Raw genomic sequence first — 45,970 nt, 5'->3', positions numbered from 1 at the left:
CCGAAGCGCGCGACCGCTGCCGCGACGCGGAAGCCCGCCGCCCGCAAAACCGCGGCGAAGCCGGCCGCGAAGCGGGCAGCGCCTGCGACCTCCGCCCGCTCCGAGGCGGCGAAGAAGGGCGCTGCGACACGCGCCGCCCGCAAGGCCGCCGCGATGAATTCCTCGACCCCGGCCCCGGCGCCTGCCGCTGCACCGGCCGAGGCCGAGACCCCGGCGACCTGAACAGGGCTCGTCGAAAGGGGAGGGCGCCGCTCCGCAAGGGGCGGCGCCCTCGTCGCGACGGAAACGCCTTACTGCCGCCAGCTGCCGAAGAAGGCCCAGTCGCCAATCGGCCGACGCTGCCGCGGCGCCACCTCGCGTGCCGCAAGCGCCCCATCCATGCCGCCCGGCAGCGCCTCCGCCGGCGCGACATGGCCGAGCGCGATAGCGGCGGCAGGCTCATATCCCTCCGGGATGCCGAAGGCCTCGCGCGCCTTCGCCGCGTCGAAGCCACCCATCTGATGGAGCTGCAGGCCGAGCGCTGCCGCCTGCAACGCCATCTGCGCCATCGCTGCGCCGGTGTCGTAGAAGGCATCGCGGTTCGGGTTGCCGTTCGCCGGGTTGGTCATGCGCGCCACGGCCAGCATCAGCACGCCTGCCTTGTCGGCCCAGGCCTGGTTGCCCGGCGCCAGCGTGCCGAGCAGCCTGGCGAAGGCCTCCGGCTCCGTATCGCGTCGCGCCAGGATGAGGTGCCAGGGCTGCTGGTTGCTGGAGCTGGCGGCCCAACGCGCGGCCTCCAGCAGGCTGTCGATCGCCGCCTGCGCCACGGGTGCGCCGGTGAAGCTGCGCGGGCTCCAGCGCCGCCGCAGCAGCGCCTCGATGGGGTGCTCGGCCGGCGCTTCGCGGTCGGGTGGCATGGTCATGCGGCGACTCCCTGAAGGATGGGAGGAGCCTACTTCGCCACCTGCGCCACCGGGAAGGAACGCAGGTCGCGCTGCGCGGTGCGGAACACCGCATCCTGCCGGTGCTGCCGCTCCCGCGCGAGCTGCGGCACGCGCCGCGTCACCCATTCGCCGAGGCCGAGCGCGCTGACCCGCCCCTCGGCATCCATCGCCGCCTTGCCCTGCAGCCCCTCCCGCAGCGCATAGGCGAAGACCCCGTTGCGGTCGTCATAACTGTCGAGCGCCTCCTGCACGCTGCCGCTGGCAGCGAGCAGGAAGCGCCCGGTCTCGTTCCCCAGCGCCGAGAGCTGCTCCATCGTCAGCTGCCCCGCATGGCAGGTGTCGAGCAGCAGCAGCGCATCCCGCGCGCGGATGCGCGCCAGCGCCGCGACCAGCGTGCCGTCGTCGATTCCCTGTGCCCGCAGCGCCGCCCAGCCGGAGGTGTCGCGCGTATCGGCGGGCAGGAAGAGGAAGCGGTTGTCCGGCTCCGTGCGGATGCCATGGCCGGCGATGTAGAGGATGAAGGTGTCGCCCGGCTCAGCCTCCTCGGCAGCGCGGGCGAGGGCGTCGAGCACGCCGCGCCGCGTCGCCTCCGCGTCGCGCAGCACCGTCACCCGTGTCTCGCGGAAGAGCGAGCCGGCGCCCGCGCGCAGCAGCCCCGCCACCATCTCAGCATCCGGCACCGCGAAACGGAGATCAAGCTCGGCATTGGCATAGTGGTTCACGCCGATCGCCAGCACGATCAGCCGCCCCGCATCCGGCGGCGGCTCGGCATCGCCCGGCCGGCGCAGGGCGAGCGCCGGCCCATCGGCGAAGAGGGTGCGGTCCTCGGCATAGAGGCGCGTGGCGATGCGGTTCGGCCCGGGGTCGAGCGGCACCTCCACCACGGTCTCGCCCGGCCTCGCCTCCGCGCGCGCGGCGATGCGGTCATTCACCAGCACATCCAGCGGGCCGAGGCCGAGGCCGCGATCCGTCGCCTGCAGCGCGAGGCGCAGCGCGCGTGCCCCCTCGGGCAGGGTCCGCGCATCCCAGGCCAGCGGCAGGCAATCCGCCTCGACCACGACACAGGCCGCGCCCGCCGCCAGCACCGGCAGCCGCCCGATGCGCGACCGCACCTCGCCAAGCTGTGCCAGCCGTTGCTGCGCCGGCGCCTGGTCCCCGGCGATGCGCCCATGCACCGCCTGCGGCGCATAGAGTGCGCGATAGGCCTGCTGGAAGGTCGCCCATTCGGTGCTCTGCGCCCGGCCGCGGTTGAGCAGCACGCCGACCAGCTCCTGCCCGCCATTGGCGGCATGGTCGAACAGCCCCTCCGGCGTCCAGAGCGCCCAGCGCCGCGTCTCCGCCTGGATGAAGAGCGCCGCCTGCTCCACCAGCGCGCCGCCCGCGAGCCGGTACCAGCGCAGCGTCCCGTCGCCCAGCGCGGCCACCGCCATGTCGCCGGCGACGGTAAGGCCCCAGACGGCACCCGGCACCGCCAGCGCATCCACCGGCCGCCCCGCGGCATCGAAGAGGCGCAGGTGGTTGTCGGTGCCGATCAGGAAGCCATCCTCGCGCGGCAGGATGGCGAGGCTCCGTGCATACTCGCCCTCGCCGAGCCGCAGCGGGACCTGCCCGAGCCGCGGCCGGTTGGAATTGCGCCAGTCGGCGATGGGCAGCCGCGCGCTCGCCGTTCGCGCCGGGAGGAAGCCGGATGCGTCGCCGCCCGCCTCCAGCCGCCCGTCCAGCGCGTCGAAGACGATTGGCGCCTCGCCCGGCCGCAGCGCCACGCGCAGCCGCGTGCCATCCTCGGTCGCCGCGAGGCTCGCCGCCGTCGCGCGGAAATCGGCACCCGGCGGCCGTGGCGGAAAGGCGAGCAGCCCCTCCGGCGTGATCCGCCCCCAGCCCGGATCCGCCGCCGCATAGGCGATGCCGCCACCCGGCAGCGCCAGCAGATGCGAGATGGCGTCCCGCGCGGCGGGAATGTCGGTCGAAGGGCCGAGGCCGAAATCCGTCCAGCGCCGCACCACGAATTCGCGCCGCGGCGCCGGCATGGGGGCCGCCGCCTCGCGCTGCACGGCAATGCCCCGCCCGGCCGCGCCACCGCCTGCCAGCCGCGCATAGCCGGCCGCATGGAGCTGCACGCCGCCCCGGCCGTCGGCGGCCCAGGTGACCGCCGGCATCCCCTCTCCGGCGAGCCCCGCGACATCGGGCAGCATAACGCTGCGCAGGTCGCCGGCCGCCAGCACCTCCACCCGCAGCCGGTCCTCGTAGCCGATGGCGAGCAGCCCGCCATCCGGCGACCAGGCAAGGCCGAAGGGCCGTGCCCCCGCCAGCGGCACCCGGTCGGCCAGCTTGCGTCCGCTTGCGTCGTAGAGGCGCACATGCCCATCCGCCGCGCTGCTGGCGAGCCGCCCTTCGCGGTCGAAACCCAGCATGCGCGCCGGCCCGCCATAGCCCGCATCCTCGAACAGCAGCTGCCCGTTCCGGGCGTCGAAGACGCGGATGCCCGCCCTCCCGCCGAGCGCCGCCGCCAGCCGCAGCCCATCCGCCGAGAAGGCCAGGTGCTGCACCGGCGCCGGCAGGCCGGAAAGCCGCGCCAGCAGGCGCCCGCTCGCCGCGTCATAGAGATAGAGGCAGAAGACGCCGTCCCAGGACTGGCCGGTGAAGCCCGCCGCCGCCACCCGCGCGCCATCCGGGCTCAGCGCGACGGCATAGAGCTCGCCATCCTCATTGGTGCCGACCGGCGGGCGGATGACACGGCGCTGGCTGCCCTCCGGCAGGGCCCAGAGCCGCAATGTCTTGTCGTCCGAGACGCTGGCCAGCATCTGCCCCGCCGCATCCACGGCCAGGCGCGCGACCGGCGCGGTATGCGCGCCGGCCTCGATGCGGAGGAAGGGCTGCTGCGGCGGCTCCGGCGGCGGCGCCTGGGCGGCCGCCGCGGCACCGAGGAGCAGGCCCGCGATCAGCAGCGCGCGGCGCAGCATCAGCCGGCGAGCTCGAAGCCCTCGCCCTGGGCGGCACGCTCGGCATTGGTCACGCTTTCCGAGAAATTGTCCCGCTTGGCGATGTTGGAGGCGGCGAGTTCCCGCACGCTGCCATCCCCGGCGGCGACTGCCGGTGCCGGGGCCGGTGCCGGTGCCGCTTGGCGCCGCATCGGGAAGCTGCCGGCCGGCGCATAGCCACGCAGCCCGCCATCGGTCTCGACCAGGGCGAAATTGCCCGGAGCCGGCTTCACCCGCACCGGCTCGTTCGCGGCGACCCGGCCGACCTCCGGCGCATTCGGCTCCGGCCGGATCCGCAGCGGCACCGGTGCGCGCGGCCGGGCCGGCGTCGGCGCAGCCACCGTGCGGGAGGCGACCTCGGTGCGGGTGCCGGGGGCGACGGCATCGATCGCCGTGTCGAATTCGGCGCCGCGCGTGCCGATCTGCTGGTTGATCCGCCGCGCGATGGCGATGTCTCCCTGCACCCGCGTCCGCAGGTCGGCCATCTGCAGCCGTCCGGCCTCGGCCGGCGTGCGTCCGCTGCGGACATCCTGCCTGATCGCCTCGGCCGCCATCAGGCGGCAGTCGATGAGCTGGTTGAAGGCGAGCTGCGTCCTGTCGAGTTGCGCATTCTCGCTGGCGAGGTCGCCGCCAATGGCGGCCGAGAGGCTCGCCTGGTCCTGCGCCTGCCGCTGCCGTGCGGCGAGGTAGCCGCCCGCCGCGCCGAGTGCGCCACCGGCGAGCACGCCCGCCCCGGCGCCGATGGCGATGTCGCGCGTGCGCCCGGTTGCCGCAGCGCCGATCAGCCCACCGAGGACACCACCCGAGACGGCGCCGATGGCCGCACCGCGGATGATGTCCTGGCCGTAGTAGTTGCCGGTCGAGTCGAGCGCCACGCGCTGCGACCGGCAGGCATCGGTACCGTCATCGGCGCCGATGCGCTCGGTCTGGCTGGTCGCGCAGCCGGCAAGCAGGGCGAGGGCGGTGAAGCCGGCGGTGAGGCGCCGAGATGGGCGCGGGCGCAAAGCGAGGTCCATGACCCGATCGTAACAGCATAGGAGCCTAGCAGCCAGCACAGCCGCCGGTTGCGGCGATCCTCACGCGCGCTTGTGTCGCCAGCGCGACTGATGAGCGGATCGCGATCGCTGTCCACGCCAAAAAGAAAGCCGCCGTCCCAGTGGGGCGGCGGCCAAGTCAAACAGGGAGGCTTCACGTCTGGGAGACGAAGGAGTTCAGGGAAAGTCCCCGAAACCCTCTCCGGCACAACCGCCGGATGCAGACAGCCTACGCCCGGCACTGCTGTGCAGCATTGGTGAAATCGGCCGGCACCCATGCGGCCTTTGCATGGGTCAGTGGGCAGCCAACTCCGCAACGAGGAAGTCGCGGAAGACGGAGACCCGCTTCGAGTGACGCATCTCCTCCGGATAGACGAAATAGGCGTCGAGCCGCGGCGCCTTCAGCTCTGGCAGCACCTGCAGCAGCCCGTCCAGCTCGGCGCCCATGTAGTCGGGCATGGCAGCGAGGCCGAGGCCGCTCTGCACCGCCCGCAGCATGCCGGTGAGGCTGTTCACCTCGACCGCGGCGCGGCGGGCGGAGCCGGGGCGGCGCCCCGCCTCGGCCAGCCAATTCACCTCGTCGATCGGCGGCCGATGCTCGCCCCAGCAGATGATGCGGTGGGCATCCAGCTCCTCGGCCCGCTCCGGAACGCCGGCGCCCTTGAGGTAGGAGGGCGCGCCGCAGACCCGCCAGCCGAAGCTCGCCAGGTGGCGCTGGATCAGGTCCGGCTGCCGCGGCGGATGCATGCGGATCGCCACATCCGCCTCGCGCATGGCAAGGTCGAGGTCGCTGTCATCCAGCAGCAGCGTCACGCTGACATCGGGGTAGAGCGCCAGGAAGCGCGAGAGGCGCGGGGCGAGCCAGGTGCTGCCGAATCCGGTGGTGCAGGTCACCTTCAGCCGGCCGGCCGGGCGCTCCCGGCTCTCGGTCAGCAGCGCCTCGGTCATCGCCAGCTTGGCGAAGACCTCGCGCACCGTCCGGTTCAGCGTCTCGCCCGGCTCGGTCAGGATCAGGCCTCGGGCATGGCGGTGGAAGAGGGGCACCGCGAGGGCCTCCTCCAGCGCCTGGATCTGCCGGGAGACGGCGGATTGGCTGAGATTCAGCGTCTCCCCCGCATGGGTGAAGGAGCCGGCCTCGGCCACTGCGTGGAAGACGCGCAGCTTGTCCCAGTCCAGCGGCATGTCAGGTCCAGGCTTCGATGGCGGGGGCGTCCTCGGGCAGGTGCGCCAGCCATTTCTCCGCCTCCAGCGCAGCCATGCAGCCGGTGCCGGCGGCGGTCACCGCCTGGCGGTAGATGCGGTCCTGCACATCCCCGGCGGCGAAGACGCCCGGGATGCTGGTGCGGGTACTGCCCGGCTCGGTCACGACATAGCCCTCCCCATCCATCCCGATCTGGCCGCGGAACAGCGCGGTCGCCGGGTCATGCCCGATGGCGACGAAGACGCCGTCCACCGCCAGCTCGCCCCGCTCGCCGGTCCGGGCATTCCGGGTGGCGATGGCACGGACGGCGCGGAAGCGGCCTCCCTCGGTACCGAGCACCTCTTCCACCACCGTATCCCACAAAAGGGTAACGTTGGATTTAGCAAATAGCCGTTCCTGCAGGATCCGCTCGGCCCGGAAGCTGTCCCTCCGGTGCACCACCGTCACATGGCTGGCGAGGTTCGAGAGGTAGAGCGCCTCCTCCACCGCCGTATTGCCGCCGCCGATCACGGCCACCGACTTGCCGCGGAAGAAGAAGCCGTCGCAGGTCGCGCAGGCCGAGACACCGAAGCCCGACAGCGTCTGCTCCCCGGGGATGCCGAGCCAGCGGGCCTGTGCCCCGGTCGCGATGACCAGCGAGTCGGCCAGATAGACATCGCCCGAATCCCCCTCGGCGCGAATCGGCCGGGCCTTGAGGTCGATGCGCGTCACGACATCCTGCAGGATGGCGGTGCCCATGGCCTCGGCCTGGGCCTTGAACTGGTCCATCAGCCAGGGGCCCTGGATCGGCTCGGCGAAGCCGGGATAATTCTCGACATCGGTGGTGATGGTCAGCTGCCCGCCTGGCTGCATCCCGGCGACGAGCAGGGGTTTCAGCCCCGCCCGCGCGGCATAGATGGCCGCGGTATAGCCGGCCGGGCCGGCCCCGAGGATCAGCAGGCGGGTGCGATGGGTATTGGACACAAGTCGGCTCCCGGCAATCGGTGCGAGGCTGTGCATATTTGGCGCCGCACCCGCTGTAACAAGCGAAAGCCGGACCGGCACTGGCGGATGCCTTGCGGCGCCGGCCCGCTGCAATGATATTGCGTCCAGCGCCCGCCACCGGCAATGAACATGAGGCCATGACCGTAGAGACCGACTCTTCCCTGGACGAGGTGGACCGCCAGATCCTGGCCGAGCTGCAGGCGGATGGCCGCATGACCAATGTGGAGCTGGCGCGCCGCGTCGGCCTCTCCGCCCCGCCCTGCCTCCGCCGGGTGCGCCGGCTGGAGGAGGACCGCATCATCCGCGGCTACCATGCCGATCTCGACCCAGTGGCCCTTGGCTACGAGATCACCTTCTTCGCCCTCGTCGGTCTCGAGAGCCAGAAGGAGGCGGTGCTGCAGTCCTTCGAGCGCATGGTGAAGGACTGGCCCGAGGTCCGCGAGTGCCACATGATCCGCGGCGGCGGCGACTTCCTGCTGCGCCTCGTCGCCCGCGACACCGCGCATGAGAATACGCTCACCGCCCGCATCACCGCCGCCGAGATGGTGGCACGGGTACAGACACTGCAGACCATCCGCACCTCGAAGGACGAGGCCGGGGTGCCGGTGGAGGCCTGACGCCCCGCCATCGTCCTGCGCTGCCGATCCCGGCCAGCGCCGTCAGGGCGGCCGCTGGCGGATGCCTCGATCGATGCCCGCCTCGCCAAGCCCCGTGCGGCGTGGGGCTCAGCCCCGCCGCACCACATAGGCCGCAGCCTCCAGCGCCGCGACGATCGCATCGCCCTGCACCGTGTCCCGGACCTCGATCATCAGCTCCAGCTCCGCGCTCTGCACCGAGGGCGCCGCGAAGAGCCGCTGGTGGCTCACCTCGATCACGTTCCCGCCGGCGGCGGCCACCCGCATGGCGATATCCGCCAGCACGCCCGGCCGGTCCGGGATGTCGAGATGCAACCGCAGGATCCGCCCGTCCCGCAGCAGGTTGCGGAGCAGCACATTAGCCAGGATCCGCGCATCGATATTCCCGCCGCAGAGGACGGTACCAACCCGGCGCCCGGTGAAGCGCGCCGGATGGGCCAGCATGGCCGCCACCCCCGCCGCACCGGCGCCCTCCGCCACCTGCTTGGCGCCCTCGGCCAGCAGCGCGATGGCCTGCTCCACCGCCCGCTCCGGCACCACCAGCACCTCGATGCCGAGGCGGCGGAGCTGCGCCAGCGGCAGCTCGCCCACATCCCGCACGGCGATGCCCTCGGCGATGGTCGGCCCGCCAACCGCGACCGGCCGCCCCGCCAGGCGCTGAGCCATGGCCGGATAACCCTCGACCTCGACGCCGAAGACCTCGATCTCCGGCCGCAGCTCGCGCACTGCGCCGGCGCAGCCCGCCAGCATCCCGCCGCCGCCGACCGGGAAGACCGCCGCCTCCAGCTCCGGCGCATCCTCGAGCATCTCGAGCGCCAGCGTGCCCTGGCCCGCAATCACGCCCGGATCGTCATAGGGATGGATGAAGGTGAGGCCCTCGTTCAGCGCGATCGCATGGGCATGCGCCGCCGCCTCGGCCAGCGTCTCGCCATGCAGCACGACGCGGGCGCCCCAGCTCTCGGTCCGCACCACCTTGGTGGCCGGGGTGAAGCGCGGCATCACGATCGTGGCCAGGATGCCGGCGAGGGAGGCGTGCCGCGCCACCGCCTGAGCGTGGTTGCCGGCCGACATGGCAATGACGCCTGCCGCCCGCTCGCGCGCCGTAAGCAGGGCGATGCGGTTGGCGGCACCGCGTTCCTTGAAGGCGCCGGTCGCCTGGAGATTGTCGAGCTTGAGGAAGACCCGTGCCCCGGTCGCGTGCGAGACGGCATCCGCCTCGATGGTCGGCGTGCGCCGGACCGCACCACGGATGCGCTCCGCCGCTGCCCGGACATCCGCCAGGCCGACCTGCTGCTGTGGCATGAGAAACCGCCTTGCCGCTACCAGCCGATCCTGCCGCACCCGCCGGATGGCGGGGCGCGCAGTATGCGGCGATCAGGCCCCAGGCCGCCATGCGCCCGGGGGAGGGAGGTCAGCGGAAGGCGACCGCCGTGATCTCATAAGCGCGGGCGCCGCCCGGGGCGGGCACCTCCACGCTGTCACCCACCTTCTTGCCGATCAGCGCCTTGGCCAGCGGCGAGGAGATGGAGATGGAATTCACCTTCATGTCGGCCTCATAGGCCCCGACGATCCGGTAGGTCTTCTTCTCCTCCGTCTCCTCGTCGACCACGGTGACGCGGGCGCCGAATTTCACCTGATCGCCCGAGAGCTTCGAGACATCGATCACCTCGGCCGCCGGGATGATCGTCTCGAGCTCGGCGATCCGGCCCTCGATGAAGGACTGCCGCTCGCGTGCCGCATGGTACTCGGCGTTCTCGGAAAGGTCGCCATGGGCCCGGGCTTCCGCGATAGCCCGGATCACCGCCGGCCGCTCCTCGGCCCGCAGGACTTTCAGCTCTTCTTCCAGCTTCGCCAGACCTTCCGCGGTCATGGGGAACTTCTGCACGGCTAGCCCTTCCCTTGAGCGTATCGAAGCGGAGTGTGCGCGGTCCGCCACCGCAAATGCGACCAAAAAAACCGATCCGCCCCGCTACCCTTGCGGTTGCGGCACGGGATGGCGAGAGCCAACACGGAGACCCGGCCTGCGGTTCCGGCCCTCCGGACGTATTGCCCGGAAGGCCCGCTGGAACCCGCGGCCGGGGTCAGAACGAACGATTAAAATAGGACTGCAGGGGGGCTACATCAAGGGTTCCCGCCCGCAGCGCCGCAATGGCATGCACGGCCGCCCGCGCGCCCGCCGCCGTCGTGTAATGCGGCACACCTTGCGTCAGGGCCGAGCGGCGGATGTCGAAGCTATCCGCCACGCTCTGCCCGCCGCCCGTGGTGTTGATGACGAGCTGGATGTCACCGGACTTGATCGCATCCACGCAATGCGGCCGGCCCTCCAGCACCTTGTTCACCACCTGGCAGGGCAGCCCGGCCTCGCGGATCCTCGCCGCGGTGCCCCGCGTCGCCATCACCGTGAAGCCCATATCGGTCAGCCGCCGCGCCAGCACCACGGCGGCCGCCTTGTCGCTCTCCTTTACCGACAGGAAGGCGGTGCCCACCCCCGGCAGCTTCACCCCGGCGCCGAGTTGCGCCTTGGCGAAGGCGCGCTCGAAGCTTGCATCCAGCCCCATCACCTCGCCGGTCGACTTCATCTCCGGCCCGAGGATCACATCGACATTCGGGAAGCGGTTGAAGGGGAAGACCGCCTCCTTCACCGCCACATGCCGGTTGATGGCGCTGTCATCCAGGTCGAACTCGCCGAGCCGCTTGCCGGCCATGACCAGCGCGCCGATCTTGGCCACCGGCACGCCCGTCGCCTTGGCGACGAAGGGCACGGTGCGCGAGGCGCGCGGATTGACCTCGAGCACGAAGATCTCCCCGTCCTTCACCGCATACTGGACATTCATCAGCCCCTTGACCTTGAGGGCCTTGGCCATCGCCTCCGTCTCCGCCTTCAGCTCGGTGACGATGGCGGGCGGCAGCGAGTAAGGCGGCAGCGAGCAGGCGCTGTCGCCGGAATGGATGCCTGCCTCCTCGATATGCTCCATCACGCCCGCGACATAGACGCGGCCGTCCTCATCGGCGATGCAGTCCACATCGACCTCGATGGCATCGGCGAGGTACTGGTCGATCAGGATCGGGTTCTCGCCCGAGACCTTCACCGCCTCCTGGCCGAAGCGCATGAGCTGCTCGCGGTTCCAGGCGATCTCCATCGCCCGCCCGCCGAGCACATAGCTCGGCCGCACCACCACGGGGTAGCCGATCCGCTCCGCCTCGATCGCCGCCTCGTCGAGCGTCCGCGCCGTGCCGTTCTGCGGCTGCCTCAGGCCGAGCCCCTTGAGCAGATGCTGGAAGCGCTCCCGGTCCTCGGCGATGTCGATCGCCTCCGCGCTGGTCCCGAGGATGGGGATGCCCGCCTTGTGCAGCGCCTGGCTGAGCTTCAGCGGCGTCTGCCCGCCATACTGCACGATGCAGCCGAGCAGCGTGCCCCGCTCCTGCTCCTTCCTCAGCAGGGAGAGCACGTCCTCCCCGGTCAGCGGCTCGAAATACAGGCGGTCGGAGGTGTCGTAGTCGGTCGAGACCGTCTCCGGGTTGCAGTTGACCATGATGGTCTCGAAGCCCGCTTCCTTCAGCGCGTAGCAGGCATGGACGCAGCAATAGTCGAACTCAATGCCCTGGCCGATGCGGTTCGGCCCGCCGCCGAGGATGACGATCTTCTGCCGCTCCGTCGGCCGGCTCTCGCATTCCGGCACGCCGAAACCGCCCTCATAGGTCGAGTACATATAAGGTGTGTCGGAGGCGAACTCCGCCGCACAGGTGTCGATCCGCTTGAACACGGGCGTCACGCCGAGCTTCAGCCGCAGCGCCTCGACCGCCGCCTCGCCCTGGCCGGTCAGCTTGCCGAGCTGCTTGTCGGAGAAGCCGAGCGCCTTCAGCTGCCGCAGCCCGGTGGCCGTCCGCGGCAGCCCCTCTGCCTTAACCCGGCGCTCGGCAGCGATGATCGTCTCGACCTCGCGCAGGAACCAGGGATCGAACTTGCTGGCCTCGGCGATCTCGGCCAGCGAGACGCCGGCCCGCATCGCCTGCGCGGCCATGACGATCCGGTCCGGCCGGGGCGTGGCGAGTGCGGCATGGAAGGCCTGGGCGCTGCCATCGCCGGGCGCGGCGATCTCGTCGAGCCCTGAAAGCCCTGTCTCCAGGCTCCGCAACCCCTTCTGCAGGGCCTCGGCGAAGCTGCGCCCGATCGCCATCGCCTCGCCGACCGACTTCATGCTGGTGGTCAGCGTCGCCGGCGTGCCGGGGAATTTCTCGAAGGTGAAGCGCGGAATCTTCACCACCACATAGTCGATCGTCGGCTCGAAGCTGGCCGGCGTCACCATGGTGATGTCGTTCTTGAGCTCGTCCAGCGTGTAGCCGACCGCGAGCTTGGCCGCGACCTTGGCGATCGGGAAGCCCGTCGCCTTCGAGGCCAGCGCGGAGGAGCGGCTGACGCGCGGGTTCATCTCGATCACCACCATGCGGCCATCGGCCGGGTTGATGCCGAACTGCACGTTGGAGCCGCCGGTATCGACGCCGATCTCGCGGAGGCAGGCGATGCTCGCATCGCGCATCCGCTGGTATTCCTTGTCGGTGAGCGTCAGCGCCGGGGCGATGGTCACGCTGTCGCCCGTATGCACGCCCATCGCGTCCAGGTTCTCGATGGAGCAGATGATGATGCAGTTGTCCGCGGTGTCGCGGACCACCTCCATCTCGTACTCCTTCCAGCCCAGCACGCTCTCCTCGACCAGCACCTCGTTGGTCATGGATGCGTCGAGGCCGGCGGCCACGATCTGCTCGAATTCCTCGCGGTTGTAGGCGATGCCGCCGCCGGTGCCGCCGAGGGTGAAGGAGGGCCGGATGACGCAGGGCAGCTTGACGAGGTCGAGCGCCGCCCGCGCCTCCTCCATCGTATGCGCGATGGCGCTGCGCGGGCTCTCGATGCCGATCTTGGTCATGGCGTCGCGGAATTTCAGCCGGTCCTCGGCCTTGTCGATGACCTCGGCCTTGGCGCCGATCAGTTCGCAGCCATACTTCGCCAGCACGCCGGCCTCGGCCAGCTTCAGGCTGGTGTTGAGCGCGGTCTGCCCGCCCATGGTCGGCAGCAGCGCATCCGGCCGCTCCTTGGCGATGATCTTCTCGACCATCTCCACCGTGATCGGCTCGATATAGGTGGCATCCGCCAGCCCGGGATCGGTCATGATCGTTGCCGGGTTGGAGTTCACCAGGATGACGCGATAGCCCTCCGCCCGCAGCGCCTTGCAGGCCTGGGCGCCCGAATAGTCGAACTCCGCCGCCTGGCCGATGACGATCGGCCCGGCGCCGAGGATGAGGATGGACTTGATGTCGGTGCGCTTCGGCATGGGAGGAATCCGGCGGAAAGGAGGAGGGGGATCAGAGGCCCGGGCCGCCGCGCTGCTCTTCCCGCCACGCGGCGAGCAGCAGCGCCGGCAGCAGCAGCAGGTGGCAGAGGATGATCAGGATGACGGCGGCGACCGGCTCCCCGGGCGCGGCGTACCAGGCGGAGAGGCTGTTGACGACGAGGCCGATGCCGACGGCCCGCCACGCCGCCTGACGCGCCGTGCCGACGCGCCGCAGCACCATGGCGAGCACGGCGAGGCTCAGCCCGGTCCAGGACAGGGCGGCCAGGGCGATGAGGAACAGCGTCATGCCCGATGGCCCTCCGTCGCCAGCTTCACCGCGATGAGCCCGAGCGCCGCGCCGAGCACCCAGCGCTGCACCGCCATCCAGCCCGGCCGCGTGCCGAGGAAGCGTGCCGTCCCCGCCGCGCCCCAGACCAGCACCGCGTCGAAGGCGGTGCAGATGGCGACCTGCACCGCGCCGAGTATCGCGGCCTGCAGGAAGGCATCGCCCCGTGCGGGGTCGATGAAGGGCGGCAGCACTGCCATGTAGAAGAGCGCCACCTTCGGATTGAGCGCCGCCGTGGCGAACCCCACCGCGAAGAGCCGTGCGGCGGGCTCCCGCGGCATCGGCCTCGGCGCGAAGACCGGCTGCCCGCCCGGCCGTACGCTCTGCCAGGCGAGAAAGAGCAGATAGGCCGCCCCGCCCAGCCGCAGCACGTCCCAGGCATAGGGGATGGCGAGCAGCGCCGCCGTGATCCCCGCTGCCGCGCAGAGCATGATGGCGAGCGACCCGACCTGGCAGCCGACCAGCGAGACCATGCCCGCCCCCGTCCCCTGCGCCAACGAGCGCGAGACGAGGTAGAGCATGTTCGGCCCCGGCGTCACCGCCAGGCCGAGCGAGAGCACCGCGAAAACCAGCAGGGTATCGGCGCCCGGCATGGCTTAGCCCTGCACCGAGAACCCGCCATCCACCGGAATCGCTACCCCGGTGATGAAGGAGCTCGCATCGCTGCCGAGGAAGGCCGCCAGCCCCTCGAAATCCTCGAGGCTGCCCCAGCGCCCCTTCGGCGTCCGCGCCAGGACGTTGTCGTTCAGCTGCGGCATGTCCTTGCGGGCCTTGCGGGTCAGGTCGGTATCAATCCAGCCCGGCAGCACGGCATTAACCGTGATCCCATCCGCCGCCCAGGCGACGGCGAGCGACTTGGTGAACTGCACCACGCCGCCCTTCGACGCCGCATAGGCGATATGGAAGGGCAGCCCGAAGATCGACAGCATGGAGCCATTGTTGATCACCCGCCCATGGCCGCCGGCCTTGAGGTGCGGATAGGCTGCCTTGGAGGCGAGGTAGGCGCTGGTCAGGTTGGTGTCGATCACCGCATGCCAGTCGGCCTCGGCATAGACCTCCGGCCGGTTGCGGATATTGGTCCCGGCATTGTTGACCAGGATGTCGATGCCGCCGAAGCGCTCCGCCGTGGCCTTCACCATGGCCTCGATGCTGGCGGCATCCGTCACATCGACGATGACCGCATCCGCCTCGGCGCCGAGCGCCTTCAGCTCGGCGACGGCGGCGGCGTTCTTCTCGGCATTCCGCCCGGCCACCATGACGCTGGCACCGGCCTTGGCGAGCCCCCGCGCGAAGCCCAGCCCGATGCCCCCATTCCCGCCGGTGACCAGCCCGACACGTCCCTTGAGGTCAAACATCATGCCCCTCCCGCCTTGTTCTTCTCGATCAGCTCGACGAAGCGATGGAACAGGTGGTGGCTGTCCGTCGGCCCCGGCGAGGCTTCGGGATGGTACTGCACCGAGAAGGCCGGCCTGTCCGTCGCCATCAGACCCTCGTTCGAATTGTCGAAGAGCGAGACATGCGTGACCTTCACCCCCTCGGGCAGGCTCTTGTCGTCCACCGCGAAGCCATGGTTCTGGCTGGTGATCTCGACCCGGCCCGTGGCCAGGTCCTTCACGGGCTGATTGGCGCCGCGATGGCCGCGATCCAGCTTGTAGGTCTTGCCGCCGAGCGCGAGGCCCAGCAGCTGATGCCCGAGGCAGATGCCGAAGACCGGCACCCGCCGCTCCAGCACCCCCTGGATCGCCAGCACGGCATACTCGCCCGTCGCCGCCGGGTCGCCCGGGCCGTTGGACAGGAAGACGCCGTCCGGCCCGTGCCGCAGGATCTCCTCCGCCGTCGCCGTCGCCGGCACCACCGTCACGTCGAGCCCGGCGGAGGCGAGGCAGCGGAGGATGTTCCGCTTCGCCCCGTAATCAACAGCCACCACCTTGTGCCGCGGCGCCGTCTGCTTGCCGAAGCCCCCCGGCCAGGCCCAGGTCGTCTCGTCCCAGTGATAGGACTGCCGGCAGGAGACCTCGCGCGCCAGGTCCATCCCCTCGAGCCCCGGCCAGGCCGAGGCCTGCGCCTGGAGCGCGGCGAGGTCGAACCGCCCATCGGCCGGGAAGCAGAGCACCCCGTTCGGCGCGCCGCCATCGCGGATGCGGATGGTCAGCGCCCGCGTATCGATGCCCGCGATCCCCGGAATGCCGAAGGATTTCAGCCAGTCGTCGAGATGCCGCGTCGCCCGGTAGTTGGCTGGCTCGGTCAGGTCCTGCTTGACGACCAGGCCCCGCGCCGCCGGCGTCACCGCCTCGATATCCTCGGGGTTGGCGCCGACATTGCCGATATGCGGGAAGGTGAAGGTGATGATCTGCCCGGCATAGGAGGGGTCGGTCAGCGTCTCCTGGTACCCCGTCATGCCGGTGTTGAAGCAGATCTCGGCCACGGGCGCGGCGCCCGGCGCCGTCGTCGCCCCGAAGCCGCGCCCCCAGAAGACGCTGCCATCGGCCAGCACCAGGCAGGCGGTCGCGCCCTCGGGAGGTGTCTCGGTCTCGGGCATGGCTGTCTCCGCGCGGGATTCGGGGGGGGCGGGCATGTCGGCGAGGGCGAGGCCGGTGGCGGCGAGGATCGCCGGCCAATGGCGCGGCGGAATGGCCCGGGCCTGGCGCCATTTGCGCAAGGCCTCGGTCCCGATGCCGCAGCGCGCCGCGGCGGCCTCCGGACCGCCAAGCTGGATGATGATCTCTTCGACGGTCCGCATGGGGGCAGAATGTGGGAAAATATTTCCCATTTCAAGCCATGGAAACGATCTGGGAAAAAACTTCCCATTCCCGCTTTTCCCGTGCCGCATGCTACAGCGCCCAGTCTTTCCCGTCCCCCCCCATTCCAGGAGACCAGCCATGGCCGAGGACCTGCGTAGCCGCTTCACCGAGGCCTTGAAGGCCTCCATGCTAGCCAAGGACACCGCCCGCACCTCCACCCTGCGCATGATCATGGCCAAGCTGAAGGATGTGGACATCGCCGCCCGTCCCACCGGCGTGGACCGTGTCCCTGACGAGCAGATCACCGCCATGCTCCGCGGCATGGCCAAGAGCCGGCGCGAGAGCGTCGAGCTCTACCGCCAGGGCAACCGCCCCGAACTCGCCGAGAAGGAGGAGGCAGAGATCGCGGTGATCGAGGGCTTCCTGCCCCAGCAGATGGACGAGGCCGCCATGCAGGCCGCCGTCGCCGCCGCCGTGGCCGAGACCGGTGCCACCGGCATCAAGGAGATGGGCAAGGTCATGGCGGTGCTGCGCGCGAAGCACGCCGCCAGCCTCGACATGGCCAAGGCCGGCCCGCTGGTGAAGGCCGCGCTGGGCGGCTGAGGCCCAGGCCGGGGGAGGGGGCTTCGCCCCTCTCTCAGCGGCGGAAGCGCAGGCTGGAGCCCCGCCGCCGCCAGCCCGCCTCGATCGCGTCGAGATCGATCCAGCCGGAAGGATTCGCCCGGCGCGGCTGGTCGCGCAGCCCCGGCTCCCGCTCCCGGCGCCAGATGCCGAGCAACCGCCCCAGCTCCTGGACCGGGTCCGGATGGTCATCGACGCGGAGGTTGATGTCGGGGAAGTCCTCCGTCGTCGTCAGCAGCAGGGCGGCGGATTGCCGCCCCCGCCGGTCGCCGCCAGCCGCATCCCCTGCCTCGAGCGCCGCCACCAGGCGCTCCGCCAGCGGCAGGTCGTCCTTGGTGACGAAGGCCGCGACGGTATCGGCCAGCACCGCCTCCCCGGCCAGCATGTTGCCGGCCACCGAGAAGCCCTGGCCCGGGCGGTCACCGCACCACTCCACGCAATTCTGCCCGGTCCAGGCCGCGCTCCGCCCATGCCGGTCCACCGCATGCAGCTGCCGGATGCCGCGCCCCTCATCCCCTGCCAGCGCGCTCTCGATCGCTGCGGCCGGCGACAGGCCACGCTGCATCCCGTCCAGCACGGCCGGGCCGAGATAGCGGTTGGTCATCGACTGGGTGGATACCGCCCCGACACCGGAGCGCACGAAGGGGCAGCTTGCGCCGACCGCGAAGGCGCAGGTCGTGACCGCGACGGCGAAGGCGCCGGTGGCCGGATCATGTGCGACGATTGACCAGGTCATGCGGCCTCCTCTGTCCAGGTGTGATGGTGCAACATATGCATCGGCACCGACTACGCCAGTGGTTGCGTTCTCCGCTGGTTACGTTCCCGGTGGGACGTGGCCCTTTCGCCTCAGCCGGGCACCAGGCCGGCGGTTGCCTTGGTGAAGCCCCGGCGGCACCCTGGCCGCAACACCATACCGGGAGGTTGCCATCATGCCGCAAGCGTTACATGCGATCGCGCGTCGAACACTGCTGATGGCCCTTGCCACCCCGGCCCTTGCCCGGGCCCAGGCGCCGGCCTGGCCGGACCGCCCCGTGCGCCTCGTCGTCCCCTTCGGCGCCGGCGGCGCGATCGACACGCTCTCCCGTACTGTCGCCAATGCCTTCCCGCCGCTCGCCAATGGCCAGACGCTGGTGGTCGAGAACCGGGGCGGGGCGGGCGGCACCATCGCCGGCGCCGTCGTCGCCCAGGCGCGGCCCGATGGCGCCACGCTGATGATGGCCGATCTCGGCGCCAATGCCATCGCGCGGGACCTGCAGCCGAGCCTCAGCTACGACCCGATGCGGGCCTTCACCCCGATCTGCCACCTCGTCAACCTGCCCCTGGTGCTGGTGGTCCCCGCCGCCTCGCCGGCACGGGACCTGGCCGGCCTGCTCGACCTCGCCCGCCAGCGGCGGGATCTGGTCTATGCCCATCCCGGCATCGGCTATGTCGGCCATCTGGCGCAGGAGCTGCTGCTGCGCCGCACCGGCGTGACGATGACGCCCGTGCCCTATCGCAGCGGCGCCGAGGTGGTGCGCAGCATCATCGCCGACGAGACGGGCAGCGCCATCATCACCGTCTCCACCACGCTGCCCTTCATCCGCGAGGGCAAGGTGCGGGCGCTGGCCGTCGCCGCCCGCGAGCGCGTCCCGCTGCTGCCGGATGTCCCGACCATTGCCGAGGCCGGCGGTCCGGCGCTCGCCGGCTTCGAGGCCACGGTCTGGCACGGCGTCCTGGGCCCGGCCGGCCTGCCGGAGCCCCTGGTCGAGGCCGCCAACCGGGTCTTCAATGCGGCGATGCGGCAGCCGGATGTGGCGCGGGTGGTCGAGCAGACCCAGGCTGGCCAGATCGTCGGCGGCACCCCCGCGCAATTCGCCAACTTCATCCAGGCCGAGCATGCCCGCTGGGCGCCGCTCATCCAGTCCGCCGGCATCCGAACGGAGTAGCCCCCTTGTCCGAGGCCCAGACCACCGCCCCCTCGCCGGTCCCCCCGCGCCCCGCCGCCACCGTCCTGCTGCTGCGCGACGGTGCGGCGGGCCCCGAGATCTTCATGGTCGTCCGCCACCGCGAGATCGAATTCGCCGCCGGTGCCCTGGTCTTCCCCGGTGGCAGGGTGGAGCAGGCCGATGCCGAGCTTGCCACCATCCTCGGCAGCACCGACCCGCTCGCCGCCTTCCGCGTCGCCGCCATCCGCGAGGCCTTCGAGGAAAGCGGCCTCCTCCTCGCCCGCACCGAGGGCGGCACCGCGCTCGACCCCGCCCAGGGCGCCGCCTTCGTGGCAGCGCATCGGGATGCGCTCAATGCCGGCAGCCGCGGCTTCGCCGCCATGCTGCAGGCCGAAGGGCTGCGCCCGGACATCGACAGCCTTGTCCCCTTCGCCCATTGGGTGACGCCGGCCGATCTTTCCAAGCGGTTCGACACCCATTTCTTCCTAGCCCCCGCCCCGAGCGGGCATGACGCCGTGCATGACGGGCATGAGGCGGTGGACAGCATCTGGATCACCCCCGCCCAGGCCCTGGCGGAGGCGGAGGCCGGCGAGCGCACGCTGCTCTTCCCCACCCGCCTCAACCTCCTCCGCCTCGCCGGGGCGGAGAGTCTGGGCGACGCCATGTCCCGCGCCGCCGCCCGCCCCGTGGTCACGGTGCAGCCGGTGATGGAGATCGATGCCGAGGGCCGGAAGATGCTCCGCATCCCCGTCGAGGCCGGCTATGGCGGCCCGCTCTTCCCCGCCGGCATCCGCGCCATGGTGCCGCAGGTTCGGAAGGCGGGGACGCCATAGCCCCGGCCTTGCGTTCCGGCTCCGGAAAGATACAGGATGTTCGTCCTATAGCGCCGGAGCCAACCCATCCGCGAACCTGCCCGAACCGCCACCTCGAGCCTGCCCCAGGCCCTCGCCGGCGCATTTGTCCGAAAGCTGCAGCGCCGGTGGGGAGCCGCCGCCTGGGCAGCGGCCCCTTGCCAGGACGCCTAGACGCCCAGCCGGTGAGCCAGGTCCTGGAAGTCGCGCGCCACCACGTCCCAGGCCTCGGAGGGCTCGAGGTCACTGCTCTGCCCCGGCCCATGCTCCGTCCGCCGCGGCACGAAGGCGGTGGCGAGACCTGCCGCGCGCGCCGCCTTCAGGTCGCCGTTATGCGCGGCGACCAGGCACAGCTCGGCCGGGCGGATGCCGAGCACCTCGGCCGTCCGCAGATAGGCCTGCGGGTCCGGCTTGTAGGCCTGCGCCACCTCGGCGCCGAGGATCGCGTCCCAGGGGATGCCGGCACGCTTCGCCATGTTGGTCATCAGCGCGATATTGCCGTTGGAGAGCGGCGCGATGATGAAGCGGCGCTTCAGCCGGGTGAGCCCCGCCACCGCCTCCGGCCAGGGGTCCAGCCGGTGCCAGGCGCGGTTGAGCTCGTCGAGCGCCGCCTCGCCGACCCCGGCCGGATCGATGTCATGCGCCCGCAGCACCTGCTCCAGGTTCTCGCGGTGCAGCAGGTCGAGCCGGGTGAAGCCCCGCCTGCCGCTGCGGATCTCCTCCATCGCCGGCTGGTAGCGCGCCCGCCAGGCATCGGCGAAGCCATGCGCGTCGATATCGTTGCGCCCGATGCGGGCCAGGAAGGGCCCCGCCTCCCGTGCGACGCCCTCGCGCCAGTCGACGACCGTGCCGAAGACATCGAAGACCAGCGCCTTGACCTGCTCGAACATCACTTCCCCTCCGGTTGGGCCCATTTGCGGTCGAACTCCCACACCTCTGGGAAGCCCATCAGCTCGCAGATGCGGCCGAAGCCATAGCTGTCCGAGGCGGGAAGGGCATTGCTGTCGCCCTGCTCCTTGAGGTGGCCATAGACCCGCTCCAGTGCCGCCGCGACGGCCAGGAAGCCGACGGCGGGGTAGATCGCCATCGCATAGCCGATCTCGGCGAGGCGCCGGGCGGGGAGGATCGGCGTCCGCCCGCCCTCGACCATGTTGGCCAGCAGCGGCTTGCGGATGGCCTTGCCGATCGCCTGCATCTCCGCCTCGGTCTCCGGGCTCTCGATGAAGATCACATCGGCCCCGGCATCGGCATAGAGCTGCCCGCGCCGGATCGCCTCCTCGAGGCCGAGCGTCGTTCGCGCATCCGTCCGCGCGACGATCAGCATGTTCGGGTCCCGCCGCGCCTCGGCCGCGACCTTGATCTTGAGCACCATCTCCTCGGCGGGGATGACGCGGCGGCCTGGCGTGTGGCCGCACTTCTTCGGCATCTCCTGGTCCTCCAGCTGGATGCCGGTGACGCCCGCCGCCTCGTAGCCCATCACCGTATGGCGGACGTTGAGCAGGCCGCCATAGCCGGTATCGGCGTCCGCCACGACCGGCGTGCGGCAGCCGCGGGCGAAGGCGCCGACGCGCCCGACCATGTCGGTATAGGTGGCGATGCCCGCATCGGCGACGCCGAGATGGCTGGCGACGGTGCCGAAGCCGGTGGCGTAGAGGCTGGTGAAGCCCATGCCATCCGCAACCCTGGCCGAGATCATGTCGAAGATGCCGGGGGCGACGACGAAGCGCCCCGCCTCGAAGGCGGCTTTCAGGCTGGGATGGGCCATGCTGGCGATGCTCCTCCTGGAGGTTGTGGGCGCCGCGCTTCCATCGCCGTGTCGCTTGGTGCAGGCTGGCGCCAGAACAGGGAGGAGCATCCCATGCCGGACGCAGGTGGAAAACCCATGGCGGCGAGCGCCGTCGCCGAAATCGAGGCGGTGATCCAGACCTATTTCGACGGGCTCTACGAAGGCGACGTGACGAAGCTCGCTGCCGCCTTTCACCCGGTCTCGCATCTCTATTGGGCGAAGGATGGCGGCGTCGAGGACTTGCCGCGCGAGGCCTGGCTCGAGATGGTGCGCAACCGGCCCTCCGCCGCCAGCCGCGGCCTGGCACGGGACGACCGGATCCTGATGATGGACATCAGCGGGCCGGAGACCGCCCTCGTGAAGGTCGCCTGCCAGCTGCCGCCGCGCTACTTCACGGACTACCTGGTGCTGAACCGCACGGGCGAGGGCTGGCGCATCGTCAGCAAGGTCTACCGCTTCGAGACACGGGAAGGCTGAGGCCACCCTCAGGGCTCAGCCCGCATCCCGACTGACGGCGCCGCGATCCGGTTCCAGGTCGCGGCGCAATCGGCCCCGCAGCGCGCGACCCAGCGCGGCAGCAGAACCTCGCGCAGCAGGCGCCGACGTTCCGGCTCGTCCCACTGCTCATCCACGACGACCATGCGGCCGCGGATGCCGCCGACGCAGCGCGGCAGCCCGGCATTGCAGGCGAAGCCGTCCTCAATGGCCGCCTCGGCGCCATCCATCACCTGCGCTTCGAGCTCGGCGATGCCCGCCTGCAGCGCGCGGCGCGTCGCCTCCGGCAGGCCGCGCCAGGTAGCCCCGTTCACCGCGACCGCCGAGACGAACCAGCTGAGCGGCAGGCGCGAGACATGGCTGGTGACCTGGGCCAGCCCGATGCGGTTGCCCGGCATCGGCCCGGTGACGGCACAGTCGAGCTTCCCGTCCCGCAATGCCGCGGGCGTCAGGTTGAGCGGCATGACCGTGGCGGTGCCGCCCAGCGCCTCGAGCAGCTCGCCCTGCGCCACCGAGCCGACCCGGATGCGCCGCCCCGCCATGTCGTCGAGCCGGCTGAAAGGCTCGCGGCAGAAGAGCACCTGCGTGGTCGGCACCAGCAGGGCAAGCATCTGGATGTCGTATCGCTCCTCCAGCACTGTCGCCAGGTGCCGCCGCCATTCCAGGAGGTTGCGGCGCAGGCTGGGGAGGTCGGGGTTCAGTCCGGGCAGGTCGACGATGCTCAGCTCCGGGTCGTCGCCGGCGGCGAGGGCCAGCGGCACCGTCGCCACCTGCAGCACGCCGAGCCGAAGGAAGGACAGCAGTTCCGCCTCGCGGATGCCGGCGCGGTCCAGCGGGGTGATGCTCGGCTGCAGCCGGCCCTCGGTGAGCCGCGGCACCCGCTGCGTCCAGAAGGGTTCCTCGAACTCGGCATAGAGGCCGGCATGAGTATAGAAGCCAAGAACCTTGACCGTGACCGAGGGCGCCTCGGCCCGGGCCAAGGCAAGGGGCAGCAGCAGCGCCAGGACCATGACCATCCGCTGGCCAAGGCCATGCCGGCGGCCCAGCCTGGCCCTCTTCCCTTGAACCATGCCTCCCATACCCCAAGCACTGGCGGACGAGCCGCCCAAGGCGCCGCCCCGGTGAAATCGTATCGGGTTGTTCGCTCCATGGCTGTAGCGGATCGGGGCGACGGTTGAAACAGGTCTTGCAGCCTGGGCGCTTGCGCGGTGGCAGCACGTGGCGGAGGCTCCGGCCATGAGAATCGTCGTGATCGGGGCCGGGATCGTCGGCCTTTGCACCGCCTGGCACCTGGCGCGCGGCGGCGCCGCGGTGACGGTGCTGGACGGCGCTGCGCCGGGCAGCGGGGCCTCCTCCGGGAATGCCGGGGCGATCAGCGCCGGCTCCGTCGCACCGCTCGCCATGCCGGGCATCCTGCGGCAGGTGCCGGGGATGCTGCTCGACCCGGAGGGCGCGCTGCACATCCCGGCCCGCTACGCGCTACGCGCCGCGCCCTGGCTGGCCCGCTTCGTCGCCAGCGCCCGGCCGGCCCGCGTCACAGCCATCGCCGAGGCACTCTCCGGCCTGCTTTTCGGGGCGATGGAGCAGCATCGCCGCATCCTCGCCGAGGAGGGGGCGCTCGACCTGATCCAGGAGACGGGCCAGCTCTACCTCTACCGGGACGCGGCGCATTACGCGAAGGACGCCGCCGGCTGGGCGCTGCGCGAGCAGCATGGCATGCGGGTCGAGCGGCTGGAGGGCGCCGGGGCGATCCGTGCGCTGGAGCCCGACATGCAGGGCGACTACCAGCTCGGGCTCTTCATCCCGGAGCAGGGCAGCAGCATCAACCCACAGCGCCAGGCGGAGGTGGTGGCGCGCGGCGTCGAGCGCCTCGGCGGCACCATCCGGCAGGAGGCCGTGCAGGCCATCACCACGGCGGAGGGGCACGTCACCGGTGTTGCGACCGCCGCCGGGCCACTCGCCGCCGATGCGGTGGTGCTGGCGGCCGGCGCCTGGTCGGCCCGGCTGCTGGCGCCGCTCGGCATCCGCATCCCGCTCGAGAGCCAGCGCGGCTACCATGTCATGCTGCAGGATGCCGGCATCACCCTGCGGCGCCCGGTCATCCCGGCCGACCGCAAGGCTTTCATCTCGCCGATGGAGCACGGGCTGCGCATCGCCGGCACGGTGGAATTCGGCGGCCTCGACCACCCGCCGACGCCGCGCCGGGCGGAGCTGCTGCTGCGCGACCTCCGCACGGCCTTCCCCCAGGCGCGGGTCGAGCGGGCCGAAGGGTTCTGGATGGGGCATCGGCCCTGCCTGCCGGACAGCCTGCCGGTGATCGGCCCGGTGCGGCGCTGGCCGGGCCTCTGGTGCGCCTTCGGCCATGGGCATCTCGGCCTGACCGGCTCGGCGCCGACCGGCGCGGTGCTGGCCCAGGCGATGCTGGGGCCCGCGCCCAATCTCGACCTCGCGCCCTTCGCGCTGGAGCGCTTCGGCTAGGCGGCCTCAGTAGCGAAGGCGGTCAGCCGGCGTGGTCATGTAGCCCTGGCGGCGGACATAGACGCTGCCCTCGCTGGTGACGGCGCCGGTCGCCATGTTGCGCTCGGTATTGCCGATCACCGTATCGGGCTGGCCGGAATACTCGCCGCCCGCCTGCAAGCCGCCAGGGCCGCAGGCGGCGAGCATGAGGGTGAGGAGCAGGGCGGTAGCGAGATGCGCGTTCATGCGCAGCAGATGGCCCGCCGCCCTCACTACCGCAAGCGCTACTGCGCCGCCGCCAGCGCCGGAGCCGGGGCCGGGGCCGGCGGCGTCAGGTGCGCGACCTTGGGCAGCACCTCCTCCTGCAGCAGGCGCAGCGAGTTGCGCCAGGCGGCCGGGTTCTCCTGGTAGTCGAAGCCGAAGACAAGGAGCTGGCCGAAGCCGCCGACCTCCTCGTAGATCTGCTCCAGCCGCTCGGCGACCGTCTTCGGCGAGCCGACCAGCCAGTTGCGCCGCGCGCAGTACTCCACCGTCACGTCGCTGTCCGGCACCTCGGGGCTGTGCTTCAGATAGTCCTTGAAGCCGAACTGGCTGAGCAGCGGCAGGAAGTACTCGCCCATCATCCGCCCCATCATCGAGCCAACCGAGAGCCGCCAAGCCTCCTCGTCGGTATCCGCGACGAAGACCTCGCGCACCAGGCGCCAGTCCCGCCGGCTCGGCGTGCGGCCGGACTTGCGGGCGCCGGCCTCGACGCTGTCCCAGTGGCTGGTGACGTAGCCGGGGTTGAGGTTGAGGCTCATGGGCAGGAAGCCATGCTCGCCCGCCATCTTCAGCGTATCGGAATTCTTCGACAGGCCGGCCACGCCGATCGGCGGATGCGGCGCCTGCAACGGCTTGATGTGCGGCTTGAGGAAGCCGAACATCGTGTCGGGCTTGTCGACCTTCCAGTACTTGCCGTCGTAGTGGAAGGGCTCCTCCGCGCTCCAGAGCTTCAGGATGATGTCGAGCGCCTCGCGCGTCATCTCGCGGTTGGTGCCGGACATGCCATCGACATTGAACATCGCCCAGTCGCTCGGCAGGCCGCTCGCCGCGATGCCGAAATTCAGCCGCCCCTCCGAGAGGTGGTCGAGCATGGCGACGCGGTTCGCCAGTTCCGCCGGGTGGTGATAGGGCAGCAGGAAGCCGCCCGGCCCCATGCGCAGCCGCGTCGTCTCCCGCAGCGCCTGGGCGATCAGCAAATCCGGCGAAGGATGCGGCTCCCACGGCGCGGTGTGGTGCTCGCCGACCCAGGCTTCGGAGAAGCCGAGCTCGTCGAGCCAGCGCAGCACCTGGAGATCGAAGTCATGCCCTTCCTTCAACCCGCGCTCCGGCGGGTGAGACGGCATCATGAAATAGCCGAATTCCATGGCGTCCTCCTCTCCGGCTTGGCGCCGGTTGTGGAGGATGCTGGCGCCACCCATGGGTATGGCGCAAGCCGGAAACACACAACGAAACGTGAGCGGCTACACCATGAGGCGGAGAATGGCCTCCACATCGGCGGCGCCATTCACCTCGCGCGGGTTGGTGGCGATGGGTGGGCCGCCATCCCACTTCGCCGCCAGCGCGGGGATGTCCTCGAGCCCGATTCCCACCTCGGCCAGCGTCGTCGGCAGGCCGAGACCGCGGATGAAGCGGCGCAGCGCCTCCGCCGCCGTGCCGCCGCCGAGGATATCGGCGACGACCTTCTGCTGCTCGGCATTCACCGGGGCATTCCACTGCATCACCGCCGGCAGGCCGAGGCAGGAGGTGATGCCGTGCGGCACGCCGCGGGCGCCGCCCAGGATATAGCCGATGCCATGGCTCGCCCCGACCGGCACGCCGGCCCAGCCGCCCATGACGGAGAGCCACATCGCCTGCTGCGCCGCCCCGCGCGCCGCGAGGTCGCCGCCATCGCGCCGGATGGCCGGCAGCGCGACGGCCAGCATCTCGAGCGCCTGACGCGAGACCGCATCGGAGAAGGGGGCCCGCCGCAAGGCGCAGAGCCGCTCCGCCGCATGATCGGTGGCGCGGATGCCGGAGGAGAGCAGCAGCTCGGCCGGCGTCTCGAGCGTCGCCGCCGGGTCCAGCACCACGGCGATCGGCACCTGCATCGCATGCTGGGCGCGGTATTTCCGCCCGGCGGCGATGTCGGTGAAGCCGGCATTCGGCGCGAATTCCGCCGCCGAGAGGGTGGTCGGCACGGCGACGATGCGGGGCAGCAGCGTCGGCTCCTCCCAATGCGCCGCATCCGTGCCGCGCGAGACGGCGCTGCCGACCAGCGCCGCGGCATCGGCCAGCCCGCGCCAGACCGCATGGCAGGCGGTCTTCGAGCCGTCGATGACGCTGCCGCCGCCGAGCGCCACCACGCGGTCCGCCTTGCTCTCCCGCAGCAGGGCGGCCAGTGCCAGCACGTCCTCCACCGGCGAGTGCGCCCGCATCGTCGAGAACTCGCCAACCAGCCTGGTGCCGATCGCGGCGCGCGTCGCCTCGGCGATGCGGCTGCGGGTGAGCGACCGTGTCGTCGCCAGCACCACCCGCTTGCAATCCGCCAGCTCCGGCGGCAGCGCCTCGGCTACCGGCAGGCCGTGGCGGACGCGCTGCTGCGCCGGCCAGGCGTGAAGATTCATGCTCATGCGCCTATGCTCCCCGTTGCGCCCGGTCAGCGGCGTTGCGCGCGGCGATCCGCTCCCGCGCCGCGGCCCATTCGGCATCGCCATAGGCGAAGAGGTCGCGGAACCCGCCGCCATTCATCATCCAGCTGCCGCCATCGAGGGCGATACATTCGCCGTTGATCCAGGAGGGAGCCAGCAGGAAAGCGGCGAGGTTGCCGATATCCTCGGCGGTGCCGACGCGACCGAGCGGGTTGTTGGCGGCGGCCTTCGCCGTCGGGTCGTTGTCGCCGGGCCGGAGGCGGGCATACATGCCCTCGGTCGGGATCGTCCCCGGGGCGATGACGTTGAGGCGGATGCCGTGGCGCCCCCATTCCACCGCCAGCGAGCGCGTCATCGCGTCGATGGCCGCCTTCGACATGGCGGAGGGCACGACGAAGGGTGCCCCGGTGCGGCCCCAGGTGGTGGTGATCGAGACCACGCCATGATCGGCCGCTCCCTTGGCGCCACCCGCGGCGATCCAGCGCTTGCCGACTGCCTGGGTCACCGCCAGCGTGCCGTGGAAGACGATGTCGCTGACGGCGCGCACGCCGCGCGGGGAGACATCCTCGGTGCGGCTGACGAAATTGCCGGCGGCGTTGTTGATGAGATGCGTATAGGCGAGCCCTTCCGCCCAGGCCGCCTCCACTGCCGCATCCACCGCCTCGGGATCCTTAATATCGACCATGCGGGTGGAGACGCGGCCGGGATGCGCCGCCTCCAGCGCATGGCGTGCCTCGGCAAGCACGGGCCCGCGCCGCCCCCAGAGCTCCACCGCCGCGCCGAGGCCGAGCAGCCGCTCCGCCATCATCCGGCCAAGGCCGGTGGCCCCGCCGGTGACGAGCACGCGCTGGCCGGCGAAGAGATCGGGCTTGAACATCCTGGGCTTGCCTCCGCTTGGTTGCGGGGAGACTGCCCGAGCAGGGAGCAGGCGACCAGCCCGCCGCCGGATGACCGGAACGCTCGTGCAACTCCTGGCGCGGCCGGGCGCCGCGGCGCAGGAGATGCGCCCCGGGATCCTGCATGTCCTGCGCGCTGCTGATCGGCACGGCGATCGGGCCGGCCCGGCTGATGTCCTGAGATGACACGGGCGCGGCGAGGAGTCAGGCTGCGGGCATGAGCACTTCAGCCCCCTCCGTCCGCCCCGTCCTGCTGGTCACCGGCGGCGGGCGCGGCATCGGCGCCGCCGTCGCGCGGCTCGCCGCCGCCCGTGGCCACGATGTCCTGCTGACCTATCGCAGTGACGCCGCCCGCGCTGAGGCCACCGCCGAGGCGGCCCGCGCCGCGGGCGCCACCGCCCATGCCATCCAGGCCGATGTCGCCGACCCCGAGGGGCGCGCGCAATGCTTCGCCGCGCTCGATGCGCGTTTCGGCCGGCTGGATGCGCTAGTGAACAATGCCGGCATTACCGGCCCGACCGGGCGGCTCGACGAGACGCCCGATGCGGTCTGGGAGGAGGTGCTCCGCACCAACGTCCTCGGCCTTGCCGCCTGCAGCCGCGAGGCCATCCGCCGCCTCTCCACCCGCCATGGGGGGAGGGGAGGGGCCATCGTCAACGTCTCCTCCCGCGCCTCGACCATCGGTGGCGGCGGCGAATGGGTGCACTACGCGGCCAGCAAGGGTGCCGTGGACACGCTGACCCTCGGCCTGGCGCGCGAGGTCGCGGCCGAGGGCATCCGGGTGAATGCCGTCAATCCCGGGCTGATCGACACCGAATTGCATGCCGCCGCCGGCCTGCCGGACCGTGTCGCGCGCATGTCGGCAGGCGTGCCGATGCAGCGCGGCGGCAGCGCGGAGGAGGTGGCGGAAGCGGTGCTCTGGCTGCTCTCGCCCGCCGCCAGCTATGTCAACGGCGCGCTGCTGCCGGTCGGCGGCGGCCGCTGACCACGCCACCCTTGGACCCTGCCCGATCGCCATTGCGCGTCAGCATCCGGCTCGACCTGCCCTCGGGCGGCCGGGTCGGCCCCGGCAAGATCGCGCTGCTGGAGGCGATCGCTGAGGCCGGCTCCATCGCCGGTGCGGCGCGCGCCCTGGGCATGTCCTATCCACGCGCCTGGGGCCTGGTGGAGGCGCTGGACGCGGCACTCGGCACCGCGGCGGTGACCCGTGCGCCGGGCGGCCAGCGCGGCGGCGGGGCGACGCTGACCGCGGCCGGCCACGCCCTCATCGCCCGCTACCGCACTGTGGAGGCCGCGGCCCAGCGCGAGGCGCAGCGGGAGGAGGGCGCGCCGGGCGAGGGGTGATTGTCGTTATAATCGAATGGCTATAGCGTCCCCGCAGCAGCCAGGAGACGCGCATGCCCGACCCGACCGGCAAGGCCCTGGGCGAATCCCGCGAGATCCGCGGCGCCTCCCTCCGCGATTGCGGGATCGAGGCGGACGGCGCCCGCATCCGCCTTGGCCTGCTCGATGCCGCCGGCCTGCCCGCCGATGTCACCCTGCCGGCCGAATGCCTGGCCCAGCTGGTGATGACGCTGCCTGCCCTCGCCGCCGAGGCGCTGCGCCGCCGTTACCGGGACCCCAGCCTGCGCCTGGTCTATCCGCTCGGTGACTGGCGGCTGGAAGCGACGCCGGACGGCGCCCGCCGCATCCTCACCCTCTCCACCGAGGATGGCTTCGCCGTCTCCTTTGTGCTGCCGCCGGAGCGGCTGGCGGCCATGGCGGATGCCGCCACGCAGCGGCCAGCGCCGCTTCGGCCGCACTGACCGCCGGGGACGCCCATGCGCCGCCGCCCGCTCCTCGCCCTTCCGCTCCTCGCCATGCCTGCCTCGTCGCGCGCGCAGGAGGCGCCATCCATCACCGTCTTCGCCGCCGCCTCGCTGCAGGATGCGTTGCGGGCGCTGGAGCCGGCCTGGCGCGCCGCGGCGCCGGGCCATGCCCTGCTCCGCCTCTCCTTCGCCGCCTCCTCGGCACTGGCGCGGCAGATCGAGCAGGGTGCCCCGGCCGATCTCTTCATGAGCGCCGACGAACCCTGGATGGACTATCTGGTCGAGCGCCGGCTCATCGAGACCAGCACGCGGGTCAGCCCGCTCGGCAATGCGCTAGTGCTGGTGGCACCGGCCAGCGCGGCGCAGGCGCATGTGCGGCTTGGCCGTGACACGGATCTCGCCGCATGGCTCGGCCCGCAGGGGCGGCTCGCCACCGGCGACCCGGCGCATGTGCCGGTCGGCCGCTACGCCCAGGCGGCGCTCGGCTGGATGGGCCAATGGGCTGCCATCGCGCCGCGGATGGCGCGGGCCGACAATGTCCGCTCCGCCCTGCTGCTGGTGGAGCGGGGCGAGGCTCCGCTCGGCATCGTCTATGCGACGGATGCGGCCTTGAGCCGCGGGGTGAAGGTCATCGGCACCTTCCCGGGCGAGAGCCACCCGGTCATTACCTATCCCTTCGCCCTCACCAGCCGCGGGGCCGGGCACCCGCAGGCGCGGGCACTGCTGGCCTTCCTCGCCGGGGCCGAGGCGGCGCCGAGCTGGCAGCGCTTCGGCTTCATCCTGCGGGCCCCTTGAGGCCCGCAACCTGGTCTGCGGCGGTGCGCTGCCGGGGCTACCGCGGGATGTGGGATCAGACCGCCGGCCGGAGGTCGTTCGGAAAGGCCTGTTCCTGTTCCGGCGCCAGCTTGGCGGGGGCAGTGGCTTCGGCCGAGGCCAGCGCCAGATCGGCCTCCGGCTCCGCCATTTGCCTCACGCTGGCCATGGTGAAAGGCGCATCCGCCGCCTCGATCGACGGGTTGAAGGATAGGCCTGCCAGAACTCCGCGCAGCACGATGCGGGCCCTGGCGAATTCCTGCGCCTGGCACAGCTGCACCGCCAGCTTCACCTGCCGGCGGATCAGCCGGGCAACCGCGCGGGGTCCTTCGAAGCGACGCTTCAGGAACACATCGTTTCGGATCCTGTAGAAGTGATAGGCAACCCGCGCCGGGTTCCGCTCGGTGCGGATGTCGAGCACCCCGGCCAGCTGACGGACATGCACCGCGCGGCTGTCGCCGACGATAAAGCCGGGGCGGTCTTGCGCGACGCGCAGCGTGAATTCCGTGTCCTCGCCCCAGATGAACATGTCGGCGATCGGCAAGCCGTACTGCTCCAGCGTGCTGCGCGGCAGCAGGTTGGAGGCCAGCGCCGCGCGGATGACCGGCACCAGCTTGTGGTCGAGCAGGTCGGGCCAGTTCTCGTACTGCAGCGGGTTCGTGTGCCGGTCGATCTCCGGTACATTGGTCAGGTGCCCGACCGGAGAGCGCAGGATCGAGGTGAGGAAGGACGGAGCGATGTTCCGGCTCGCCAGCACGCTCGCCGCCGCCAGGAGCTTTTCCAGTGCATCCGGCTCCGGCATGACGTCGTCATCCATGACCCAGATGTAATCGGCCCCTGTCCGATAGGCAAGGCGCATGCCGAGGTTGAAGCCGCCGGCCGCGCCGATGTTCTGCTCGAGCACATGCGCATCGACCTTGGACCGCCAGCACTCCGCCAGCATCTCGGCCGTGCCATCGGTGCTTGCATTGTCCACGACGATGACACGATCGCAGACATGGCTCTGCGCGGCGATGCTCCGCAGGCACTCGTCCAGCAGCTCCCGCCGGTTATAGGTGAGCACTACCGCACAGACCCTGGGCATCATGTCAGCCTCCGCCGGCGATTTCCGTTTGCCATCAATCCGACACAAAGCCAGCATTCGTGTCGTCGGCGACAATGATCTGACATCAGAGAAAGGACCAGCCGGCTTATCCGGTTGTGGTGCCAACAAATGCGTTACATGAAGTAATGCAGGTCAAATTCGCGATTCCCTGCATGTAGCTGTCACGCAACGCGGAGGGCCGGGCAGGAGGTGACGCTCCTGTCATGTTTGTCCGCTTTACTCTGGCCCTTGACATCACACAGCGTCCGGCCCGCGAGGTTCCATCGCTCATGCCGAACCGTTCTCAATGAATGACGAAATGTCGTGCTCATTGTTTGTTTCCCGGACACCACTGCCACTTCCGAACCTCCGAGCCCAGTGGACCAGAGTGCCGGATCGACTCCCTTATGTTTCGTCTATCGCAGAAACCGGCATCGAAGTGATCTCGCAACGCCGTGCGCTCACCGTTCATTGAGAAAATTGAAATAGTTTCAAACCCTCAAAAAAATCCCATGAAGTGTATTTACCAAAAGAGCATTTTCGGGAAAATTTTTCAACCTTTTGGTTTATGCTTGCCGACAAGTAGGAGCGCAATCCGCAGTTCTTCTGTGACGGACCTTGTCGGGAAAAGCACGGCGAATCTCTGGGCTGATGGGAATGCCGGCGCCGAGTTGCCACAGGGCAACGGGTCCGTAAGCTCAAGTGGAGGGCAGACAGGATGGGCCGCTGGTCGGGCGTCAGGAATGTCCTCCTCCCGAGCCGATGCCTGCTAAACGGCGTATCGGGGACGGAAACGCCGACCGGCTGGCGACGCGGGGGGGGGGGGGGGGGCGGTGCGCCTGCCCACAGCAACGTCAGCGCCGTGGTTATTGTGTTGGCGCCCATGCTCCAAGTATTGCCCTCATCAGCGAGTCGCCGCGCGTGCTCAATTGTGAGTGTCCGCGATCGCGAATAACGGCCTAAAACGATAACGGGTTTGTTTGTTGGCGATAGCGATTTAATAAGTATCGTTATTAAGGCAATGGTTGAGAGTGGGCGCTGACGCTATAGATGGTTCACATGGTCCGGTGTGCAGGAATGCGCCTGTCCACGGGTATAATAACATGTGGAGTTCAGCGAAGTAGTGCCCAGGATCGACATCGGCCGTGGAAATTGACGTCCCGATATAGCCGGTAGGCGGGCAAGCTGAGGTGGGCTCATGAAATTCTTGATCACGGGCAATATGGGTTACGTGGGGCCCGCCGTGGTGCGGCACCTCCGGCGCCGTTTTCCTGATGCTTACCTGCATGGCTACGACAATGCCTATTTCGCGCATTGCCTGACCAATGCCGCGCAACTGCCGGAACGCCTGCTCGATCGGCAAAGCTATGGCGATGTCCGCAGCATCGACACCTCGCTGCTGAGCGGATGCGACGCGGTCATCCACCTCGCGGCCATCTCGAACGACCCGATGGGGAACAAGTTCGAGGCTGTCACCCGGCAGATCAACCAGGACGCCTCCGCGGCACTGGCGCAGGCGGCCGCCAAGGCGGGGGTGCGCAACTTCGTCTTCGCCTCGAGCTGCAGCGTCTACGGCGTCGCAGCCGGTGGCGCGCGGACGGAGGAGGATCCGGTCAACCCGGTCACGGCCTATGCCGTCTCGAAGATCGGCACCGAGCTGGCGCTGCGGCATGTCGAGGGCGACATGACCATCACCTGCCTCCGCTTCGCCACGGCCTGCGGCATGTCAGACCGGCTTCGGCTCGACCTGGTGCTGAATGACTTCGCCGCCTGCGCGCTCGCCCGTGGTGAGATCAGCGTCCTGAGCGACGGGACGCCATGGCGGCCACTGATCGACGTGAAGGACATGGCGCTGGCGATCGAATGGGCCGCGACCCGTTCGTCGGACCAGGGCGGGCGCCTGCTCGTCGTCAATGCCGGCTCGAATGACCGCAACTACCAGGTCAAGGATCTGGCCGCGGCTGTCGCCGCGGCGGTGCCGGGTACGAGCGTCAGCATCAACACGGCCGCCCCGGCCGACAGCCGGTCCTACAAGGTCGATTTCGGCCGCTACGCTGAGTTGGCACCGGAGCATCAGCCGAGGGTCACCCTGGCCCAATCGATCGAGGAATTGGTCGCCGGGCTCAAGGAGATGGGCTTCGCCGATGCCAGCTTCCGCAACTCCCCTCTGATGCGGCTGCAGGTCCTGCAGAACCACATCCAGCAGGGCCGCCTCTCGGATGACCTGGCCTGGCGCTAGGGCAAGCTCCGATCGGGTGGACCCACCCGATCGGAGGTGATGACTCGATCAAACAACACGCTGGGGCGGCTTCCGTGAACCATGCGAACGGAACGCGCTCCGGCCCGGGCTTGCTGTCGCAGTCTCGTTGAAGGAACAGGCGGATGAAGGTGGCATTGCTGGCGGGTGGCCTTGGCACGCGCCTGAGCGAAGAAACGGCCATCAGGCCCAAGCCGATGGTGGAGATCGGCGGCAAGCCGATCATGTGGCACATCATGAAGCTCTATGCCCATTACGGCATGAGGGATTTCGTGATCCTTGGCGGCTACAAGGTCGATTATATCAAGGACTATTTCCTGCGCTATCGTGCGAGCCAGTGCGATTTCAGCATCGACCTGAGCTCCGGCCGGGTCGATTGGTTCGAGGCCATGGGCGACGACTGGCGGGTGACCGTGCTCAACACCGGCGATGCGACGATGACGGGCGGCCGCATCCTGCGCGCCCGCCGCTTCCTGGAGGATGAGCGCTTCTGCCTGACCTATGGTGATGGCCTGAGCGACGTCAACATGAAGCGGCTCATCGCCAAGCATGCCAGCACCGATGCCTGGTGCACGCTGACCGCCGTCGTCCAGCCGGGCCGCTACGGTGCGTTGCGGCTGAGCGAGGACCTCACCGAAGTGAAGGGCTTCCGCGAGAAGGGCGTCGCCGATGGCGGCCTGATCAATGGCGGCTTCTTCGTCTGCGAGCCGCAGATGCTCGACCTGATCGACGACGACGATACTGTCTTCGAGGCGGAGCCGATGCAGCGGATGGTCGAGCGCGGCAAGCTCGGCAGCTATGTCCATGACGGCTACTGGCAGAGCATGGACTCGCTGCGCGACAAGCAGATCCTCGAAGCCCAGTGGGCTTCCGGCGCACCGTGGAAGATTTGGTAACACTGCAGCGTCCAGCCGGCCTGGCGACCGAAAGGAAGACACTTGATCATCGTTGACACTGCACTGGCCCGCCGTGAGGCCGAAGGCCGGCCCATCCAGGTCGGGATCGTGGGGGCCGGATTCCAGGGCGCCGCCATCATCCGCCAGATCGTGACCTCGACGCCCGGCATGCGGGTCGCCGCGGTCGCCAACCGGCATATCGGCAAGGCGATCGAAGCCTTCACCGTGCTGGGGATCGAGCCTGCCATCTGCGACGGCCGGGCCGCGATCGATGCCGCCATCGCCCGCGGCCAGCCGGCGGTGACGGAGGACGCGGTGGGCCTCGCCGGTGCCGATGGCATCGATGTCGTCGTCGAGGTCACCGGCTCCGTCGACTATGCGGCGGAGGTCGTGCTGGCGGCCATCACGGCCGGCAAGCATGTGGTCCAGATGAATGCCGAGCTGGACGGAACCGTCGGCCCCATCCTGAAGCAGCGCGCCGATGCGGCGGGCGTGATCTACAGCTTCTCCGATGGCGACCAGCCAGGCGTGCAGATGAATCTCTACCGGTTCGTGCGCAGCATCGGCGTGACGCCGGTGCTATGCGGGAATATCAAGGGCCTGCACGACCCCTACCGGAACCCGACCACCCAGAAACCCTTCGCGGAGCGTTGGGGGCAGAAGCCGGCGATGGTGGCCTCCTTCGCAGATGGCACGAAGATCTCCTACGAGCAGGCGATCGTGGCGAACGGCACCGGTTTCAAGGTGGCGCGCCGCGGCATGATCGGCCCCGATTTCTCGGGCGGCGATCCCTATGCCCCGCTGGTTCCGCTCGAGGAGACCGTGGCGGCCTTCGCCGATCATCTGTCGGCCGGAGGTCCCGGGATCGTCGATTATGTCGTCGGCGCCCGCCCGGGCCCTGGCGTCTTCATCCTCGGCACCCATGACGACCCGCGCCAGCGGCATTTCCTGAACCTCTACAAGCTCGGCTCGGGCCCTTATTTCTGCTTCCACACGCCCTATCACCTCTGCCACTTCGAGGTGCCGATCTCCATCGCCCGGGCAGCCCTGTTCGGCGATGCCGTTCTCGCGCCGCGGGGCGGACCCGAGGTCGGCGTCATCGCGGTGGCGAAGATCGATCTCTCGCCGGGTGACGTCATCACCGAATTCGGCGGTTACCACGCTTATGGCGTGGCCGAGAACAGCGAGGTCATTGCCCATGACCGGTTGCTGCCGCTTGGCATCGCGCTCGGCTGCCGGGTTGTCCGGCCGGTGGCGAAGGACAGTGTCCTCACCTTCGCGGATGTCGAGATCCCGGCAGGCCGTGTGGTCGACAGGCTCTACGCGGAACAGGAAGCGCGCTTCCCGCTCCCGGTGGCGAAGCAGGAATTCGGGATTGCCTCATGATCTTCCATAAAACCACCCTTCAGGACGCCTGGCTGATCGAGATCGAGCCCAGGGGCGATGAGCGCGGCATCTTCGCACGCACGATGTGCCGCGAGGAATTCGCGGCCCATGGCATGGCGCAGGACTTCGTCCAGCAGAACATGTCGACATCGGCCAAGGCGGGAACCTTGCGCGGGATGCATTTCCAGCGCGCGCCGCATACGGAAGCGAAGCTGGTCCGCTGCATCCGCGGCGCAGTCCTCGACGTGATCGTCGACCTGCGCGCGGGTTCGCCGAGCTATCTTCGGCATGAGGCATTCGAGCTCACTGCGGACAACCGCAGGCAGCTCTATGTCCCGCCCGGCTTCGCCCATTCCTTCCAGACACTGGTTGATGATTCCGAGGTATCCTACCTCGTCTCGGCGGCCTATGCGCCACAATCCGAGGGAGGGCTCCGCTACGACGACCCACTGCTCGGCATTTCCTGGCCGCTGCCGATCACGGCGATATCCGACAAGGATGCGACGTGGCCCTATCTCGTCCGGAACGGTCCGCCGATTTTCTGAGCGGCGTCGCCTGGCAGGCGGGCCGCCGGTGTCCATCTCGCTGGCGTTCCGGCGGGTGGACGCGGCGGCCGAGGGCCGCGCCTGCGGATCACCTGGGCCATGACCCCACCGGGCCGGGCTTTCCTCGCCCGGCCTGAAACAGGTCAGGGTCACCTGTCGTTCCCGTCAGAGCGACCGCTCGGTTGAACACGCGGCAGCGAAGCCATCGAAGTCGGATGATGCGGCGGGGAGTAGCAACCCGCTCACCACAACCGCAGGAAGTCACGCTGGGCAGACCGAAACATGGAGCTTTGAAGAACCAGCAGAGCGACCGTGAGCGCCACGCGCCAAAAAGCAATTTCGAGATGGTACATGGCGGCTCCACGCATGCGATGACAAATGAGAGATTTCGTATGTGGGTGTGGTAGCTTTCTGGAAGCCCACAGGTTCCCAGAAAGAGCGTTTTTATCTGATGTCGGCCTGAGCTCCTGTCACGGCACATCTTGCGTCCAAGACATAGGGGGACGGCGGATATCTAGGATGTGGTCGGGGCGGAGCGGATCATCGAGGCGGTCCGCAAGCGCGGGCCCTGGCTGAAATATCTTTTTACCGATGGCGCCTATAACCGGGGCAGGCTGATGAGCCGGGCCCACCTACCGCGACTTCGTCATCGAGATCGTCCGCAAACTGCCCGACCAGAAGGGTTTCCATGTGCTGCCCAGGCGTTGGGTGGTCGAGCGGACCTTCGGCTGGATGATGCATTGGCGTAGGCTGGTGCGCGACTGGGAGCGTCGATGCGACGTCAACGAAGCCATGATCCGCGTCAGCATGGGTGCGCTCCTGCTCCGCCGCGTCGCCCATCCCCGGCCATTTTCAAACGAGCTCTAAAATGATGACGATGATCAGAAAGAGACAGTTTCAAGGTGCTGGCGGGCGCCATATCCAGGCTCAATCCACCTTCGTCGACGAGCCGTTCCAAATTGCTGCCTGATTTGCTGCTATGTAGACCACTTGTGGATTACCACGAATTTGTAACGAAAATCGGTCGTGAGATTGGCCTCAAATCGCATTGTCTGACACGACAGACCATGTGCGGCGAGCATGGTTGCGCACTCGCATCCGTGCCCCATCGCCATGTTCCCCGGCAAACGGGAGGCGGCTAAGAGCATTCCGCACCCGGTTTCCGAGAAGGCCGCCAAGTTCACAAACAACAGACGATTGATGAAGGGAACAACATGCAGAGCGACGATACAAACGGTGGTCTGGACCGCAGGACACTCCTCTTGGTTGGTTTGGTCGCCACACCGCTCCTTACCACCTCCCGCGCCCACGCGCAGGCCTACCCGGACAGGGTGGTGAAGCTGTTGGTGCCATTCGCGCCTGGCGGCACCACTGACATCATCGCCCGGGTGGTGACCAGCCAAATCGCGCCGCACTTCAACGGCCAGTCAATGGTGGTGGAGAACAAGGGCGGCGGCGGTGGCGTGACCGGCGCCATCGAGACCGCCCGCGCCAGACCGGATGGTTATTCGCTCGGTGTCGCCACGGTGTCGACTGTGGCTACCGTGCCGGCGATCCAGCCCTCGACGCCCTATGACCCGCTCACCGCCTTCACGCCGATCACCAACATCGCGGCGACGCCGAACGTGGTCGCGGTGCACCCCTCGTTTCCAGCCAAGACCTTCCAGGCATGGGCGGAGGAGGTGAAGAAAAACCCGGGCAAGTACGCTTATGCTACATCCGGCACCGGCAGCATCCTTCACCTGCAGATGGAACTCTACAAGAGCCTGTCCGGGGCGGACCTCACCCATGTTCCCTACCGTGGTTCCGGCCCAGCCCTGAACGACGTAGTGGCGGGACAGGTGCCGGTAATCATCGACAACCTGCCCTCGGCCTTGCCCTTCATCCAGACGGGCCGTCTCGTGCCTATTGTGGTCGCATCACCCGAGCGCGTCGCCGCGTTGCCGGACGTGCCTACCTTCAAGGAGGTCGGGCTGGAGCAGGTCAACCGCGTTGCCTTCTACGGCATCGTAGGTCCGAAGGGGCTGCCGCGCCCGATCGTGGAGCGGGTGCGCGACGCTGTGATAAGAACGCTCGCCGAACCCACCGTACGCGAGCGTATCGAGGCAACGGGCTCCTTCATCGTGGCTAATACGCCGGAGGAGTTCGCACAGGAGATCAAGACCGAGTACGAGGTGTACAAAAAGGTCGTGCAGGAGCGGAAGCTGCAACCCGATTAGAAGCATGAAGATTGTCATTTAATTCCGAAATAACAGATTAGGCGGAGAAGAACATTTTTGTTTGTGGGGCCTATAATATTATTCTAATTTTTTTAGGTTAGTTATGGAGCTGTCGAGCGCGGTGCGGAAATCACGGTGATGTCTTGACTCAGTCACGCCGATGAACCGCACCGGTTCGATCACTGACATGTGCGAGAGCCGGCCTACATGCTCGACCTGCACCGCCGCAGCCAGTGCCAGCGGCGGTGCTTCATCTTGGGCCGGAGTACCCAGAAGCGCGGGTCTGGCTGTGGTCGCACTGGGGCACGACCGAGGCGTTGCGGCATGTGGTCGAGCTGCCGGTTCCGAAGCGCGGGCGGCCGCCCTGGCGCGATCCGGGTCTGTTCTGGCTGGGCTTCTGGTTAGCCGACTGGACGCATGGGCGGCCATCTGGCTGACCGGGAGCGGGCGTCCCGGCTCGCGGACTGGCTAGAGCGACGATTGCAGCTCGGGCGGCAGGTGTCTGCGCGAGGCGAGGCGGAGCCAGCTACTGCCGACGTCGCAGGCGCGCTGCCACCCGCGAACACGGCGGAGCTGCTGCGAGCCTGCCTGCGGGTGCTGGTGCTGCTGCACCAGCCGCGGCCGCCGCTACTGGGCGGGTGCCGGACGCGCTGAAGCGCATGCGACAGATGCTGCCGAGCATGGGGCAGGGACTGAGCTCGCCAGCGTTCTGACAACCCAATCCGAAGACAGGGCGAGGTCAAAACTGCAGCGGAGGGCAGCGCTGGCCAGCACGCCGATGGCAGGGCTGGAGCTGGGGCGGGAGGAGGTGGTGGTCCTGACCCAGGCCAACGCGTTCGGCCAAATCTGGCTGCGACCAAGTGGCCCGCATTGCAAAATCGGTGGAACGAGCCGACGCCGAGCAGAACCCCAGGCCAGGCTTGTGTCGGTAACGCTAACCGCACAACCATTGCGGCGATAATCTCGCAGGAGGCTCACAATGCAGAACCGTGACAGCACGGCTGAACCGAAGCGCACCATGCAGGTCGGTGTTCCGAAAGAAGTGAAAGTCCATGAATACCGTGTCGGCCTGGTTCCGGCCTCAGTGCGGGAGCTGGTGCAGCGCGGCCATCAGGTATTGGTCGAAACCGGCGCCGGCACGGGCATCGGTTTTCCCGACGCGGCCTATGCCAACGCCGGCGCCAGTATCGTCCCGGATGCCGAAACAATTTTCGCCAAGGCCGACCTTGTGGTCAAGGTGAAGGAACCACAATCGACCGAGTGGCCGCAACTGCGCCGCGGCCAGACGCTGTTCACCTATCTGCATCTCGCACCCGACCGCGAGCAGACTGAGGGCCTGCTGGCCAGCGGCTGCACCGCCATCGCCTATGAGACGGTGACTGATCCGATGGGGGGCCTACCGCTGCTGGCGCCGATGAGCGAGGTAGCCGGCCGCATGGCCATACAGGTCGGTGCCCGCTGCCTGGAAAAGGAAGCGGGCGGCGCCGGCATTCTGCTCTCAGGCGTGCCCGGTGTGCCGCCCGGCCGCGTGGTGGTGCTCGGCGGCGGCGTGGTCGGCTCGAACGCCGCGCGGATCGCCGCCGGGATGCGCGCCCAAGTTACGGTGCTTGACCGCAATCCGCGGGTGCTTGATGCCTTGGACCGCGAATTCGCCGGCCGCATCGCCACCGTCTACGCAACGGCTGAGGCCGTGGAACAGGCGGTGGTCGAGGCCGACCTGGTCATCGGCGCAGTGCTGATCCCCGGCGCCGCGGCGCCCCGGTTGGTAAGCCGCGCCATGGTCGCCGCGATGCGCCCCGGCAGCGTGCTGGTCGATGTGGCGATCGACCAGGGCGGCTGCTTCGAGACCTCCCGTCCCACCACCCATGCCGAGCCGACCTATATGGTGGACGGCGTGGTGCATTACTGCGTCACCAACATGCCAGGCGCGGTGGCCAGGACCAGTGCTGTCGCGCTGAACAACGCGACCCTGCCCTTCATCCTGCAACTGGCTGATCAAGGCTTCCCTCGCGCTTTGACAGAGAATGCGTATCTGGCGCAGGGGCTGAATATCCATGCGGGGCATGTGGTGCATCCCGCTGTGGCTCAGGCGCGCGGGCTGAAGGCGCTGCCGCTGCGCGAGGCCTTGGGCGGCTGACAATGCCATCCGATGCATCAGCCCGAGGCGGCAGGTGCTAAGCAATCCTCTCCCATCCTTCACGGCTAGGGGGCCATCGCATGAGCAACGAGACCGGATCAAAGATCGAATTTCGCCCGCACAGCTCGCACTGGGGCGTCTTCTCCGCGGCGATCCGAGATGGCGAACTCCTGGTCCGCCCGCATCCGGCGGACCCGGACCCGAACGACCTCCTTCAAAACTTCCCCGCTGCCCTTCGCCACCCCGCACGCGTCGCGCAGCCCATGGTACGCCGCGGCTGGCTTGAGCGAGGCCCCGGGCCGGACAGCCGGCGCGGCCGGGACGAGTTCGTCCCCATGGCCTGGGACGCCGTGCTGGACCTGCTGGGCCAGGAGCTGCGCCGCATCCGCGAGCGGTACGGCCCGGGCGGGGTCTTTGGCGGCTCCTACGGCTGGTCCAGCGCCGGCCGCTTTCATCACGCCCAGAGCCAGATCCATCGTTTCCTGAACACCGCCTTCGGCGGCTATGTCGCCTCGGTCAACAGCTATAGCTCCGGGGCTGCTTCGGTGATCGTTCCCTACATCTTGGGTAACTACGAGGAGCTGACCAAGCACAACGTCACCTGGGAGCAGGTAGCAGCGCATAGCGACGTGGTGCTGGCCTTTGGCGGCATGGCCCTCAAGAATGCCATGGTTGCGGGCGGCGGCATCAGCGAGCATGTCGAGCGCGGCGCAATGCAGGCGGCGCGTGATCGCGGCTGCGACTTCATCCTCGTCGGCCCGTTGCGCAGCGATCTGCCGGAGGAGGCTGGCGCCGAGTGGATCGCCAACATCCCTGGCACCGACACGGCCCTGATGCTCGCGCTCGTGCACACATTGGTTGTCGCAGGGCTGCACGACAGAGAATTCCTCGACCGCTACACGGTCGGCTGGCCGAACTTCGAGCGCTATCTCCTCGGCAAGGCTGACGGCCAGCCGAAGGACGCCGATTGGGCGGCGCCGATCACCGGTGTTTCGGCGGAGACAATCCGCAACCTGGCGCGCCGGCTGCACGGCCGACGCGTGCTGGTGACCGTGGCGCACGCCCTGCAGCGGGCGGAGCACGGTGAACAGCCGGTCTGGATGGGCGCGGTCTTGGCGGCGACCCTCGGCCAGATCGGCCTGCCCGGCGGTGGCTACGGCTATGCGCTGGGCGCCATCGGCTATTACGGCCGCCGCGCCAATGCCGTGCCCGGCCCGACCCTGCCGCAGGGGCGCAACCGGCACGGCAACTTCATCCCGGTGGCCCGCATCGCCGATATGCTGCTGAACCCCGGCGCCGAGTACCGCTACAATGGACAGACCCGCACCTACCCAGAGATCCGCCTGGTCTATTGGGCAGGCGGCAACCCCTTCCATCACCATCAGGATCTCAACCGGCTGCGCCAGGCCTTTGCACGCGTCGACACGCTGGTCGTGCACGAGTTGGCCTGGACCGCCACGGCGCGCCACGCTGACATCGTCCTGCCCGCGACCATGACCCTTGAGCGAGAAGATATCGGCTACAGCTCGCATGATCCGCTGATGGTGGCGATGCACCGCATCGCGGAACCCTATGGCGAGGCACGGGACGATTACGACATCTTCGCCGCACTCGCCCGGCGCCTGGGCTCGGAGGAGGCCTTCACCGAGGGCCGCAGCAGCCGCGAGTGGCTGCGCCACCTCTATGCGCGGACGGAGCAGGCGCTGCGCGAGCAGGGTTGTCCCGCGCCGGATTTCGAGGCGTTCTGGGCCGCGGGCAGCCTGCGCTTGCCGCAGGCTCCGGACGATGGTGGCCCTTGGCGCGCCTTCCGGGAGGACCCGGACGCCAACCCGCTGCCGACGCCGAGCGGGCGGATCGAGATCTTTTCCGAAACCGTTGCCGGCTTCGGTGACGCAAGCTGTCCTGGCCATCCCGCCTGGCTGCCGCCCGAGGAGGTACCGGGCCCTGGGGCGCCGCTGCACCTCGTCGCCAACCAGCCCGCGACGCGGCTGCACAGCCAGCTCGATTTCGGTGACCACAGCAGCGCAGCCAAGCGGCGAGGCAGGGAAGTCGCTGCCATGCACCCGGTGGACGCAGCGGCGCGCGGCATCGCGGATGGCGACGTCATCCGGTTGTTCAATGTCCGCGGTGCCTGCCTTGCCACGGTGCGGCTCACTGCCGGTATCCGCCCTGGTGTCGTGCAGCTGCCGACCGGCGCCTGGTACGACCCGGAGGATCCCCAGGATGACCGGCCGCTCTGTGTACACGGCAACCCCAATGTGCTGACCCGGGATGCCGGAACCTCGGCGCTCGCCCAAGGCTGCACTGGCCAACTCACCGTGGTGGAGGCTGAACGTTTCGCCGGCAACCTGCCGCCGATCCGCGCCTTCGAGCCGCCGCTGACGAGCTGACTACGGCGGTGCCGCACCAGGCAACTCGACCTCGTAAGGCTTGTTGCCAAAACCCCGATATGGGGAAGGCTGCAATCCAACGCTCATGGTTGGCGCACGGCAACATGATGATGCAAGGACAGCCTGACCGCTTTGTGTGGCCAACAAATAGCCCAAGCTGTAGCTAACCTCATGCTGTGCGGATATCGGCTAGCAACGGGTCGAGGTTAAGGTAGAGGGTAATGGAACACCGAGGCTGGCTGCTGCCCTTGCTGAGTGTCGGTCCGGCCTTGGTTCTCCCTGCGTGCCAGCAGAGCTCGCCCCCTGTCGATACGCGGCCTTTCCGCCTCGTCAGTATCGAGGCGCTGTGCCGCAGCGACTTCCGCCCGGAAGGTCGCCAGTTCAGTGAGGCGGAAATCGCTTTTGAAAAAACGGTCGAACTCCAGATGCGCGGCGCGGTGTGCCCCACCACCCCAGCCTTAACGGCAGCTTCAGCACCAACCACCGCCGAGATTGCGAACCCAGCCCCTCCCTCCGCGCCAACTCCCGTTCCTGCTATTGATGCCTCACCATCCCCGGTCGCGGCGGAGCCCAATCCGCAAACTTATGAGGCTTTGCTGGAGGAGACACGCCAGCGGCGAGAGCGACGACAGCGTGAGCAGGGGACGGGTGAGGACTGAAAGGTTTTGTCAAATCTCGCTTCAGTAGGGTCGTTTGGCTGGCCGGGCCTTGGGCTGTTAGGCTTCGGCGCCACTGGAGCGGGAGTGGCAATGGGGTGTGTGGCCTGCGGCTCAGGCCTTCCAGGAGGTCAAATCTGCCACAGGCATCACGTCCGGATGCGTCACCACGAACGGGCACGGTTCCTACCCGCGGGCGATCCGCTTGGCACCTTGTTTACCGAACCAATGTCCTCCGAATCATTGGACTGAAGCAAGACCACCGGGGCGCGAAAAGGCCGCAGGCGATGTATGCGCAGCTTCAAAAGCTTCGCATCAGCGAAGTGCTTCTGGCGAAGCTGTGACGAACTCCGTAACTTCCTCCGCTCTCATACCCGGCACGACCAGCACGTCCCTGTTCGCTGCCATTGCCTTGCGCAGATCTGGTGTGCCGCGGCATAGGTCAAGCCTTGCCGGTAGCTCTCATCGCCAGATTTGGCGCGGGCGCTGACAGGTCCCAACCGCTTGCGAGGCGATGACGACCTTCACTCCCGAACTTGGCGCCGGCTCTCAAACACCAGCCGCGCGCAGCCGCTCCTCCATGGTCACGATCCCGGCCGCGTCTACATTGGCAAAGGCGATACGGACATGCGCCTCTCTTCCCATGAAGGCAGGACCTGGCAAGCACAACAGCCCGTGCTCGCTGGCTAGACGCTCTGCCACCTTCCAGGCGGAGGTCTCTCCGAAAGGGTGCCGGACATAGGCGAAGTAGGCTCCAAGCGATTGCAACTCCCAGCCTTGCAGGCGCGAGAAGGCCGCGCGCACGGCCTCCGCTCTGGTCTGCATCTCGACCCGGTTCGCCTCCCGCCATTCGTCCAAGGCTCCAAGCCCCCAGGACAATGCGATCTGTCCCGCCCGCGCCGCGCAGATCTGGACACAATCCATCACCTTGCCGAGCTCCGGCAGTAGCGCGGCGGGCGCAGCCAAGGCGCCCAACCGGTGGCCGGGGATCGCGAATGATTTGGAGAAGCTGTAGAGCTGAATGAGGTTCTCCGGCCAACCGCCACCTGAGAGAAGGTCGTGTGGGCGAGACTGGGCCTCGGATAGGAAGTCTCGGTAGGTCTCATCCAGCACGAGCCAGATCCCACGCTCCCGGCACAAGTCATAAAAGCGGGCGATCACCTCGGGCGGGTAGATCGCACCGGTTGGGTTGTTGGGCGTGACAAGGACGATGGCACGTACCCGATCGTCGATCAGCGCTGCCGCCTCCTCGGGATCCGGCACGAAATTCCGCTCGGCCCGGCAGGGCAATGGGCGCGGCTCTGCGCCCAGCATGTCCAGCGTCATGCGGTGGTTGAAGTACCAAGGCGTGGGGAGAAGGACCGCATCGCCGTGTTGGACCAAGGCCATCATCGCCACGAAGTAGGCCTGGTTGCACCCGGCGGTGATCGCAACCTGGGACGCGTCGGGGTGGCCGCTATATACCCGGGCGAGTTCCGCGGCATAAGCCTCGCGCAGGTCCGGCTCACCCAGGATCGGACCGTAAGTGGCGGACCCAGCATCGCCCGCCGCGCGGGCCAGACGTTCAAGCATGCCAGGGGCGGGCGCGTGCGACGGCACGGCTTGGCACATGTTCAGCAGCACCCCTCCTTCCCTCGCATATCGGGTACCCCAGGCCTGGATCTCCGGAATAGGCGGGCTGCCCGTGTCGAGGAGGCGAGGATTAAGGGTCAAAATCGGCATTCCTATCGGGGCAGATTCAGACAACGCGCAACACCGCGAGCGGTCCTGTCGGCGCGGCGCGGCAGGTCGCGTCCCTGGGTGTGGTGTAGGAGGTCTGAGGTGGTCCCCATTCGTCGGACAGCTTGGCGGCCTGAATAAGCTCGGTCCTGGTTTCCTTCAGGCCGCCAATCTCGTCACCGCATGCGCCT

Annotated in this window: 40 protein-coding genes and 2 pseudogenes; 20 read left to right on the top strand and 22 right to left on the bottom strand. The window is 69.1% G+C overall.

All coding sequences use genetic code 11. From position 1 onward, the window contains the following. Positions 1-222: pseudogene (locus BLR02_RS29605) on the top strand (hypothetical protein); the annotation flags it as partial. Positions 223-290: 68 nt separating this feature from the next. On the opposite strand, the gene BLR02_RS19000 reads toward BLR02_RS29605, so the two are convergent. From BLR02_RS19000 to trxB, 5 genes are all read right to left on the bottom strand, one after another. Then, a complete protein-coding gene (locus BLR02_RS19000; RefSeq protein ID WP_218127994.1) occupies positions 291-902 on the bottom strand; it encodes a nitroreductase family protein in 612 nt (203 codons plus the stop codon). A 29-nt stretch (positions 903-931) separates the two neighbouring features. Continuing rightward, positions 932-3,883, bottom strand: a complete 2,952-nt coding sequence (locus tag BLR02_RS18995; protein WP_090664269.1) for a caspase family protein — start codon at positions 3,881-3,883, stop codon at positions 932-934. Continuing rightward, the gene (locus BLR02_RS18990; RefSeq protein WP_090568931.1) at positions 3,883-4,917 is read right to left on the bottom strand and encodes an SH3 domain-containing protein; all 1,035 of its coding nucleotides are present in this window, start codon (positions 4,915-4,917) and stop codon (positions 3,883-3,885) included. Before BLR02_RS18990 ends, BLR02_RS18995 begins: the two co-directional genes overlap by 1 nt. A 312-nt stretch (positions 4,918-5,229) precedes the next feature. Further along, positions 5,230-6,111: a LysR family transcriptional regulator gene (locus BLR02_RS18985; RefSeq protein WP_090569055.1), complete on the bottom strand. Its 882-nt coding sequence runs from the start codon at positions 6,109-6,111 to the stop codon at positions 5,230-5,232. A gap of 7 nt (positions 6,112-6,118) precedes the next feature. Continuing rightward, positions 6,119-7,135 (bottom strand): thioredoxin-disulfide reductase, encoded by a 1,017-nt coding sequence (trxB, locus tag BLR02_RS18980; RefSeq protein WP_090664268.1) that lies wholly within the window; start codon positions 7,133-7,135, stop codon positions 6,119-6,121. A gap of 122 nt (positions 7,136-7,257) precedes the next feature. Between trxB and BLR02_RS18975 the strand changes: the two genes are divergently transcribed. Next, on the top strand, positions 7,258-7,737 hold the full coding sequence (locus BLR02_RS18975; protein WP_090568937.1) for an Lrp/AsnC family transcriptional regulator: 480 nt from the start codon (positions 7,258-7,260) through the stop codon (positions 7,735-7,737). Between the two features lie 108 nt (positions 7,738-7,845). Here BLR02_RS18975 and BLR02_RS18970 read toward each other — a convergent pair whose 3' ends face one another. The 7 genes from BLR02_RS18970 to carA all read right to left on the bottom strand — a co-directional run bounded on the left by BLR02_RS18970 (position 7,846) and on the right by carA (position 16,168). Continuing rightward, entirely contained in the window at positions 7,846-9,057 is a 1,212-nt protein-coding gene (locus BLR02_RS18970; protein ID WP_090664267.1) for a threonine ammonia-lyase, read from the bottom strand. 109 nt (positions 9,058-9,166) lie between these two features. Continuing rightward, complete coding sequence (gene greA / locus BLR02_RS18965; protein WP_090568944.1) at positions 9,167-9,640, bottom strand: transcription elongation factor GreA; 474 nt, start codon at positions 9,638-9,640, stop codon at positions 9,167-9,169. A gap of 196 nt (positions 9,641-9,836) precedes the next feature. Next, on the bottom strand, positions 9,837-13,082 hold the full coding sequence (gene carB, locus BLR02_RS18960; protein WP_090664266.1) for a carbamoyl-phosphate synthase large subunit: 3,246 nt from the start codon (positions 13,080-13,082) through the stop codon (positions 9,837-9,839). A gap of 31 nt (positions 13,083-13,113) precedes the next feature. Beyond that, positions 13,114-13,389: a hypothetical protein gene (locus BLR02_RS18955; RefSeq protein ID WP_090664265.1), complete on the bottom strand. Its 276-nt coding sequence runs from the start codon at positions 13,387-13,389 to the stop codon at positions 13,114-13,116. After that, positions 13,386-14,021 (bottom strand): LysE family translocator, encoded by a 636-nt coding sequence (locus BLR02_RS18950; RefSeq protein WP_090664264.1) that lies wholly within the window; start codon positions 14,019-14,021, stop codon positions 13,386-13,388. The genes BLR02_RS18955 and BLR02_RS18950 overlap by 4 nt, the downstream gene beginning before the upstream one ends. A 3-nt stretch (positions 14,022-14,024) precedes the next feature. Next, complete coding sequence (locus tag BLR02_RS18945; protein ID WP_245704852.1) at positions 14,025-14,786, bottom strand: SDR family NAD(P)-dependent oxidoreductase; 762 nt, start codon at positions 14,784-14,786, stop codon at positions 14,025-14,027. Continuing rightward, positions 14,783-16,168, bottom strand: a complete 1,386-nt coding sequence (gene carA, locus BLR02_RS18940; RefSeq protein WP_090664263.1) for a glutamine-hydrolyzing carbamoyl-phosphate synthase small subunit — start codon at positions 16,166-16,168, stop codon at positions 14,783-14,785. The genes BLR02_RS18945 and carA overlap by 4 nt, the downstream gene beginning before the upstream one ends. 139 nt (positions 16,169-16,307) lie before the next feature. Between carA and BLR02_RS18935 the strand changes: the two genes are divergently transcribed. Continuing rightward, positions 16,308-16,772 carry a GatB/YqeY domain-containing protein gene (locus BLR02_RS18935; protein ID WP_090664262.1) on the top strand — a complete coding sequence of 155 codons (465 nt, stop codon included), beginning with the start codon at positions 16,308-16,310 and terminating at the stop codon, positions 16,770-16,772. A gap of 34 nt (positions 16,773-16,806) precedes the next feature. Here the strand turns inward: BLR02_RS18935 and BLR02_RS18930 are convergent, their stop codons facing one another. Further along, positions 16,807-17,526: a DUF1028 domain-containing protein gene (locus BLR02_RS18930; RefSeq protein WP_090568964.1), complete on the bottom strand. Its 720-nt coding sequence runs from the start codon at positions 17,524-17,526 to the stop codon at positions 16,807-16,809. 235 nt (positions 17,527-17,761) lie between these two features. Here BLR02_RS18930 and BLR02_RS18925 point away from each other — a divergent pair, with 235 nt between their 5' ends. Beyond that, positions 17,762-18,715 (top strand): Bug family tripartite tricarboxylate transporter substrate binding protein, encoded by a 954-nt coding sequence (locus BLR02_RS18925; RefSeq protein ID WP_176849675.1) that lies wholly within the window; start codon positions 17,762-17,764, stop codon positions 18,713-18,715. A gap of 5 nt (positions 18,716-18,720) precedes the next feature. Then, entirely contained in the window at positions 18,721-19,548 is an 828-nt protein-coding gene (locus BLR02_RS18920) for an NUDIX hydrolase (RefSeq protein ID WP_090568971.1), read from the top strand. 188 nt (positions 19,549-19,736) lie between these two features. Here BLR02_RS18920 and BLR02_RS18915 read toward each other — a convergent pair whose 3' ends face one another. After that, positions 19,737-20,456 carry a haloacid dehalogenase type II gene (locus tag BLR02_RS18915; RefSeq protein WP_090664261.1) on the bottom strand — a complete coding sequence of 240 codons (720 nt, stop codon included), beginning with the start codon at positions 20,454-20,456 and terminating at the stop codon, positions 19,737-19,739. Continuing rightward, positions 20,456-21,331, bottom strand: a complete 876-nt coding sequence (locus BLR02_RS18910; protein ID WP_090664260.1) for an isocitrate lyase/PEP mutase family protein — start codon at positions 21,329-21,331, stop codon at positions 20,456-20,458. The genes BLR02_RS18915 and BLR02_RS18910 overlap by 1 nt, the downstream gene beginning before the upstream one ends. A 93-nt stretch (positions 21,332-21,424) precedes the next feature. Between BLR02_RS18910 and BLR02_RS18905 the strand changes: the two genes are divergently transcribed. Further along, positions 21,425-21,829, top strand: a complete 405-nt coding sequence (locus BLR02_RS18905; RefSeq protein ID WP_218127545.1) for a nuclear transport factor 2 family protein — start codon at positions 21,425-21,427, stop codon at positions 21,827-21,829. Between the two features lie 8 nt (positions 21,830-21,837). Here BLR02_RS18905 and dctP read toward each other — a convergent pair whose 3' ends face one another. Beyond that, entirely contained in the window at positions 21,838-22,863 is a 1,026-nt protein-coding gene (gene dctP / locus BLR02_RS18900) for a TRAP transporter substrate-binding protein DctP (protein WP_176849674.1), read from the bottom strand. Positions 22,864-23,083: 220 nt separating this feature from the next. Here dctP and BLR02_RS18895 point away from each other — a divergent pair, with 220 nt between their 5' ends. Continuing rightward, on the top strand, positions 23,084-24,325 hold the full coding sequence (locus BLR02_RS18895) for an NAD(P)/FAD-dependent oxidoreductase (RefSeq protein ID WP_090568986.1): 1,242 nt from the start codon (positions 23,084-23,086) through the stop codon (positions 24,323-24,325). 6 nt (positions 24,326-24,331) lie between these two features. On the opposite strand, the gene BLR02_RS18890 is transcribed toward BLR02_RS18895, so the two are convergent. The 4 genes from BLR02_RS18890 to BLR02_RS18875 form a co-directional block, all read right to left on the bottom strand. Next, entirely contained in the window at positions 24,332-24,550 is a 219-nt protein-coding gene (locus tag BLR02_RS18890; RefSeq protein WP_090664258.1) for a hypothetical protein, read from the bottom strand. Between the two features lie 38 nt (positions 24,551-24,588). Continuing rightward, a complete protein-coding gene (locus BLR02_RS18885; RefSeq protein ID WP_090664257.1) occupies positions 24,589-25,710 on the bottom strand; it encodes an LLM class flavin-dependent oxidoreductase in 1,122 nt (373 codons plus the stop codon). A gap of 96 nt (positions 25,711-25,806) precedes the next feature. Next, positions 25,807-26,955, bottom strand: coding sequence for an iron-containing alcohol dehydrogenase (locus BLR02_RS18880; protein ID WP_176849673.1), 1,149 nt, complete (start codon positions 26,953-26,955; stop codon positions 25,807-25,809). A 4-nt stretch (positions 26,956-26,959) separates the two neighbouring features. Beyond that, positions 26,960-27,850, bottom strand: a complete 891-nt coding sequence (locus BLR02_RS18875; RefSeq protein ID WP_090664313.1) for an SDR family oxidoreductase — start codon at positions 27,848-27,850, stop codon at positions 26,960-26,962. Positions 27,851-28,086: 236 nt separating this feature from the next. On the opposite strand from BLR02_RS18875, the gene BLR02_RS18870 reads away from it, so the two are divergent. The 4 genes from BLR02_RS18870 to modA are packed head-to-tail and all read left to right on the top strand — an operon-like array spanning position 28,087 to position 30,472. Continuing rightward, positions 28,087-28,854, top strand: a complete 768-nt coding sequence (locus BLR02_RS18870; protein ID WP_090664255.1) for an SDR family oxidoreductase — start codon at positions 28,087-28,089, stop codon at positions 28,852-28,854. Positions 28,855-28,886: 32 nt separating this feature from the next. Beyond that, the gene (locus tag BLR02_RS18865; RefSeq protein WP_218127547.1) at positions 28,887-29,213 is read left to right on the top strand and encodes a winged helix-turn-helix domain-containing protein; all 327 of its coding nucleotides are present in this window, start codon (positions 28,887-28,889) and stop codon (positions 29,211-29,213) included. 53 nt (positions 29,214-29,266) lie between these two features. Continuing rightward, positions 29,267-29,674, top strand: a complete 408-nt coding sequence (locus BLR02_RS18860; RefSeq protein ID WP_090569009.1) for a hypothetical protein — start codon at positions 29,267-29,269, stop codon at positions 29,672-29,674. A gap of 15 nt (positions 29,675-29,689) precedes the next feature. Next, positions 29,690-30,472 (top strand): molybdate ABC transporter substrate-binding protein, encoded by a 783-nt coding sequence (modA, locus tag BLR02_RS18855; RefSeq protein WP_090664254.1) that lies wholly within the window; start codon positions 29,690-29,692, stop codon positions 30,470-30,472. A 55-nt stretch (positions 30,473-30,527) separates the two neighbouring features. Here the strand turns inward: modA and BLR02_RS18850 are convergent, their stop codons facing one another. After that, on the bottom strand, positions 30,528-31,577 hold the full coding sequence (locus BLR02_RS18850; RefSeq protein ID WP_176849672.1) for a glycosyltransferase family 2 protein: 1,050 nt from the start codon (positions 31,575-31,577) through the stop codon (positions 30,528-30,530). A gap of 1,195 nt (positions 31,578-32,772) precedes the next feature. Between BLR02_RS18850 and BLR02_RS18845 the strand changes: the two genes are divergently transcribed. From BLR02_RS18845 to BLR02_RS28755, 9 genes and pseudogenes are all read left to right on the top strand, one after another. Further along, positions 32,773-33,813, top strand: a complete 1,041-nt coding sequence (locus BLR02_RS18845; RefSeq protein ID WP_090569016.1) for an NAD-dependent epimerase/dehydratase family protein — start codon at positions 32,773-32,775, stop codon at positions 33,811-33,813. Positions 33,814-33,956: 143 nt separating this feature from the next. Further along, positions 33,957-34,727: a glucose-1-phosphate cytidylyltransferase gene (gene rfbF / locus BLR02_RS18840; RefSeq protein ID WP_090569017.1), complete on the top strand. Its 771-nt coding sequence runs from the start codon at positions 33,957-33,959 to the stop codon at positions 34,725-34,727. Positions 34,728-34,769: 42 nt separating this feature from the next. Further along, positions 34,770-36,113, top strand: coding sequence for an NAD(P)H-dependent oxidoreductase (locus BLR02_RS18835; protein WP_090664252.1), 1,344 nt, complete (start codon positions 34,770-34,772; stop codon positions 36,111-36,113). Continuing rightward, positions 36,110-36,658: a dTDP-4-dehydrorhamnose 3,5-epimerase gene (rfbC, locus tag BLR02_RS18830; protein WP_090664251.1), complete on the top strand. Its 549-nt coding sequence runs from the start codon at positions 36,110-36,112 to the stop codon at positions 36,656-36,658. Before BLR02_RS18835 ends, rfbC begins: the two co-directional genes overlap by 4 nt. Before the next feature lie 518 nt (positions 36,659-37,176). Further along, positions 37,177-37,525, top strand: a pseudogene (locus BLR02_RS30515) (transposase); the annotation flags it as partial. Positions 37,526-37,872: 347 nt separating this feature from the next. Continuing rightward, complete coding sequence (locus tag BLR02_RS18820; RefSeq protein ID WP_090569021.1) at positions 37,873-38,877, top strand: tripartite tricarboxylate transporter substrate binding protein BugE; 1,005 nt, start codon at positions 37,873-37,875, stop codon at positions 38,875-38,877. Between the two features lie 979 nt (positions 38,878-39,856). Beyond that, positions 39,857-41,014 (top strand): alanine dehydrogenase, encoded by a 1,158-nt coding sequence (gene ald, locus BLR02_RS18815; RefSeq protein WP_456303799.1) that lies wholly within the window; start codon positions 39,857-39,859, stop codon positions 41,012-41,014. A gap of 80 nt (positions 41,015-41,094) precedes the next feature. Continuing rightward, on the top strand, positions 41,095-43,404 hold the full coding sequence (locus BLR02_RS18810) for a molybdopterin guanine dinucleotide-containing S/N-oxide reductase (RefSeq protein WP_090664249.1): 2,310 nt from the start codon (positions 41,095-41,097) through the stop codon (positions 43,402-43,404). A 221-nt stretch (positions 43,405-43,625) separates the two neighbouring features. Then, positions 43,626-44,063, top strand: coding sequence for a hypothetical protein (locus BLR02_RS28755; RefSeq protein ID WP_143018192.1), 438 nt, complete (start codon positions 43,626-43,628; stop codon positions 44,061-44,063). A 546-nt stretch (positions 44,064-44,609) separates the two neighbouring features. On the opposite strand, the gene BLR02_RS18805 is transcribed toward BLR02_RS28755, so the two are convergent. Next, on the bottom strand, positions 44,610-45,782 hold the full coding sequence (locus BLR02_RS18805) for an aminotransferase (RefSeq protein ID WP_090560204.1): 1,173 nt from the start codon (positions 45,780-45,782) through the stop codon (positions 44,610-44,612). Positions 45,783-45,970 lie beyond the last annotated feature (188 nt).

It is taken from the genome of Belnapia rosea (genome assembly GCF_900101615.1).
In the GTDB taxonomy this organism is placed as follows: Bacteria; Pseudomonadota; Alphaproteobacteria; order Acetobacterales; family Acetobacteraceae; genus Belnapia; species Belnapia rosea.
The sequence above is the reverse complement of the archived record's forward strand: the minus strand, read 5'-3'. Positions and strand labels throughout refer to the sequence as shown.

What these genes read in the sequence shown, in the direction of transcription:
- BLR02_RS19000 (WP_218127994.1), bottom strand. Translation starts at nt 902, where the DNA reads ATGACCATGCCACCCGACCGCGAAGCGCCGGCCGAGCACCCCATCGAG.
- BLR02_RS18995 (WP_090664269.1), bottom strand. Translation starts at nt 3,883, where the DNA reads ATGCTGCGCCGCGCGCTGCTGATCGCGGGCCTGCTCCTCGGTGCCGCG.
- BLR02_RS18990 (WP_090568931.1), bottom strand. Translation starts at nt 4,917, where the DNA reads ATGGACCTCGCTTTGCGCCCGCGCCCATCTCGGCGCCTCACCGCCGGC.
- trxB (WP_090664268.1), bottom strand. Translation starts at nt 7,135, where the DNA reads ATGCACAGCCTCGCACCGATTGCCGGGAGCCGACTTGTGTCCAATACC.
- BLR02_RS18975 (WP_090568937.1), top strand. Translation starts at nt 7,258, where the DNA reads ATGACCGTAGAGACCGACTCTTCCCTGGACGAGGTGGACCGCCAGATC.
- BLR02_RS18970 (WP_090664267.1), bottom strand. Translation starts at nt 9,057, where the DNA reads ATGCCACAGCAGCAGGTCGGCCTGGCGGATGTCCGGGCAGCGGCGGAG.
- carB (WP_090664266.1), bottom strand. Translation starts at nt 13,082, where the DNA reads ATGCCGAAGCGCACCGACATCAAGTCCATCCTCATCCTCGGCGCCGGG.
- BLR02_RS18955 (WP_090664265.1), bottom strand. Translation starts at nt 13,389, where the DNA reads ATGACGCTGTTCCTCATCGCCCTGGCCGCCCTGTCCTGGACCGGGCTG.
- BLR02_RS18950 (WP_090664264.1), bottom strand. Translation starts at nt 14,021, where the DNA reads ATGCCGGGCGCCGATACCCTGCTGGTTTTCGCGGTGCTCTCGCTCGGC.
- BLR02_RS18945 (WP_245704852.1), bottom strand. Translation starts at nt 14,786, where the DNA reads ATGATGTTTGACCTCAAGGGACGTGTCGGGCTGGTCACCGGCGGGAAT.
- carA (WP_090664263.1), bottom strand. Translation starts at nt 16,168, where the DNA reads ATGCGGACCGTCGAAGAGATCATCATCCAGCTTGGCGGTCCGGAGGCC.
- BLR02_RS18935 (WP_090664262.1), top strand. Translation starts at nt 16,308, where the DNA reads ATGGCCGAGGACCTGCGTAGCCGCTTCACCGAGGCCTTGAAGGCCTCC.
- BLR02_RS18930 (WP_090568964.1), bottom strand. Translation starts at nt 17,526, where the DNA reads ATGACCTGGTCAATCGTCGCACATGATCCGGCCACCGGCGCCTTCGCC.
- BLR02_RS18925 (WP_176849675.1), top strand. Translation starts at nt 17,762, where the DNA reads ATGGCCCTTGCCACCCCGGCCCTTGCCCGGGCCCAGGCGCCGGCCTGG.
- BLR02_RS18915 (WP_090664261.1), bottom strand. Translation starts at nt 20,456, where the DNA reads ATGTTCGAGCAGGTCAAGGCGCTGGTCTTCGATGTCTTCGGCACGGTC.
- BLR02_RS18910 (WP_090664260.1), bottom strand. Translation starts at nt 21,331, where the DNA reads ATGGCCCATCCCAGCCTGAAAGCCGCCTTCGAGGCGGGGCGCTTCGTC.
- BLR02_RS18905 (WP_218127545.1), top strand. Translation starts at nt 21,425, where the DNA reads ATGCCGGACGCAGGTGGAAAACCCATGGCGGCGAGCGCCGTCGCCGAA.
- dctP (WP_176849674.1), bottom strand. Translation starts at nt 22,863, where the DNA reads ATGGTCATGGTCCTGGCGCTGCTGCTGCCCCTTGCCTTGGCCCGGGCC.
- BLR02_RS18895 (WP_090568986.1), top strand. Translation starts at nt 23,084, where the DNA reads ATGAGAATCGTCGTGATCGGGGCCGGGATCGTCGGCCTTTGCACCGCC.
- BLR02_RS18890 (WP_090664258.1), bottom strand. Translation starts at nt 24,550, where the DNA reads ATGAACGCGCATCTCGCTACCGCCCTGCTCCTCACCCTCATGCTCGCC.
- BLR02_RS18885 (WP_090664257.1), bottom strand. Translation starts at nt 25,710, where the DNA reads ATGGAATTCGGCTATTTCATGATGCCGTCTCACCCGCCGGAGCGCGGG.
- BLR02_RS18880 (WP_176849673.1), bottom strand. Translation starts at nt 26,955, where the DNA reads ATGAGCATGAATCTTCACGCCTGGCCGGCGCAGCAGCGCGTCCGCCAC.
- BLR02_RS18875 (WP_090664313.1), bottom strand. Translation starts at nt 27,850, where the DNA reads ATGTTCAAGCCCGATCTCTTCGCCGGCCAGCGCGTGCTCGTCACCGGC.
- BLR02_RS18870 (WP_090664255.1), top strand. Translation starts at nt 28,087, where the DNA reads ATGAGCACTTCAGCCCCCTCCGTCCGCCCCGTCCTGCTGGTCACCGGC.
- BLR02_RS18860 (WP_090569009.1), top strand. Translation starts at nt 29,267, where the DNA reads ATGCCCGACCCGACCGGCAAGGCCCTGGGCGAATCCCGCGAGATCCGC.
- modA (WP_090664254.1), top strand. Translation starts at nt 29,690, where the DNA reads ATGCGCCGCCGCCCGCTCCTCGCCCTTCCGCTCCTCGCCATGCCTGCC.
- BLR02_RS18850 (WP_176849672.1), bottom strand. Translation starts at nt 31,577, where the DNA reads ATGATGCCCAGGGTCTGTGCGGTAGTGCTCACCTATAACCGGCGGGAG.
- BLR02_RS18845 (WP_090569016.1), top strand. Translation starts at nt 32,773, where the DNA reads ATGAAATTCTTGATCACGGGCAATATGGGTTACGTGGGGCCCGCCGTG.
- rfbF (WP_090569017.1), top strand. Translation starts at nt 33,957, where the DNA reads ATGAAGGTGGCATTGCTGGCGGGTGGCCTTGGCACGCGCCTGAGCGAA.
- rfbC (WP_090664251.1), top strand. Translation starts at nt 36,110, where the DNA reads ATGATCTTCCATAAAACCACCCTTCAGGACGCCTGGCTGATCGAGATC.
- BLR02_RS18820 (WP_090569021.1), top strand. Translation starts at nt 37,873, where the DNA reads ATGCAGAGCGACGATACAAACGGTGGTCTGGACCGCAGGACACTCCTC.
- ald (WP_456303799.1), top strand. Translation starts at nt 39,857, where the DNA reads ATGCAGAACCGTGACAGCACGGCTGAACCGAAGCGCACCATGCAGGTC.
- BLR02_RS18810 (WP_090664249.1), top strand. Translation starts at nt 41,095, where the DNA reads ATGAGCAACGAGACCGGATCAAAGATCGAATTTCGCCCGCACAGCTCG.
- BLR02_RS28755 (WP_143018192.1), top strand. Translation starts at nt 43,626, where the DNA reads ATGGAACACCGAGGCTGGCTGCTGCCCTTGCTGAGTGTCGGTCCGGCC.
- BLR02_RS18805 (WP_090560204.1), bottom strand. Translation starts at nt 45,782, where the DNA reads ATGCCGATTTTGACCCTTAATCCTCGCCTCCTCGACACGGGCAGCCCG.